The 57183-nt window shown below is 63.3% G+C and carries 52 protein-coding genes (2 of these 52 cut by a window edge); 28 read left to right on the forward strand and 24 right to left on the reverse strand.

The features are described 5' to 3' along the window. Nucleotides 1-165, reverse strand: partial view of a MurR/RpiR family transcriptional regulator gene (locus JYP46_RS08695; RefSeq protein ID WP_113153021.1) — the 5' end (the start) only. Its footprint begins 681 nt before the window's first position; 165 of the gene's 846 nt are visible here — the first part of the coding sequence; the start codon lies at nucleotides 163-165; its stop codon lies beyond the left edge, outside the window. A 158-nt stretch (nucleotides 166-323) separates the two neighbouring features. On the opposite strand from JYP46_RS08695, the gene JYP46_RS08700 reads away from it, so the two are divergent. From JYP46_RS08700 to JYP46_RS08730, 7 genes are all read left to right on the forward strand, one after another. Further along, nucleotides 324-1124 carry an N-formylglutamate amidohydrolase gene (locus JYP46_RS08700; RefSeq protein ID WP_206547862.1) on the forward strand — a complete coding sequence of 267 codons (801 nt, stop codon included), beginning with the start codon at nucleotides 324-326 and terminating at the stop codon, nucleotides 1122-1124. 70 nt (nucleotides 1125-1194) lie between these two features. Continuing rightward, nucleotides 1195-1704: a TRAP transporter small permease subunit gene (locus tag JYP46_RS08705; RefSeq protein WP_113153022.1), complete on the forward strand. Its 510-nt coding sequence runs from the start codon at nucleotides 1195-1197 to the stop codon at nucleotides 1702-1704. Further along, complete coding sequence (locus tag JYP46_RS08710) at nucleotides 1701-3023, forward strand: TRAP transporter large permease (RefSeq protein ID WP_206547863.1); 1323 nt, start codon at nucleotides 1701-1703, stop codon at nucleotides 3021-3023. Before JYP46_RS08705 ends, JYP46_RS08710 begins: the two co-directional genes overlap by 4 nt. Nucleotides 3024-3115: 92 nt before the next feature. Next, nucleotides 3116-4168: a TRAP transporter substrate-binding protein gene (locus tag JYP46_RS08715; protein ID WP_113153024.1), complete on the forward strand. Its 1053-nt coding sequence runs from the start codon at nucleotides 3116-3118 to the stop codon at nucleotides 4166-4168. 174 nt (nucleotides 4169-4342) lie between these two features. After that, entirely contained in the window at nucleotides 4343-5710 is a 1368-nt protein-coding gene (locus JYP46_RS08720; protein ID WP_206547864.1) for a glutamine synthetase family protein, read from the forward strand. A 1-nt stretch (nucleotide 5711) separates the two neighbouring features. After that, nucleotides 5712-7100, forward strand: a complete 1389-nt coding sequence (locus JYP46_RS08725) for an aldehyde dehydrogenase family protein (protein ID WP_206547865.1) — start codon at nucleotides 5712-5714, stop codon at nucleotides 7098-7100. After that, nucleotides 7097-8242: an iron-containing alcohol dehydrogenase gene (locus JYP46_RS08730; protein WP_206547866.1), complete on the forward strand. Its 1146-nt coding sequence runs from the start codon at nucleotides 7097-7099 to the stop codon at nucleotides 8240-8242. Before JYP46_RS08725 ends, JYP46_RS08730 begins: the two co-directional genes overlap by 4 nt. 502 nt (nucleotides 8243-8744) lie before the next feature. Here JYP46_RS08730 and JYP46_RS08735 read toward each other — a convergent pair. From JYP46_RS08735 to JYP46_RS08765, 7 genes are all read right to left on the reverse strand, one after another. Then, nucleotides 8745-11420, reverse strand: coding sequence for a bifunctional acetate--CoA ligase family protein/GNAT family N-acetyltransferase (locus tag JYP46_RS08735; protein WP_206547867.1), 2676 nt, complete (start codon nucleotides 11418-11420; stop codon nucleotides 8745-8747). A gap of 117 nt (nucleotides 11421-11537) precedes the next feature. Then, on the reverse strand, nucleotides 11538-12311 hold the full coding sequence (locus JYP46_RS08740; RefSeq protein ID WP_206547868.1) for an ABC transporter ATP-binding protein: 774 nt from the start codon (nucleotides 12309-12311) through the stop codon (nucleotides 11538-11540). Beyond that, a complete protein-coding gene (locus JYP46_RS08745; RefSeq protein ID WP_206547869.1) occupies nucleotides 12304-13101 on the reverse strand; it encodes an ATP-binding cassette domain-containing protein in 798 nt (265 codons plus the stop codon). Before JYP46_RS08745 ends, JYP46_RS08740 begins: the two co-directional genes overlap by 8 nt. Further along, on the reverse strand, nucleotides 13098-13931 hold the full coding sequence (locus tag JYP46_RS08750) for an ABC transporter permease (protein WP_206547870.1): 834 nt from the start codon (nucleotides 13929-13931) through the stop codon (nucleotides 13098-13100). The genes JYP46_RS08745 and JYP46_RS08750 overlap by 4 nt, the downstream gene beginning before the upstream one ends. Then, nucleotides 13928-14917, reverse strand: coding sequence for an ABC transporter permease (locus JYP46_RS08755; protein WP_206547871.1), 990 nt, complete (start codon nucleotides 14915-14917; stop codon nucleotides 13928-13930). The genes JYP46_RS08750 and JYP46_RS08755 overlap by 4 nt, the downstream gene beginning before the upstream one ends. A gap of 23 nt (nucleotides 14918-14940) precedes the next feature. Continuing rightward, nucleotides 14941-16560: an ABC transporter substrate-binding protein gene (locus JYP46_RS08760; protein ID WP_206547872.1), complete on the reverse strand. Its 1620-nt coding sequence runs from the start codon at nucleotides 16558-16560 to the stop codon at nucleotides 14941-14943. A gap of 143 nt (nucleotides 16561-16703) precedes the next feature. Beyond that, nucleotides 16704-17285 carry a cupin domain-containing protein gene (locus tag JYP46_RS08765; protein WP_113156016.1) on the reverse strand — a complete coding sequence of 194 codons (582 nt, stop codon included), beginning with the start codon at nucleotides 17283-17285 and terminating at the stop codon, nucleotides 16704-16706. A 293-nt stretch (nucleotides 17286-17578) separates the two neighbouring features. Between JYP46_RS08765 and JYP46_RS08770 the strand changes: the two genes are divergently transcribed. Further along, nucleotides 17579-18964, forward strand: coding sequence for an aspartate aminotransferase family protein (locus tag JYP46_RS08770; protein WP_206547873.1), 1386 nt, complete (start codon nucleotides 17579-17581; stop codon nucleotides 18962-18964). 56 nt (nucleotides 18965-19020) lie between these two features. After that, nucleotides 19021-20064: an ABC transporter substrate-binding protein gene (locus tag JYP46_RS08775; RefSeq protein ID WP_390881216.1), complete on the forward strand. Its 1044-nt coding sequence runs from the start codon at nucleotides 19021-19023 to the stop codon at nucleotides 20062-20064. Here the strand turns inward: JYP46_RS08775 and JYP46_RS08780 are convergent. Next, nucleotides 20042-20197 (reverse strand): hypothetical protein, encoded by a 156-nt coding sequence (locus JYP46_RS08780; RefSeq protein WP_206547875.1) that lies wholly within the window; start codon nucleotides 20195-20197, stop codon nucleotides 20042-20044. The genes JYP46_RS08775 and JYP46_RS08780 overlap by 23 nt on opposite strands. On the opposite strand from JYP46_RS08780, the gene JYP46_RS08785 reads away from it, so the two are divergent. The 10 genes from JYP46_RS08785 (at nucleotide 20181) to JYP46_RS08830 (ending at nucleotide 30971) form a co-directional block, all read left to right on the forward strand. Further along, nucleotides 20181-21248: an ABC transporter ATP-binding protein gene (locus JYP46_RS08785; RefSeq protein WP_206547876.1), complete on the forward strand. Its 1068-nt coding sequence runs from the start codon at nucleotides 20181-20183 to the stop codon at nucleotides 21246-21248. The genes JYP46_RS08780 and JYP46_RS08785 overlap by 17 nt on opposite strands. Then, nucleotides 21245-22420: an ABC transporter permease gene (locus tag JYP46_RS08790; RefSeq protein ID WP_206547877.1), complete on the forward strand. Its 1176-nt coding sequence runs from the start codon at nucleotides 21245-21247 to the stop codon at nucleotides 22418-22420. Before JYP46_RS08785 ends, JYP46_RS08790 begins: the two co-directional genes overlap by 4 nt. Nucleotide 22421: 1 nt before the next feature. Next, complete coding sequence (locus JYP46_RS08795; protein WP_113153038.1) at nucleotides 22422-23210, forward strand: ABC transporter permease; 789 nt, start codon at nucleotides 22422-22424, stop codon at nucleotides 23208-23210. 274 nt (nucleotides 23211-23484) lie between these two features. Next, on the forward strand, nucleotides 23485-24399 hold the full coding sequence (locus tag JYP46_RS08800) for a branched-chain amino acid ABC transporter permease (RefSeq protein ID WP_222473983.1): 915 nt from the start codon (nucleotides 23485-23487) through the stop codon (nucleotides 24397-24399). A 22-nt stretch (nucleotides 24400-24421) separates the two neighbouring features. Continuing rightward, nucleotides 24422-25303 (forward strand): branched-chain amino acid ABC transporter permease, encoded by an 882-nt coding sequence (locus JYP46_RS08805; protein ID WP_113153040.1) that lies wholly within the window; start codon nucleotides 24422-24424, stop codon nucleotides 25301-25303. Nucleotides 25304-25307: 4 nt separating this feature from the next. Beyond that, a complete protein-coding gene (locus tag JYP46_RS08810) occupies nucleotides 25308-26015 on the forward strand; it encodes an ABC transporter ATP-binding protein (protein ID WP_113153041.1) in 708 nt (235 codons plus the stop codon). Nucleotides 26016-26017: 2 nt separating this feature from the next. Continuing rightward, entirely contained in the window at nucleotides 26018-26761 is a 744-nt protein-coding gene (locus JYP46_RS08815; protein WP_065815876.1) for an ABC transporter ATP-binding protein, read from the forward strand. Nucleotides 26762-26799: 38 nt separating this feature from the next. Next, nucleotides 26800-28026, forward strand: a complete 1227-nt coding sequence (locus JYP46_RS08820; RefSeq protein WP_224924526.1) for an amino acid ABC transporter substrate-binding protein — start codon at nucleotides 26800-26802, stop codon at nucleotides 28024-28026. 68 nt (nucleotides 28027-28094) lie between these two features. After that, on the forward strand, nucleotides 28095-29495 hold the full coding sequence (locus tag JYP46_RS08825; protein WP_206547878.1) for an amidase: 1401 nt from the start codon (nucleotides 28095-28097) through the stop codon (nucleotides 29493-29495). 27 nt (nucleotides 29496-29522) lie between these two features. Continuing rightward, entirely contained in the window at nucleotides 29523-30971 is a 1449-nt protein-coding gene (locus tag JYP46_RS08830; protein ID WP_206547879.1) for an N-acyl-D-amino-acid deacylase family protein, read from the forward strand. A gap of 15 nt (nucleotides 30972-30986) precedes the next feature. Here the strand turns inward: JYP46_RS08830 and JYP46_RS08835 are convergent, their stop codons facing one another. Next, nucleotides 30987-31880 carry a LysR family transcriptional regulator gene (locus JYP46_RS08835; RefSeq protein WP_206544264.1) on the reverse strand — a complete coding sequence of 298 codons (894 nt, stop codon included), beginning with the start codon at nucleotides 31878-31880 and terminating at the stop codon, nucleotides 30987-30989. 182 nt (nucleotides 31881-32062) lie between these two features. Between JYP46_RS08835 and JYP46_RS08840 the strand changes: the two genes are divergently transcribed. From JYP46_RS08840 to nadE, 5 genes are all read left to right on the forward strand, one after another. After that, nucleotides 32063-33172: a hypothetical protein gene (locus JYP46_RS08840; protein WP_222473981.1), complete on the forward strand. Its 1110-nt coding sequence runs from the start codon at nucleotides 32063-32065 to the stop codon at nucleotides 33170-33172. A 135-nt stretch (nucleotides 33173-33307) separates the two neighbouring features. Next, the gene (asnB, locus tag JYP46_RS08845) at nucleotides 33308-35254 is read left to right on the forward strand and encodes an asparagine synthase (glutamine-hydrolyzing) (protein WP_206547880.1); all 1947 of its coding nucleotides are present in this window, start codon (nucleotides 33308-33310) and stop codon (nucleotides 35252-35254) included. Nucleotides 35255-35271: 17 nt separating this feature from the next. Continuing rightward, on the forward strand, nucleotides 35272-35550 hold the full coding sequence (locus tag JYP46_RS08850) for an acyl carrier protein (RefSeq protein ID WP_113153047.1): 279 nt from the start codon (nucleotides 35272-35274) through the stop codon (nucleotides 35548-35550). Between the two features lie 10 nt (nucleotides 35551-35560). Then, nucleotides 35561-37120, forward strand: a complete 1560-nt coding sequence (locus tag JYP46_RS08855) for a class I adenylate-forming enzyme family protein (protein ID WP_206547881.1) — start codon at nucleotides 35561-35563, stop codon at nucleotides 37118-37120. Continuing rightward, the gene (gene nadE / locus JYP46_RS08860) at nucleotides 37117-38109 is read left to right on the forward strand and encodes an NAD(+) synthase (protein ID WP_206547882.1); all 993 of its coding nucleotides are present in this window, start codon (nucleotides 37117-37119) and stop codon (nucleotides 38107-38109) included. The genes JYP46_RS08855 and nadE overlap by 4 nt, the downstream gene beginning before the upstream one ends. Here nadE and JYP46_RS08865 read toward each other — a convergent pair whose 3' ends face one another. Then, the gene (locus JYP46_RS08865; RefSeq protein WP_113153050.1) at nucleotides 38110-39195 is read right to left on the reverse strand and encodes an ornithine cyclodeaminase; all 1086 of its coding nucleotides are present in this window, start codon (nucleotides 39193-39195) and stop codon (nucleotides 38110-38112) included. Between the two features lie 2 nt (nucleotides 39196-39197). After that, complete coding sequence (gene rocF, locus JYP46_RS08870; RefSeq protein WP_206547883.1) at nucleotides 39198-40118, reverse strand: arginase; 921 nt, start codon at nucleotides 40116-40118, stop codon at nucleotides 39198-39200. A gap of 130 nt (nucleotides 40119-40248) precedes the next feature. On the opposite strand from rocF, the gene JYP46_RS08875 reads away from it, so the two are divergent. Further along, entirely contained in the window at nucleotides 40249-40686 is a 438-nt protein-coding gene (locus JYP46_RS08875) for an Lrp/AsnC family transcriptional regulator (protein WP_113153052.1), read from the forward strand. 126 nt (nucleotides 40687-40812) lie between these two features. After that, nucleotides 40813-41880, forward strand: coding sequence for a Gfo/Idh/MocA family protein (locus JYP46_RS08880; RefSeq protein WP_206547884.1), 1068 nt, complete (start codon nucleotides 40813-40815; stop codon nucleotides 41878-41880). 7 nt (nucleotides 41881-41887) lie between these two features. Here the strand turns inward: JYP46_RS08880 and JYP46_RS08885 are convergent, their stop codons facing one another. Then, entirely contained in the window at nucleotides 41888-43054 is a 1167-nt protein-coding gene (locus tag JYP46_RS08885) for a Gfo/Idh/MocA family protein (RefSeq protein WP_206547885.1), read from the reverse strand. A gap of 62 nt (nucleotides 43055-43116) precedes the next feature. Next, nucleotides 43117-44367 (reverse strand): glycoside hydrolase family 5 protein, encoded by a 1251-nt coding sequence (locus JYP46_RS08890; protein ID WP_206547886.1) that lies wholly within the window; start codon nucleotides 44365-44367, stop codon nucleotides 43117-43119. A gap of 156 nt (nucleotides 44368-44523) precedes the next feature. Here JYP46_RS08890 and JYP46_RS08895 point away from each other — a divergent pair, with 156 nt between their 5' ends. Next, nucleotides 44524-45300, forward strand: coding sequence for a class I SAM-dependent methyltransferase (locus tag JYP46_RS08895; protein ID WP_206547887.1), 777 nt, complete (start codon nucleotides 44524-44526; stop codon nucleotides 45298-45300). A gap of 101 nt (nucleotides 45301-45401) precedes the next feature. Here the strand turns inward: JYP46_RS08895 and ftsZ are convergent, their stop codons facing one another. From ftsZ to JYP46_RS08915, 4 genes are all read right to left on the reverse strand, one after another. Next, nucleotides 45402-46427, reverse strand: coding sequence for a cell division protein FtsZ (ftsZ, locus tag JYP46_RS08900; protein ID WP_206544271.1), 1026 nt, complete (start codon nucleotides 46425-46427; stop codon nucleotides 45402-45404). A 174-nt stretch (nucleotides 46428-46601) separates the two neighbouring features. Then, nucleotides 46602-47813 (reverse strand): glycosyltransferase family protein, encoded by a 1212-nt coding sequence (locus JYP46_RS08905; RefSeq protein WP_206547888.1) that lies wholly within the window; start codon nucleotides 47811-47813, stop codon nucleotides 46602-46604. An 11-nt stretch (nucleotides 47814-47824) separates the two neighbouring features. Next, nucleotides 47825-48622 (reverse strand): HAD-IIB family hydrolase, encoded by a 798-nt coding sequence (locus tag JYP46_RS08910; protein WP_206547889.1) that lies wholly within the window; start codon nucleotides 48620-48622, stop codon nucleotides 47825-47827. Continuing rightward, nucleotides 48619-50400, reverse strand: coding sequence for a sugar phosphorylase (locus tag JYP46_RS08915; RefSeq protein ID WP_206547890.1), 1782 nt, complete (start codon nucleotides 50398-50400; stop codon nucleotides 48619-48621). The genes JYP46_RS08910 and JYP46_RS08915 overlap by 4 nt, the downstream gene beginning before the upstream one ends. A gap of 126 nt (nucleotides 50401-50526) precedes the next feature. Here JYP46_RS08915 and JYP46_RS08920 point away from each other — a divergent pair, with 126 nt between their 5' ends. After that, nucleotides 50527-51447: a LysR family transcriptional regulator gene (locus tag JYP46_RS08920; protein ID WP_113153060.1), complete on the forward strand. Its 921-nt coding sequence runs from the start codon at nucleotides 50527-50529 to the stop codon at nucleotides 51445-51447. 66 nt (nucleotides 51448-51513) lie between these two features. Here the strand turns inward: JYP46_RS08920 and JYP46_RS08925 are convergent, their stop codons facing one another. The 6 genes from JYP46_RS08925 to JYP46_RS08950 all read right to left on the reverse strand — a co-directional run. Continuing rightward, a complete protein-coding gene (locus tag JYP46_RS08925; RefSeq protein WP_206547891.1) occupies nucleotides 51514-52944 on the reverse strand; it encodes an aminobutyraldehyde dehydrogenase in 1431 nt (476 codons plus the stop codon). Between the two features lie 78 nt (nucleotides 52945-53022). Beyond that, complete coding sequence (locus tag JYP46_RS08930) at nucleotides 53023-54075, reverse strand: ABC transporter ATP-binding protein (RefSeq protein WP_113153062.1); 1053 nt, start codon at nucleotides 54073-54075, stop codon at nucleotides 53023-53025. Between the two features lie 3 nt (nucleotides 54076-54078). Beyond that, nucleotides 54079-54882, reverse strand: a complete 804-nt coding sequence (locus JYP46_RS08935) for an ABC transporter permease (RefSeq protein ID WP_113153063.1) — start codon at nucleotides 54880-54882, stop codon at nucleotides 54079-54081. Then, nucleotides 54875-55696, reverse strand: a complete 822-nt coding sequence (locus JYP46_RS08940; RefSeq protein WP_113153064.1) for an ABC transporter permease — start codon at nucleotides 55694-55696, stop codon at nucleotides 54875-54877. The genes JYP46_RS08935 and JYP46_RS08940 overlap by 8 nt, the downstream gene beginning before the upstream one ends. Nucleotides 55697-55841: 145 nt before the next feature. After that, entirely contained in the window at nucleotides 55842-56876 is a 1035-nt protein-coding gene (locus JYP46_RS08945; RefSeq protein ID WP_113153065.1) for an ABC transporter substrate-binding protein, read from the reverse strand. 79 nt (nucleotides 56877-56955) lie between these two features. Beyond that, nucleotides 56956-57183, reverse strand: partial view of a DUF3830 family protein gene (locus JYP46_RS08950; RefSeq protein ID WP_113153066.1) — the 3' end only. Its footprint extends 249 nt past the window's final position; only the last 228 of its 477 coding nucleotides appear in the window; its start codon lies beyond the right edge, outside the window — the gene reads right to left on this strand; its stop codon occupies nucleotides 56956-56958.

Consider the following 57183-nt stretch of genomic DNA (forward strand, 5'->3'; position numbering starts at 1 on the left):
CCGCGAGACGAAGCGCAGCACGGTCGGCGCGCTGGTTCCGGCAAGAGCGGCGAACTCGGCAACCGTCGACAGGCCGCTGCTTGGATAGTTGGCGAGAAACGCATGCGCCACTTTGCGCTCTGCGCCCGTCATCTGGCCGAGCGCTGCGTGAACCTGTTCTTTCATTCCCAAACGCGTTTCTCCAAAAGGCGCTGCCACATTCCGTAACAAAAATTACACGATTGACAAATGAGCGGCAATGCTAATCAATATTACAGAGCCGTTTCAGGGGATCGTTCCACTCAAAAAACAACAAGGGAGCGGACGGCTTGTGTGGAGGTTTGATGGTCAGGGCATTGCTTGCTCCATCCGAGGGACAGCCATTCGAGATCGAGCGCGCAGACGGGCAGTCGCCGGTCATTCTCGTGTGCGAGCACGCTTCGCGCGCCATTCCGCGCGCGCTTTCAACGCTTGGCGCAAAGCCGGAAACACTGGCAAGCCACGCGGCCTGGGACATCGGTGCGCTGGCCACCGCGCGCAGGCTCTCGGCCCTGCTCGACGCGCCACTGATCCATCAGCGTTTTTCGCGACTCGTCTATGACTGCAATCGCCCGCCGGAGGCGATGGACGCAATCCCGGAGATGAGCGAAGTTCACGCCATTCCAGGCAACCGCAACCTTTCCGACGATGCCCGGCGCGAGCGCGTCGCGGCAATCTACGAACCGTTTCGCGATGCGCTGGCGGAGCTGATCGCCAGCCGCACCGGCCCGGGGAAACTGCCGGTCATCGTCACGATCCACTCCTTCACCCGCGTCTATTTCGGCATCGCCCGCCACCGCGCCGTCGGCATTCTGCATGACCGCGACCGGCGGCTGGCCGACGCCATGCTTCAGCACGCGGAGGAGGAAGGCGTCGCCAATGCGATGCGCAACTATCCTTACGGGCCGGATGATGGCGTCACGCACACGCTGCGCCTCCACGCCATCCAGCACGGCCTCCTGAATGTCATGATCGAATATTGCAGCGACCTGATTGCCGACGAGGCGGGGCAACAGGAATGGGCGGAGCGCACTGCGCGGCTGCTCGAAGCAGCGCTGGAGCGCTTTCACATCGACATACACGCAGCCGGCCCAAAGCAGAACTGACAACAAAAACAGGGCTGGCGGCGAAACCAGAACGGGGAACGAGGGAGAGAGGAATGGGAGACAGGAGCCGATGCCAAACGCCATAAGGCGCTATGTGCGCCTGATCGACCGGACGAACCATTATGTCGGTCTGGTGGTCATGTACATGATCTTCCTGATGATCGGCATCCTGCTGTACTCGTCGATCATGAAGACCGTGTCCATTCCGCCGCTGTGGACGCTGGAAATGGCGCAGTTCGCCATGGTCGCCTACTACATGGTCGGCGGCGGATGGGCGCTGCAGAACGATTCCCACGTGCGGATGGACCTGATCTATGCGCGGTGGTCGCCGCGCACCAAGGCCATCGTCGATTCCATCACCATCCTGTTCCTGATCTTCTACCTGTCGCTGCTCCTTTACGGCGGCTTTTCCTCCACGTCCTACGCGCTGAAATACGGCGAAACCAGCTACTCGTCCTGGTCGCCCTACATGGCGCCCATCAAGATCATCATGTGCATCGGCATCGCGCTGACGCTGCTTCAGGCGGTGGCCCAGCTCTTCAAGGATCTGGCGCGGGTGCGCGGGGAGGAACTCACTTGAGCTACGAACTCACCGCCATCCTCATGTTCACGGGCATGATGGGCCTGCTCCTGACCGGCCAGCGCGTGTTTGGCGCCATCGGCTTCATCGCCGTGGTGTTCGCGCTTCTTCTGTGGGGCACGGGCGGCTCCGAGATCGCCTTCTCGGCCGCCATGAAGCTGATGAAATGGTACGCGCTTTTGACGCTGCCGCTGTTCATCTACATGGGCTACATGCTGTCGGAATCGGGCATCGCCGACGATCTCTACAAGATGTTCCATGTCTGGTTCGGGCCGGTGCGCGGCGGTCTTGCCATCGGCACCATCGCCCTGATGGTCGTGATCTCGGCCATGAACGGACTGTCGGTCGCCGGCATGGCCATCGGCGCGACCATCGCGCTGCCCGAGCTGCTCCGGCGCGGCTATGACAAGATCATGGTGACCGGCGTCATCCAGGCAGGCTCGTCACTGGGTATTCTCGTGCCGCCCAGCGTGGTGCTCGTGCTCTACGCGATGATCGCGCGCCAGCCGGTCGGCCAGCTCTGGCTCGCCGGCGTGTTTCCGGGCCTCCTGATGGCCGGCCTGTTCATTCTCTACATTGCCGTGCGCTGCTGGCTGCAGCCCAATCTCGGCCCCGTCCTTCCGGCGGAAGAGCGGCGCATTCCGATGTCGGAAAAGCTCAAGCTCCTGTCGGCCGGCATCCTGCCCTTCATGATCTTCTTCCTGATGACCGGGCTTTTCGTCATGGGCATCACCAGCCTCGTGGAAAGCTCCGCCATCGGCGCGGTTTCGGCAACGGCGGCTGCCGCCATCCGTGGCCGGCTGACGCTGAAAGTGGTTCACGACACGGTGCGCAAGACGCTCTCCGTTTCGTGCATGTTCATGTGGATCATCCTGGCCGCACTCTGCTTCGGCGCGGTGTTCGACGGGCTCGGCGCAGTCAAGGCCATCGAGGGCTTCTTCCTCGACCAGCTCGGCCTGTCGCCCTGGGAGGTGCTGATCCTGATGCAGCTCTCCTATCTCATCATGGGCATGTTCCTCGACGACACGGCCATGCTGGTCATCGTCGCGCCGCTCTACGTGCCGCTGGTCAAGCTGCTCGGCTTCGACCTCATCTGGTACGGCGTGCTCTACACGATCACCTGCCAGATCGCCTACATGACCCCGCCCTTCGGCTACAATCTGTTCCTGATGCGCGCCATGGCGCCGCCGGAAATCAAGCTCGGAGACATCTACCGATCCATTGTGCCCTTCGTGGCGGTGATGGTGTTCGCGCTCATCATCGTCATGGTCTTCCCGCAGATCGCGCTGTGGCTTCCCCAGCACGTCTACCTTCGCTGACACGCCAAAAACCTAAGGAGGTCACGACCAGAAAAGCCTGCGCCAATGCCCGGCATCAACGACCGGGACAACAACCAGAGGAGTGAACAGAGATGCAAAACAGACGCGACTTTCTGAAGAAAGCGGGCATGGCATCGGCGGCGGCCGCTGGCACCACGGCCCTGGCAACGCCTTATGTTCGCGCGCAGAGCCCGATCCGCTGGCGGCTGCAGACCTATGCCGGACCGGCGCTCGCAGAGCATGTCGTCAAACCCGCCATCGACGCTTTCAACAAGGCGGCCAATGGCGAGATGGTGATCGAGCTCTACCACGCCGACCAGCTGGTTCCGACGGGCGAGCTTTTCCGCGCCATGCAGAACGGCACGATCGATGCCGTGCAGTCGGATGACGATTCCATGGCCGCTCCGGTCGATGTGTCGGTGTTCGGCGGCTACTTCCCCTTCGCCACGCGCTATTCGCTGGACGTGCAGGCGCTGTTCTACAAGCATGGCCTGGCCGAGATCTGGGAAGAGGCCTATGGCGAGGTGGAAGGCGTGACCTGGCTTTCCGCCGGCTCCTGGGATCCGTGCCACTTCAACACCAAGGAACCGATCAAGAGCCTGGAAGACCTGAAGGGCAAACGTGTCTTCACCTTCCCAACAGCCGGCAAGTTCCTCTCCCGCTTCGGCGTCGTGCCCGTCACCCTGCCCTGGGAAGACGTGGAAGTGGCGGTGCAGACGGGCGAGCTCGACGGCATCGCCTGGTCGGGCATCACCGAGGACTACACGGTGGGCTGGGCCGACGTCACGCCCTACCTGCTCACCAACAATATCTGCGGCGCGTGGGTTGGCTCCTTCTTCGCCAATTCCGACCGCTGGAACGAAGTGCCGGACCATCTCAAGCAACTCTTCCGGCTCGCCATGGACTCCTCGCACTATTACCGCCTGCACTGGTACTGGGCGGGCGAAGCAGATCTGCGCGTCAATGGCGGCAAGATGGAACTCACCACCATCCCCGATGCCGAATGGGCGACGGTGGAAGCCGAGGCCGAAAACTTCTGGGACGAGATCGCTGCCGAAGGCGGTCGCAAAGAGCGCGTGGTCGAGATCCTGCGCAACTACCGTTCCCTCATGCAGAAGGCCGGTCCGCCCTATCGCTACGGCTGAGCGCAACGCGACTTCATGGCCCCGGGGCGTTCGCGCCGGGGCCATATCCCGAAGCATCGGACAGAACCGCGAAAGCGGTTTTCCTTTGTCCCGGTGCTCAATCCGCAAGTCAGATCACCGTTTGGGCGTCCGGATGACGCGCGGCGATCGGGAACCACCGACAGGACGAATTGAATGGCGGGCAAACTGACACTGGAAAGCCTCAGAGCAGCGGCAGAGGCCGGCGAGATCGACACCGTGCTCGTGGCGCTGGTCGACATGCAGGGGCGTCTGATGGGCAAACGCTTCCATGTGGAATATTTTTTGGAAAGCGCCTTTGAGGAAACCCATAGCTGCAACTATCTGCTCGCCACCGACATGGAGATGTTCACGGTCGAGGGCTACCACGCGACGAGCTGGTCGGCGGGCTATGGCGACTACACGATGAAGCCGGACCTCTCGACCATGCGCCGCATTCCCTGGCTGGAAGGCACGGCGCTGGTTCTGTGCGACGTGCTCGACCACCACACCCATGAGGACGTGCCGCACTCGCCCCGCGCCATCCTGAAAAAACAGGTCGCGCGGCTGGAAGCCATGGGCATGAAGGCGATGATGGCCTCGGAACTGGAGTTCCACCTGTTCCGCGACACGTTTGAGGAAGCCGCCGCAAAGGGCTATCGCGGGCTGGAGCGCATCAGCGCCTACAACGAGGATTATCACATCTTCCAGACCACCAAGGAGGAGGATGTGATGCGGGCGATCCGCAACGGCCTCCATGGCGCGGATGTGCCGGTGGAGAACTCCAAGGGCGAGGCCGATGCCGGACAGGAAGAAATCAATGTCCGCTACACCGACGCGCTGACCATGGCCGACCGCCATTCAATCGTGAAGAATGGCTGCAAGGAAATCGCCTGGAAGGCCGGGCGCGCCGTCAGCTTCATGGCCAAGTGGGACGACAGCGCCGCCGGCAATTCCTCCCATGTCCACCAGTCTCTGTGGACGCTCGACGGCAAGCCGCTTTTCTTCGATCCGGCGGGCGAACACGGCATGTCCCCGCTCATGCGGCACTACATGGCCGGGCTTCTCGCCCATGCCGGCGAGATCACCTGTTTCCTCGCGCCTCACATCAATTCCTACAAGCGCTTTGCAGCCGGCACCTTCGCCCCCACCAAGGCGATCTGGTCGTTCGACAACCGCACGGCGGGCTACCGCGTCTGCGGTTCGGACACCAAGGCGGTGCGCGTGGAATGCCGGGTCGGCGGCGCCGACCTGAACCCCTATCTGGCCTTCGCCGCGCTGATTGCGGCGGGCATTCACGGCATCGAGAACAGGACCGGGCTGGAGCCGGCCTTCGTTGGCGATGCCTATGAAGGCCAGGGCGTGCGCGAAATACCGAAAACCCTGCGCGACGCCACCACCGCACTGGACGGTTCGGCCATGCTGCGTGAAGCCTTTGGCGACGCAGTGGTGGATCATTACGTCCACGCAGCCCGGTGGGAACAATCCGAGTATGATCGTCGCGTGACCGACTGGGAGGTCAGGCGCGGTTTTGAGAGAGCATGACATGACCAAGACACTGCAATGCATTTCCCCCATCGACGGCTCGGTCTATGCCGAGCGCGCCGTGATGGACCCCGACATGGCTTCTGCCCTTCTGGCGCGCGCGCGCCAGGCGCAAAAGACCTGGGCCGCGCGTCCGCTTGATGAGCGCGTCGCGATGGTGAACGCCGGCGTCGCCCGCCTCAACGAGATGAAGGACGAGGTGGTGCCAGAGCTTGCCCACATGATGGGCCGCCCGGTGCGCTATGGCGGCGAGTTCGGCGGGATGAACGAGCGCTCCTCCTATATGGCCGGGGTCGCCGCACGCGGCCTCGCCCCCATCGTTCTGGAGGATTCAGAGAATTTCGACCGCCGCATCGAACGCGTACCCCACGGGCTCGTCGGCGTCATCGCGCCGTGGAACTATCCCTACATGACGGCCATGAACACCATCGTTCCCGCCCTCATCGCGGGCAATGCCGTCGCCGTCAAACACGCCACGCAGACGCTGCTGGTGGGTGAGCGCATCGTGCGCGCCTTCCATGAGGCGGGCATTCCCGAAGAGCTGTTCGTCAACCTCTTCCTCGACCATGCCGGAACGGAAAAACTGATCGGCGAACGCTCTTTCGACTTCATCAACTTCACAGGCTCCGTCGGCGGCGGGCGCGCCATCGAGCGGGCGGCTGCCGGCACCTTCACCGGGCTCGGGCTTGAACTCGGCGGCAAGGATCCCGCCTATGTGATGGACGATGCGGATATCGACTGGGCGGTCGATGGCCTGATGGACGGCGCGATGTTCAATGCCGGCCAGTGCTGCTGCGGCATTGAGCGCATCTATGTGGCCGAACGGCATTTCGACAGTTTCGTCGAGAAATCCGCCGAATGGGTCGGCAAGCTGAAGCTCGGCAACCCCTTCGATGCAGAAACCACCATCGGCCCCATGGCCAACCGCCGGTTTGCAGCCGAAGTGCGCAGCCAGACCGAAGACGCGCTGGCACAGGGCGCAAAAGCGCTGGTCGATCCGAAAGCCTTCCCCGAGGATGATGGTGGCACCTATCTCATGCCGCAGATCCTTGTGAACGTGAACCACCAGATGCGGGTGATGCGCGAGGAGAGTTTTGGCCCGGTCGTCGGCATCATGCCGGTGAAGAACGACGCCGAAGCGCTCGACCTCATGAACGATTGCGAATTCGGCCTCACCGCCTCGCTCTGGACCGCCGATCCGGACCGTGCGGCGTCACTCGGAGCCGAAATCGACACGGGCACCGTGTTCATGAACCGCGCCGATTATCTCGATCCCGCCCTGTGCTGGACCGGCTGCAAGAACACCGGGCGCGGCGGCGCGCTGTCGGAAATCGGCTACCACAATCTGACCCGTCCGAAATCCTACCATCTGAGAAAGAAACAGGCATGAAGCTCGAAGGAAACTGGTCCTATCCCACCTCCGTGCGGTTCGGCGCGGGCCGCATCCGGGAACTGGCCGAGGCCTGCAAAGCGGCCGGCATCACAAGGCCGCTGCTCGTCACCGACCGGGGCCTCGCCGGCATGGAGATCACGAAGAATGCCCTCGGCATTCTGGAAGAAGCCGGCCTTGGCCGCGCGCTCTTCTCCGAGGTCGACCCCAATCCCAATGAGAAGAACCTCGAAGCCGGCATCAGGGCGTTCGTGGATGGCGGGCATGATGGCGTCGTCGCCTTTGGCGGCGGCTCGGGCCTTGATCTGGGCAAGCTGATCGCCTTCATGGCCGGTCAGACGCGGCCCGTGTGGGATTTCGAGGATATTGGCGACTGGTGGACCCGCGCCGACGCCTCGAAGATCGCCCCCAATGTGGCCGTGCCCACCACGGCAGGCACCGGCTCGGAAATGGGCCGCGCGGGCGTTCTCACCAATTCGCAGACCCATGTGAAGAAGATCATCTTCCATCCGAAAATTCTGCCCTCGGTGGTGATCTGCGATCCCGAACTGACCGTCGGCATGCCGAAGGCGATCACCGCGGGCACCGGCATGGACGCCTTTGCCCACTGTCTGGAAGCCTATTCATCGCCCTTCTATCACCCTATGAGCCAGGGCATTGCGCTGGAGGGGCTTCGGCTCGTGAAGGAAAACCTGCCGCGTGTCTATGAAAATGGCAGTGATCTGGAAGCCCGCGCGCACATGATGAGCGCTGCCGCCATGGGCGCGGTCGCCTTCCAGAAGGGGCTCGGCGCGATCCACGCGCTGTCGCATCCGGTCGGCGCGATCTACAACACCCATCACGGCACCACCAATGCCGTTGTCATGCCAGCGGTGCTGAAGCTCAATCGCCCGGAAATCGAGGACCGCATCGCCGCCGCTGCCGCTTATCTGGGCATTGCGGGCGGGTTCGACGGGTTCTTCGATTTCGTGATGCAGCTTCGGGCCGATCTCGGCATTCCCGACCGGCTGGGCGACATGGGCGTCGGCACGGACCGCATCGACGAGATGGTGGCGATGGCTCTGGAAGACCCCAGCGCCGGCGGCAACCCGGTCAAGATGACCGCCGCCAACACGAAAGCGCTGTTCGAAGCCTGCATCTGAGGTTCGGCGCACGCGCCTCTCATCCGCCTGCCGGCACCTTCTCCCCGTTCATGGGGAGAAGGAAAGCGCGGCGATGACGGCGGAACCATTTCACCGATGCAGTGAAGGGCGCTAACAACAAAACTTCCTCCTTCTCCCCGCGCGCGGGGAGAAGGTGCCGGCAGGCGGATGAGGGGCCTGCGCCAACGCTACAAGTTTGCGCCCTCCATCCCGCCCCCGCCCTTCGCCTTTCGGCAAGCTCAAGAAGCTCAGGATGAGGGCTGTGGTTGTGCTGGCCAACAGCAAACTATGCCGCGTATGTCTGGCCTCTCCCATAATCAGGAACTCTCCAGCAGATCCCAGCTGCCCCCCAGAAACGTCCTACCTTCGCCAATAACGAAGAGCGATACGGCTCACCCTTTGCTCACTGCCGCTTCGACCGCGTTGCCTTGCCTTTCCCTCATCCTGAGCTTGTCGAAGGGCGAGGGAAAGGGCACGCACGACCACCGCCACCGCCGCCCGCCTAAAGCTTCAGCAACATGGTGACGATCCCCGCCTCGCCGCTATCCTTCACCACGAAACCGAAATCGCGGCACATTTTGAGCATCTTGATGTTGTCGCTCAGGACAATGCCCTCGATGGCCCCGATGCCCTCTTCCTTGCCGTAATCGATGAGCTGCTTCAGAAGCGCAAAGCCAAGCCCGTGGCCCTGAAGATCGGTGCGCACCAGAAGACCGTATTCGGCGATCTCCTTGTCCGGATCAGAGGAAAGACGGCCAATGCCCGCCATCTCGCCATCCTCCTCGCGCAGCGCGATGAAGGCCATGTCGCGCTCGTAATCGAGCTGGCTCAGCCGCTCCAGCATCTCGTCCGGGAAATGCTTGCGCGGGGCAAGGAAACGGAACCTGATGTCTTCGGGCGAAACGCGTGCGAGAAAATCAGGGAAAAGCGCCACATCCGCCGGCTTGATGGGGCGTAAATGATAGTGATGCCCCTCCAGGTCTACATCCTGTTCCCACCCGTCCGGATAGGGCCGGATGGCAAGGTCGGGGTTCGGTCCCCTGCGGTTGATCTCCGCCGGCTCGATCTCGATGCGCGCATCGAGCGCCACCACGCCGTCGGCATCGGCCAGCAGCGGGTTGATGTCCATGCCCTTGATGCAGGGAAAGTCGACGATCATCTGCGACACCGCGTTGAGCGCGCCGGCAATCGCCTCGCGGTCTGCGGGGGCGCGGTCGCGATAGCCGGCAAGCAGCTTGCCGATCCGCGTCGAGGCCATCAGATCGCCGGCCAGCACATCGTCGAGCGGCGGCAGCGCGATTGCCGTGTCCTCCATCACCTCGACAGCCGTGCCGCCCGCGCCGAACAGCACGACCGGCCCGAAAATCGGGTCCTGGCTGACGCCGAGGATCAGCTCGTGGGCATGCTTGCGCTCCACCATGGGCTGAACGACGAACCCTTCGAGTTCCTCGCGCGTGCCGGCATCCTCCAGCCGCTTAATGATGTTCTCGGCAGCCTTTTCCGCAGCCTCTCGCGTTTTCAGGCCCAGCACCACGCCGCCGACATCGGATTTGTGCGTGATGGTCTTGGAGAGAAGCTTGACGACCACCTTCTCGAACTTCTCGAAAAGCCGCGCGGCCGCCTCGCCCACATCCTGCGGCGTCTCCACGATCAGCGTCTCCGGCACGCGAATGCCGTAGGCCGCAATGGCCGCCTTGGCCTCCGGCTCCGTCAGCATGCGCCGGCCTTCGGCAGCCACTTTTTCGAGAATGGCGCGCAGGCCCTCACGGTCGCCCTGCACGTCCTCGCTGCGGCTCGAAGGCACACGGGTCAGCGCCTTTTGCGCCCGCGACCACTCGCCGAGATAAGACAGCGCCGCCGTGGCGCTGGACGGTGTGCTGAAATTGGCGATGCCGGATTCCTGCAAAATGCGCCGTCCCTCGCGCGCGGTCTCCTCGCCCAGCCAGCAGGTGATCAGCGGCTTGCCGTTGATCTTGCCCCGGTCGGCAAGGGCCGCGACCGCGCGGGCGGCATCGGAGGGCGAGGCAAGCCCCGTCGGGCAGTTGAAGACGAGAACGGCGTCCGTGTCTGCATCGTCGGCGACCGCCAGAACCGCCTCGCTGTAACGCTCCGGCGGCGCATCACCGATAATGTCGGCGGGGTTCGAATGCGACCAGTTGGGCGGCAGCGCCCGGTCCATGCGGGCAATCGTTTCGGGCGAGAACTCGGCCATCGTGCCGCCCAGATCGTTGAGCCGGTCGACCGCCAGAACACCCGCGCCGCCGCCATTGCTGACAATGCCCACCTGCGCGCGCTGCAACGGGCGGAAGCGCGCCAGAACCTCGGCTGCGTCGAACAGTTCGCCCAGATCCAGAACCCGCAGAATGCCGGCGCGGCGCAGCGCCGCCTCGACCACGCGGTCCGCGCCTGAAAGCGCGCCGGTGTGGGTTGCCGCCGCCTGCGCCGCCTGCGCATGGCGCCCCGCCTTGATGGCGATCACCGGCTTCAGCCTTGCGGCCGCGCGCGCAGCCGTCATGAATTTGCGCGGGCTCGGGATCGTCTCGAGATACATGAGAATGCCGCGCGTGCGGCCGTCGCCCGCAAGCATCTCCAGATAGTCGCCCACATCCACGTCGGCCATGTCGCCCAGCGACACGATGTGGGAAAAGCCCACGCCCTCCGCCGCCGCCCAGTCGACCAGCGATGTGGCGATCGCGCCCGACTGCGACAGGAGCGCCAGCCCGCCGGGCTTTGCCTGCATATGCGCGAAGCTGGCGTTGAAATTCATCGGCGGCACCATCAGCCCCACCGTGTTCGGCCCGATGATGCGGAAGAGATAGGGCCGCGCCGCGTCGAGCATGGCCTGCCGCAGACCGTTCTCGCGCGTCAGCCCGGCGGTGATGACAACCGCCGCACGCGTTCCCTTTTCGCCAAGCTCGGTGATGATGCCGGGCACGGCTTCCGGCGGCGTCACGATCACGGCGATGTCCGGCACACCGGGAATGTCTGCCGCGCTCTTGTAACAGGGGCGGCCGTCGACCTCGCTGTATTTCGGATTGACCGCCCAGACCTCGCCGGCAAACCCGCCATCCTTCAGGTTTTGCATCACGATGTGGCCGACAGCGCCGGGCCTGCCCGATGCGCCGATCACGGCCACGGAGCGCGGGCGGGCGGCGAATTCGAGATTGCGGATCGTCATGGGCGATGACTCCGGGTTTTTCAGTGCGGAAATTTGCAGGGTCACTATAGCGGCATCCGGCAACGGAAATGCAACCCGCCACGGGCGGTTCCCCTCAGCCTATTTCGGTCAAATGCCCTAACACACAAGCCGTGGTGCGGCGGCCACGAGCGCCCGGCCCGCCTGCGACTGCGGATCTGCAATAATCTGCGGTGTCGCTCCCGTTTCGACAATGCGGCCTGCCTCCATGATCGCCACCCGATGCGCGATGAGACGCACGACTGCCAGATCATGCGCGATGAAGAGGTAGGAGAGACCGTCGCTTTTCTGCAAATCAGCGATGAGTTCGAGAATATGGCCGCGCACCGACTGGTCGAGCGCGGAGACAGGCTCGTCGAACACGATCAGCGCGGGGCGCGCCGCCAGAGCACGGGCGATGGCGACCCGCTGGCGCTCGCCGCCCGACACTTCGTGAACGCCGCGCGCGGCATAGCCTGCGGGAAGCCCGACCCGCTCCAGCAGTGCGCCCACCCGCACCGGGCGCGCCGCACGATCCGCAAGGCCATGGATGCGCAACGGATCCGCCAGCACACCGCCGATGGTCGCGCGCGGATTGAAGGCCGCAAGCGGATCCTGAAACACCATCTGGATCGCGCGGCGGCGCGTGCGCAGCGCCTGCCCGCGAAGCTCAAGCCAGTCCTCGCCGAGAAGCCGCACCGCTCCCGCATCGGCCGGCAAAAGCCTGAGCAGCACCCGCGCGAGCGTCGACTTGCCGCTGCCCGACGCGCCCACCAGCCCCAGCGTCTCGCCCTGAGCAAGCGTCAGGCTGACATCATCAAGTGCGGTCACCCTGCGCCCCCGGCTGGTGAAGGTCTTGCAGAGGTTCTGCGCAACGAGAAGCGGCTCAGACATCGGCCACTCCGTCGATCAGGCGCGGTGTTGAAAAGTCGATCTGCGCGGCAAGAAGCCGCTTCGTACAGGCGTGCGCCGGCTGTGCGAGAACCGCCTGCGCCGCACCCTTTTCCACCAGCTGCGCCCGTTGAAACACGGCTATGTCGTCGGCAAAGCCGGAGGCGAGCGCAATGTCATGCGTGATGAAAACCAGCGTCATGCCCGCCTCGCGCACCAGTTCGTCGAGCAGCGCCACGATCTCGGCCTGCACCACCATGTCGAGCGCGCTTGTGGGCTCGTCGGCGATCAGCAGCCCCGGCCGCGCCGCAATGGCGGCGGCAATGCCGATGCGCTGGCGCTGCCCGCCGGAAAACTGATGCGGATAGGCACGAAGCGCAGCCTGCGGATCTGGAATGCGCACCCGCTCAAGCAGGGTCAGCGCATGCGACCGCGCCGCGCGCCAGTCGAGCCCCAGATGACGCACCGCGCCTTCCGCCACCTGTTCGCCAATGGTCAGAACGGGGTTGAGGCTGCCGCCGGGATCCTGAAACACCATGCCGATATCGCGCCCCGCAACCGGCGGTTTCGCAAGGCCGGGCCAGCCAATACTCCCCTCAATCCGCGCCTGCGGCGGCAGCAGCCCGGCGAGCGCCAGCGCAAGCGTGCTCTTGCCCGATCCGCTCTCGCCGATCACCGCCAGCCGGCGGCCTTTCGCAATATCGAGATCGACGTCACGAAGCGCGAAACTTCGCGCATCATCACGCAAGTAGGAAACGGAGAGGCCCCGGATTTCGGCCAGTGGCGCGCTCATCCGCGCGCCTCACGGCCTGCCATCGCATCCGCCAGCCCCTCGCCCAGAAGATAGACGCCAAGCACGGTGGCCACGAGGCCCAGCCCCGGAACGATGGAAAGATGCGGCGCGGTGCGCAGCACATTGCGCCCCTCGGCGATCATCGAGCCCCAGGTCACCACATTGGGATCGCCAAGCCCGAGAAACGAAAGTGCGGCCTCCACCAGAACCGCCGTGGCGACGATCACCGCCGTGAGCGCCAAAACCGGCGGCAGCGCATTGGGCAGGACTTCGCGCAGAGCAATCTCGGCCGGATGCATGCCGATCACCCGCGCCGCCGCCACATAGTCGCGCTCGCGGATCGACAGGACTTCCGCCCGCACCAGCCGCGCCGGCCCGGTCCACGCACCAAGGGCAATGGCGAAAATGATCACCGGAAGCGACGCCCCGGTGACGCTGACAAAAGCCAGCGCCAGAAGAAAGCCCGGCACGATCTGAAACGCATCGACCACCCGCATCAGCACCTCGTCCACCAGCCCGCCGGCAAGCCCGGCAACCGTGCCGACAAGCGCCCCGGCGGCAAGTGCGACCAGCGCCGTGGCGAGCCCGACCAGAAGCGATGTCTGCGCGCCATGCATCAGGCCCGCAGCCACATCCCGGCCCAACCGGTCCGTGCCAAGCGGAAGCGTCGGATCGGTGAAAGGCGCGGTCAGCGGACGCCCGACAATCACCAGCGGATCGCCTGGAAAAAGAAGCGGCGCGGCAAGCGCCATGGCGGCAAGCAGCACCAGAAGACAAAGCCCCGCCACCCCTTCCGGCGAGTGCAGAAGACGTCCGGCAACGCGGTTCATGACGCCGCCTCCCCGCTGCCCACGCGCGGGTCGAGCGCCGCATAGGCAATGTCCACCAGAAGATTGACGACGATCACGAGCATCGCGCTGACGATGATGATGCCGGTCAGAAGCGGCGCATCGCGGCCTGAAACCGCTTCATGCGCAAGCCGCCCGAAACCCGGAATGGCGAACACGCTTTCCACCACCACACTGCCGCCCAGCATGGCCGCCGCCTGCAGGCCAAGCATGGTGACCAGCGGCAGAAGCGCGTTGCGCGCCACGTGGCGCAGCACGATGCGCCGCCGCGCCAACCCCTTGGCACGCGCAAAAAGCACAAAATCCTGCCGCCAGGCTTCCGTCATGCCGGTTCGCATCATGCGCAGAAAAAGAGCCAGGTAAATGAAGCCGAGCGCGGAAACCGGCAGCACCAGATGCCAGGCGATGTCGGCCACGCGCGCCAGTCCGGTCTTGCCGGAAGCGATGGTTTCGATGCCGGCCGTGGGAAACCAGCGCAGATCGACCGCAAACACCAGAACCAGAACAAGGCCAAGCCAGAAGCTCGGAACCGCGTAAAGCGCCAGGGACCCGGTGGAAAGCGCCCGGTCCGTCAGGCTTCCCGGCCGCGCGCCGGCAACAATGCCCAGAAACGAGCCAAGCGAGAAGGCAAGCGCCGTCGCCGCCCCCATGAGCCAGAGCGTGTTGGGCAACCGCTCCGCGATCAGATCGAGAACCGGCCGGTCGAACGTCACCGACCAGCCGAGATCGAACCGCAGCAAGGCCCCCACATAAAGCGTCAGACGTTTCAGCAGTGATTGATCAAGCCCGTAGCTCTGGCGAAGCTCCGCCACGAGGCCCGCATCGCCGCCGCCCAGTGAAAGCAGATAGGCGTCCACCGCATCGCCGGGTGCTGCTTCCAGAAGCAGAAACGTGCCCACAATGACGATCAGCAGCACCGGGATGCTGCTGACGATACGCCGCCGCGTCAAAGTCAGGGCCCGGTGCATGCCAGTGCGTGTTCCTTGCGTTCTCAGGAAGCGAGTGCAGTATCAGTCCAGCTCGAAACCGGCCAGCGCGGATTGTTGCCCACATTGAGAACGGTGTCACTGGCAACCGTGGTAAAGCCCCACTCGGCCACATTGATCAGCGGCAGGTCTTCCACCACGATGCGCTGGAAATCGTTGTAGAGTGCGGTGCGCGCTTCCGTATCGATGGTCTCTGCCGCCTGATCGATGATCGTGTCGAGCTCGGCATTGGCATAACCACCCTGATTGGAAAACGGCACGCCGTCAGGAATGCCCGACTGCACGAGGATCGTGGTCGAGATGGCCGGATCGCCGCGGAACACGGGCGAGCCAACGGCAATGTCGAAATCATGATCCGTGTAGACGGCCTTCAGATGCGCCGGCGTGTCGTTGTTCACCAGCGTCACATCGATGCCCACCTTGCCGAGCGCCTGACGCAGATAGTCGCCGAACTGGCGCGTTTCGCTGAAGAAGGGCGCGGGCAGGAGGCGCAGCGAAAAGCGCTTGCCATCCTCGCCACGCGGATAGCCCGCCTCGTCGAGCAGCCTGTTCGCCCGCTCGATGTCGAAGGAATAGGGCTTCACATCGGGATTGTAGAATTGCGGCGCGTTCTGCGGCACCGGGCCAGTGGCCGCCTGCGCATAGCCAAGAAACACCGTATCGACCACGAAATCCCGGTCGATGGTGTGCGAGATGGCCTGCCGCACCATCTGGTCGGCGAGGATCTCGTTGCGATGGTTGATCTCCACCACAAGCTGATAGGTCAGCGCCTCATAGCCTTCCGTCACCACTTTCAGCCCCGGCACGCTGGCGATGCGTTCCAGATCCACCAGCGGCACCTGCGAGAAGGCGGCAAGCTGGATTTCGCCGGCCTCCAGCGCCGAAGCCGCCGCCGCCCGGTCGGGCAGAACGCGGAAGATGATCTCGTCCAGCTTCGGCAGCCCCTCGCCCCAATAGGCGTCATTGCGGGTAAGGCGGTAATATTCGCCGGGCCTGTGCTCGGCGAATTTGAACGGCCCGGTTCCCACCGGCGCCTTGTTGGCCGGGTTGGCGGCAATGTCCGTGCCCTCATAGAGATGCTTTGGCAAAACGCTCGTCACCACCGGCAGCGCATTGCGAATGAGCTGGATCGGCGTGGGTGCGGAAAAGCGGAAAATGGCGGTGTGCGCATCGGGCGTTTCCACCGTGTCGAGATTGGCGAACACAACGCGGCCAAGATTTTGCAGCGGCTTCCAGACCTCCATCGCGGAGAAGGCCACATCCGCAGAGGTGAACGGCTCGCCATCGTGCCAGGTCACGCCCTCGCGCAGTTTGAAGGTGATGGAAAGCCCGTCTTCTGAGCCTTCCCAGCTTTTGGCCAGGCGTGGCGCAAGTCCGCCCTCGCCATCCATCATGGCTTCGGCCAGCGGCTCGATGACCTTGCTGGCGATGAAAAACACGCCATTCGACGCGACAATTGCCGGGTTCAGCGTGCGCGGCTCGGAATCAGCCGCCACAACCAGCCGTCCGCCGCGTGGCGCTTCTTCGGCCCCTGCCGCCCATGCCATGCGCAGCGGCCAGCCGGCCGCCGCCAGCGCCCCCGCGCCAAGAAGAAGATTGCGTCTCGAGATCAAAAGACCGGCCATCGGAAACCCTCGTTTTACGAGCCAACCATTTCCGGGCGGATCAGGTTCCCCGAAAACGTCATGCGCGAAGTTTAGAAGCAGCGCCTTGCACGAACAGGGCCATGAATGCGTTGCGTTGGTCCAGCCTGTTGAAGATGATCGCCTCAGAGATAAGGCGGCGTGCAGGCGGAAACGACGATGGTGCGCGTGTCGGACAGATTTTGGAAACGGTGCGGCTGGCGGCTGTCGAACAGATAGGCTTCGCCGGCCTTCAGAATGCGCATCTCATCCCCCACGGTGAGGGCGAGCTCACCCTCCACCACATAGCCGCCCTCGCTTGAGGCGTGCTGCAGCATGGTCTCGCCCGTGTCCGCCCCCGGCTCATAGACCTCGTGCAGGATCTGGAGATTGTGCAGGCGCGCATCGCCGATCTGCCGCAGGACCAGAAGCCCGCTCTCCGGCGCGCCCGCATTGATCGCCACACGCGACGTCAGGTCGATCAGCTCATCCCTGCCAAAAAAGGGACCGGGATTGTCCTCCCGCTCCGGCTCGAAGAAATCCGCCATGCTGACGCCCATTCCCCCAAGCACCTTGCGCAGGGTGGAGATGGACGGGCTGATCTTGTTCTTCTCGATGTTGGAAATCTGTGCATGGGGCACGCCCGCCTGCTCGGCGAGCTGCCGCTGCGAGAGATTGCCGGCCGTACGCATGGCCTTCAGACGGGAGCCAATGTCGAAATCGTCCATAAATCCTTCGCCGCAACCTTTGCCCGTTCTGGTTTCCATCATCGCGCTCGCAGGGCCAAAACCGTGCAAACGCCTTTTCACGCGCTCAAGATATTAGCCTCGAAGCGATTTCACAATGCGCAGATGCGCATAATTTTCAGTGCCTTCGAAGTCGCACCGAGAATGATCGCTCAAAATATTGAACAGAGAATTGCCTAGCTGCAAAATGAGTGCTACCGCTAGAAAAAGAGGAGAGAGGCGATGAGACAGCCTCATCCCGCAACAATACCTTCATTTCGACGCAGGACAAGCCGATGACCGACAAGCCAAATTCCCCAGAAGCGCGCGATATCGCCTATCACCTGCACCCCTATACGAACGCCAAGAAACACCTGCAGGACGGCCCGCTGATCATCGACCGCGGTGAAGGCGTGTTCGTCTACGACAACAATGGCAAGCAGTACATCGAGGGCATGGCCGGCCTGTGGAGCGTCGCGCTCGGCTTCAACGAGAAGCGCCTTGTGAAGGCCGCGACCGAGCAGATGGAAAAGCTGCCCTACTACCACACCTTCACGCACAAATCGCACGGGCCGGTGATCGAGCTTTCCGAAAAGCTGATCGGCATGGCCCCGGTGCCGATGAGCAAGGCGTTCTTCACCAATTCCGGCTCGGAAGCCATCGACACGGCGCTGAAGCTGATCTGGTACCGCTCCAACGCGCTTGGAAAGCCGGAAAAGAAGAAGATCATCGTCCGCAACCGCGCCTATCACGGCGTGACCATCGCCGGCGCATGCCTGACCAGCCTGCCGGCAAACCACAAATCCTTCGACCTGATCGTGCCGAACGTGCTGCGCATGACCGCGCCGCATTACTGGCGCGAGGCAATGCCGGGCGAGAGCGAAGAAGAATTCGCAACCCGCCTCGCCAAGGAACTGGAAGACACGATCCTGGCTGAAGGCCCGGAAACGATTGCCGCCTTCTTCGGCGAGCCGGTGCAGGGCGCCGGCGGCGTGGTCGTCCCGCCGGCCACCTACTGGGAAAAGGTACAGGCCGTTCTGAACAAGTACGACATCCTGCTGGTCGCCGACGAAGTGATCTGCGGCTTCGGCCGCACGGGCACCATGTTCGGCTCCACCACCTATGACATCAAGCCGGACATCATGGTCATGTCCAAGCAGCTTTCGTCGTCCTACCTGCCGGCCTCGGCCCTGATGATCAACGACCGGGTGTTCGAGCCGATCATGGAAGAAAGCGGCCGCATCGGCACGCTCGGCCATGGCTACACGGCAAGCGGCCATCCGGTTGTCGCAGCCGTTGCGCTTGAAAACCTCAAGATCATCGAGGAGCGCGATCTGGTGGGCAATGCCGCACGCATGGGCGAACGCCTGCGCAACGGGCTTGCCGCACTGGCCGATCATCCGCTGGTTGGCGAAGTGCGCGGCGTCGGCCTCATCGCCGCCGTCGAGCTCGTCACCGACAAGGCAAACAAGACGGCGCTCGAAACGCCCGGCGCGCTTGGCGCACTGGTCAACGCGCATCTCCAGGAAGCCGGCCTCATCAGCCGCGCCATGGCCGATGCCGTCGCGTTCTGCCCGCCGCTCATCATTACCGAGGGCGAGGTCGACGACCTGCTCGCCCGCTTCAAGACCGGCCTCGACAAGGCGCTCGCCGAACTGCCCAGGGAGGCAATGCCGGCATAACGGGCACCGCCAGCACATAATCGGAAAAGCACAATTGGAGGAGAATGCTTATGAAGATGAAGAACTGGCTTGCAATGACAGCACTTGCTGCGGTGGCGGGTTTCTCCGCCACCACGGCAAACGCACGCGACCTCACGGTCGTCTCGTGGGGCGGCACCTATCAGGACGCCCAGCGCGAGATCTACTTCAAGCCGTTTGCCGAAAAGGCCGGCAAACCGCTTCTCGACGAGGCATGGAACGGCGGCTACGGCGTTCTTCAGGCCAAGGTGAAGGCCGGCGCACCCAACTGGGATGTCGTTCAGGTCGAAGCCGAAGAGCTTGAGCTGGGCTGCGGCGACGGCCTCTTCGAGTATATCGACTGGGACAGGCTCGGCGGCGAGGACAAGTTCCTGGAAAGCGCCGTGCATGATTGCGGCGTCGGCGCAATCGTCTGGTCCACGGCAATCGCCTATGACGCCGACAAGCTGCCCGATGGCGGCCCGGCCTCATGGTCCGATTTCTGGGACACCGAAAAGTTCCCCGGCAAGCGTTCGCTGCGCAAGGGCCCGAAATACACGCTGGAGTTCGCGCTCCTTGCCGACGGCGTCGACAAGGACGAGATCTACGACGTGCTCGCCACGCCCGAGGGCATCGACCGCGCCTTCGCCAAGCTCGAAGAAATCCGCGACGATGTGGTCTGGTGGGAGGCCGGCGCGCAGCCGCTCCAGTTCCTGGCCTCCGGCGAAGTCGCCATGGCGTCCGCCTATAATGGCCGCATCACCGGCATCAACCGCACCGAAGACCGCAACTTCAAGGTCGTCTGGCCCGGCAGCATCTATGCCGTCGACAGCTGGGTGATCCTGAAGGATGCCGAGAACCGCGATGCGGGCATGGATTTCATCGCCTTCGCCAGCGAACCGGAAAACCAGAAGAAGCTGCCGGAGTATGTGGCCTACGGCCTGCCCAACAACGAAGCCGCCAAAATGGTGAGCGACGCGCAGAAGGCAGAGCTGCCGACCACCGAGGAAAACCTCACCGACGCAATCGCGCTCGACGTCGATTTCTGGATCGACAATTCAGAAGCCCTGACCGAGCGTTTCAACGCCTGGCTGGCTCAATAAGAGCCAGTCGAGAGCCGCGCCGGGCAAGGCGTCCACCGCCCTGACCGGTGCGGCTCTCATCGAAACGATCCATCGTTTCCGACAGCGCGACATCAAGCCAGCCGGGGGAGAGGCTCTTGAGCGAACTACGCATTCGATTTGACCGCGTGACCAAGTGTTTTGGCTCTTTGTGCGTGGTCGATGATCTTGAACTGGACATCGCGAAAGGCGAGTTCGTCAGCCTTCTTGGACCGTCCGGCTCCGGCAAGACCACGCTTTTGATGATGCTCGCCGGCTTCGAGCGCCCGACCAAAGGCCGCATCCTGGTCGATGGCGCGGTGGTGGACACGACCCCCACCTACAAGCGCGACATGGGCGTCGTCTTCCAGAATTACGCGCTCTTCCCGCATATGAGTGTCGGCGACAACATCGCCTTCCCGCTCCAGATGCGCGGCGTCGGCAAGGCCGAAATCGCCGAACGCGTCGCCAGAGCGCTCGACATGGTGCAGCTCAGCGCACTTGCAGACCGGTGGCCCGCCCAGCTCTCCGGCGGCCAGCAGCAGCGCGTGGCGCTCGCCCGCGCCCTCGTTTTCGAACCCCGCGTCGTGCTGATGGACGAGCCGCTTGGCGCGCTCGACAAAAATCTGCGCGAGCAGATGCAGCTCGACATCCGCGCGCTGCACAACCGGCTCGGCCTGACCATCGTCTTCGTCACGCACGACCAGTCGGAAGCCCTCACCATGTCCGACCGGATCGCCGTCTTCAACAAGGGCAAGATCGAGCAGATCGGCACGCCGCGCGAGATCTACGACCATCCGCAGACGCGCTTCGTCGCCAATTTCATCGGCGAAACCAATCTTCTGGAAGGCACAGTCGCGGGCAGGTCCGCAGACGGTTTGCGCGTCCGCCTCGCCAATGGCGCGGAACTGACAGCCTCGGCTTCCGACAATTACACGCCGGGCGAAAACGTGCTCGTCTCCATCCGGCCGGAGCGCATTCGCCTCGACGCGCTGCATGGCGGCGACAACCAGTTTACTGCAAAAGTTGCCGACAGCGTCTATCAGGGCAATCACCTGCGCATCCAGCTTGACGAGCAGGCGCACGACTTCGTCATCCATCTCGACCGCAAGGCCGAGCAGCATGCGCCCGGCGCAGATGTCACCGCCCGCTTCCAGCCGGACGACTGCTGGGTGATCCGGCCATGAGCGGCACGGGCGGAAAAGGGCATCTGAGCGCGATCGCGCTGGTCGCGCCGCTCTTCCTCTTCATCGCGGTTTTCTTCCTGTGGCCGCTGGGCACGATGATGTCACAGGCGGTCTCCGACACCGCCGTCCTGCGCATCCTCCCGCAGACGGCGAAGGTCGCAGCCTCCTGGGATCCGGAAACGCCACCGACGGCAGAGATGAAGGACGCGCTCGCCGCCGATCTTCGCGCCGCCGATGACAGGCAGGCCGTTGGCGACATGACGCGCCGTCTCAACAGCGCCCAGCCCGGCTTCCGTACGCTGATGTCGCGCACCACGCGCGCGCTGCGCAAGGATGACGCGCCACCGCTCTCCGAGATTGACGAGCGCTGGGACGATCCCCGCTTCTGGCAGGCCATCACCGGCGCGCTTTCACCGACCACGGACCGTTATCTGCTCGCCGCCGTCGATCTGGAGCGCGATGTTTCCGGCAACATTGTCGCCATGCCCGAAGAGGCGTCCGCCAACCGCGACATCATGATCCGAACCTTCTGGATCGGCGCGCTCGTCACGCTTGCCTGCCTGGCCATCGGCTTTCCCTATGCGATGCTGATCGCCTCCACGGAAGGGTGGAAACGCCAGCTCCTGCTTGGCGCGGTGCTCCTGCCGCTGTGGACCTCGCTTCTGGTGCGCACCGCCGCGTGGTTCATCATCCTGCAGGACAACGGCCTCATAAATGCGGTCATCACCGGGCTTGGCATCTCCAGTGAACCGCTTGCCCTGATCTTCAACCGCACCGGCGTCGTGATCGCCATGACCCATGTGCTTCTGCCGCTCATGGTGCTGCCGATCTACAGCGTCCTGATCTCGATCCCGGGCAACCTGATGCCGGCAGCCGCCTCGCTCGGCGCAAATCCACTGCGCGCTTTCGTGCGGGTGCTTCTGCCGCTCAGCCTGCGTGGCGTCGCCTCCGGCTCGCTGCTCGTGTTCATGACCGCCATCGGCTACTACATCACGCCGGCGCTCATCGGCGGCGCGGGCGACCAGATGATCAGTTCCGTCATCGCTTTCTACGCAACCGGTTCGGCGAACTGGGGCATGGCCGGCGCACTCGGCATCGTGCTGCTTGTCGTCACCCTCCTGCTCTACGCGGTCTACGGTCGTCTGTCGGCGGCCGAAGAAAGGAGAAGCTGACATGCTGTTGAAAAGCGCCCGGCTCACATTCGGCACGCTGGCAGTCATCTTCCTGCTCGCGCCGCTGATCGCCATCCTGCCGCTGGCCTTCACGTCCAGCCAGTTCCTCACCTATCCGATCCCGGAATTCTCGTTGCGCTGGTTCGACGAGCTGTTCACCGCCGCCGCCTGGCGTCGGGCGATCTTCAACAGCCTTGTCATCGGCGGCGGGACGACGGTGCTCGCCACCGTTCTGGGCACGCTTGCCGCGCTCGGCCTGCGCAACTGGAACCTGCCGTTCAAGGGCACGGTGCGCACCCTCTTTCTTCTGCCCATGGTGGTTCCCGCCGTGGTCATGGGCGTGGGCATGCAGGTGCTGTTCGTGCAGTTCGGCATTGCGTCGAGCTATTTCGGCGTCATCGTCGCCCACACCATCGTCGCCATCCCCTTCGTGGTGGTGAGCGTGATCGGCGGCCTCGGCGGCATCGACCGGCGCGTGGAACTGGCGGCGGCCAGCCTCGGCGCATCCCCGGTCACCGTGTTCCGGCGCGTGACCCTGCCGCTCGCCATGCCCGGCATCCTGTCCGGCGCGGTCTTGGCCTTCGCCACATCGCTGGACGAGGTGGTTCTCACGCTTTTCGTGGCAGGCCCCAACCAGCGCACGCTGGCGCGGCAGATGTTCGCCACGATCCGCGAGAACATCAGCCCGGCCATCGCCGCCGCAGCCTTCCTGTTCATTGTCGGCACCATCGCGCTCGCCATCATCGCATTGCTTGTGCGCCGGCAGATCGCCGCGCGACGGGGCGGCTAACCCCCGCAAACCAGCGCTTTCCAGCCCAAAAGCAGCCCGCAGCCGCATCCGGTTGCGGGCTGTTTTCACTCAGCAAAACAGGCTTATGTTTTTAAGTTATAATTGAGTCTGAAATTGCGATAGGACAGCGCACCTCCTGCGCTATAGGGTCGCGGAAAGCGTTCCCTATTGAGGTCCAACAGTGACAGATCAAATTCAGGAGACGCGGGAGGGTACAGGTGTGCCGATGTCCGCGCCCCAAGGAAATACTGAAAAATCAAGCCATATCAAATTCTTGATATGGGGCATTGTGGTCGCGGCCATTGTCGCCGTCTTTTTGCCGGCTCCATTGTTCGCCAGCAATCTCTCCTTCCTCTTCTACATGATGCTGTGGATCACCATGGCGACGTCGTTCAATTTCGTCGCTGGCCTGGCCGGATATATGCCTTTTGGTTATGTGGCGTTCTACGGCATCGGCGCTTACGCCACCGGCGTTCTGTACAAAACCTTCGGCCTGCCCATTCCCGTGGCGCTTGCCGGTGCGGCGCTGGCCGGTGTCACCATCGGTCTTCTGGTCGCGCCCACGCTGCGGCTCAAGGGCGTTTATTTCGGCATTGTCAGCCTCGCGCTCGCCATGGCCATGAAGCTCGTGATCTCGCTCATGCCGAGCGACATCACCGGCGGCAGCCTCGGCCTTATCCTTTCGGCTGCAAACGATCCCGTGGCCGCCTATTACGCCATGTTCGTGGTGCTGATGGGCGCTCTGGCAGCCGGCACCTGGCTTACCATGTCGCGCCTCGGCACGGCGCTGCGCGCCATCCGCGATGACAGCGAGGCCGCAGAGGTGGTCGGCGTCAACGTGGTGGGCACCCGCCTAAAGGCCTGGATCATGGCCACCATGTTCCCTGCCCTCGTGGGCGGCGTCGAGGCCTGGTACACCAATGCCATCGACCTCGATTCCTCCTTCAACCTGCTGGTGACGGCAAAGAGCATCGTCTACGCCATGGCCGGCGGCCTCGGCTTCCTGGTCGGCCCGATCATCGGCGCATCCACGCTCTACGGCATCGACCAGCTGATCTGGCGACATTTCCCGACCCTCAACCTGCTCATTCTCGGCGTGGTCATCATCGCACTGATGCTGCTCCTGCCGCGTGGCATCGTCGGGGCCTTCGCCCAGCGCTTCTCGCGCTTCCGGCGCTTCATTCCGTAAGACGTACAGGATTGAAACAAAGATGAACGAACTTCTGCTTCAAGGCCTCGTCAACGGCATCGTCGTCGGGCTGATCTACGCGCTGATCGGCGTCAGCCTCAACGTGATCTTCGGCGTCCTGCGCGTCGTCAACTTCGCCCATGGCGAATTCATCGTGCTGGGTGCCTATGGCGCCTATTTCGCCCAGGCCTGGCTCGGCCTGTCTCCGCTGCTCGCGATGCCGCTGATCTTTATCGTCTTCGGCATGATGGGCTACGGCCTCTATTTCGTGCTGGTGAAGCGTCTTGCGCGCTCCAACGATCCCGAGCACGCCTCGCTTCTGGTCATGTTCGGCCTGTCGCTCGTGCTGGGGGCGCTCATGCTGCTCGCCTTCGAGGCGGATGCACGCTCGCTCAACTTCACGCTCGACCCGCCCTTCCTGATGTTCGGCAACATCATCCTGCCGACCACCAAGCTGCTTGGCCTTGCGGTTGCGGTCGTGGTCACCGGTGCGCTGGCGTTCTTCCTCTACCGCACGCTGCCGGGCAAGGCGTTGCGCGCCATCATCATGAACCGTGACGCGATCCAGATCGTCGGCGTGGACCTGAACCACCTTTCGGCCCTGACCTTCGGTCTCGGCCTTGGTCTGGCGGGCATCACCGGCATCCTCGTGTCGATGATCTTCCCCTCCTTCTCTCCCTTCATCGGCCAGGACTACACCCTGATCGGCTTCATCGTGATCGTTCTGGGCGGCCTCGGCCATCCAATCGGCGCAGTCGCCGGCGGCATCTTGTTCGGCCTCGCCGAGCAGACGGCCATGGTGTTCTTCAGCGGAACCGTGGCGATGCTCCTCGGCTTCGTGCTCCTGATCGCCGTCATTCTCATTCGCCCCGCCGGCCTGTTCGGCGTGCAGAACTCGCGGTGACGTCATGTTGAAAGTCGACAAGCTCGTAAAGAAATTCGGTGGCATGACGGCGCTCGACGGCGTCAGCCTCACCCTCCCCGACCGGTCGATCCTTGGCGTTCTGGGCATGAACGGCTCCGGCAAGACCACGATGCTCAACTGCATCAACGGTCTCTATGACGCGACCGCCGGTGAAATCACGCTCGATGGCGTCAGCCTCATCGGCAAGGCCCCGCATGCGGTCTTCTCCGAAGGCGTGGGCCGCACCTTCCAGGTGCCGCGCATCTTCCCGCAGATGTCGCTCCTGGAAAATCTCTCGGTCGCACTCCTCAACAAGGGGATGAGCAACGCCGAGATCGCCGAAATCAGCGCCTACTGGCTGCAAAAGGTGGAGCTCTACCGACTGCGCCACAACTATGCGGAAGAGCTTTCCGGCGGCCAGCAGAAGCTTCTGGAACTCGCCCGCATCATGGTGGCCAATCCGAAGCTGGTGCTGCTAGACGAGCCGTTCGCGGGCGTCAATCCGAGCCTCGCACTGCTGCTCATCAACATCATCCGCGAAATGCCGAAGGAGCTGGGCTGTTCGGTGCTTCTCGTCAGCCACGACCTCACCTCCGTCTACGAACTGTCCGACAACATTCTGGTCATGCATGAAGGCCGTGTCCTCGCTGAGGGCGACGCCGAAGCGATCCAGAAGAATCCGGACGTCATCGAAGCATACCTGGGAGCCTGACCATGCATGGCGTTGAACTGAGCATGGAGAACATCTCCGTCGCCTATAACGGAGACATCACGGTTCTCAAGGAAGTGGCATTGCGGGCAAAGCCCGGCGAGGTCACCGGCATTATCGGGCCGAACGGCGCGGGCAAGTCGACCGTGCTGAAGACCATCTTCGGCCTTCTGTCCACCAAGACCGGCACCATCACCATGGGCGGTCGCGACATCACCAATCTGAAGGCGTTCCAGCGCGCACTCGAAGGCGTGTCCTTCGTGCCGCAGAACCGCAGCGCCTTTGCGGGCCTGTCGGTCTACGACAATCTGCTTCTGGGTTGCTGGCCCTTCCGCAAGGACAAGGCCCGCATCGAACGCGCCATCGACGGGATTTTCGAGCGGTTCCCGATCCTCAAGGAAAAGCGCTCGACACTCGCCGGCTCCATGAGCGGCGGCCAGCAGCGCTTTCTGGAAATCGCCCGCGCGCTCGTCACCGAGCCGAAGGTGATCCTGCTCGATGAGCCCACGGCCATGATCGCGCCAAAGATCTCCAAGGACATCTACGCGCTCACCCGCGATCTCGCAGACCAGGGCGCCACCATCATTCTGGTGGACCAGAACGTGCGCCAGTGCGCCACGATTTCGGACCGCCTCTACATTCTGGAGCTTGGCCGCAACAAGGCGGAAGGCACCAGGGAGGATTTCGCCACCGACGGCCAGCTCAAGGAAATGGTCGCCGAGTGGATGAACTACAAGATCGACGTGTGAGGCGTCGTTTTTCCAAGATCAACAAAAGGGGAATGCCCATGTGGAATATGACCAAACGAAGCTTCATGGCAGGCACGCTGCTTGCCTGCTTTGCGCTGCCGGTCACCGGCCAGGCGCAGGAAAAGATCCGGATCGGCATGACGGTTTCGTCGTCCGGCAACTTCGCGCTCGCCTCGCAGTCGGGTGTGCGCGGCGTGGAAATCTGGGTCGATGAAGTCAACGCCAATGGCGGCCTGGAAGTGAATGGCGAGAAGCGCCTCGTCGAGCTCGTCAAGCGCGACGACCGCTCCGACAAGCAGATGGTGGCGCGCGTCTATGAAGACCTGATCGCCAATGAGAATGTCGACGTCCTGATGGCCCCGTTCGGCTCCACCCTGACGGCAGCCGCCGCCACGGTGACCGAACGTCTCGGCAAGTTCATGGTCATCTGGTCCGCGGCCTCCGATGCGCTGTATGACCAGGGCTTCAAGAACATCGTCTCGGCAACCCAGATGCCGGTGTCGCGCATGCCGTCGGCCGGTCTCGAAGCCGCCGCAGCACTTGGCAACAAGAAGGTCGCCATCGTCAATGTGGACGAGCCCTTCCCGGCCGGTCTCGCCGATGGCGCGGAAGCGATTGCCGAAAAGCTCGGCATGGAAGTGGTCCTGAAGGAAGACTATCCGAAAGGCACGAAGGATTTCAGCCTGCTCCTGCAGAAGGCGCGCGCGGCTGGCGCCGACGTGTTCTTCCCCACCAGCTATGAGGGCGATCTGATCTCCATGGTGCGGCAGATGCACCAGATGAACGTGAACTTCCCGTTCTCGTTCATGGTCTACGCCTCGACGCCGCAGTTCATCGAGATCGGCGACGATGCGCAGTACATCTACAGCCACACCAACTTCCACCCGACCATCAACTGGGAGGTCAATGCCGGCCTCGACCGTGAAGGCTTCCTGGCAGCTTACGAAAAGCTCTTCCCGGACGTCTCCTATGAGCCGGACTTCCAGACCGTTCTCGCCTATGGCGCCGCCGTCATCGCCGGCGAAATCATCGAGAACGCAGACAGCTTCGACGCCGCCGACATGAAGAAGGCGGCCATGGAACTCAGCGACAACCTGACGGTCCTCGCCGGTCCTTACGCGATCGACGAAACCGGCAAGCAGCTGAAAATGCCTTTCCCGGTCGTGCAGTTGCAGCCGGGCAAGGGGCTCGTGACCGTGTGGCCTGAAGAAGTCGCCGTTGCCGAGCCTGTGTACCCGATCCCCGGTTGGGATCAACGCGACTAGCCAACTTGCGCCCGGCTTCCGAAACGTCTCCCTCGGGGTCGGGCGCATTTTCTCAAGAAAAGAATATCATGGATCCGTCATTCGCGTCCCTCGCGGACCTCTCGAAAGCGCTGAGCGAAGGCTCGCTCACGTCCAGCACCATCACCCGGCATTTCCTGGAGCGCATCGCCAGGCATGACAAGGCTCTCGGCGCCTTCGTGCATGTCGATGCCGAGCGGGCAATGTCCATGGCGGAGGGGCTCGACAAGCTGCGCGCGTCTGGCGTGGTCTACGGCCCCCTTCACGGCCTGCCAATTGCCGTGAAGGACCTGGTCGACTGGCAGGACGAAACCTGTACGGTGGGCAGCGCCGCCTGGAAAGACCGGCGCTCAACCAGCGACGCCACCGTCATGCGCAAACTGCTTGCCGCCGGCATGATTCCGATCGGACGCGCAGCAATGGTCGAATTCGCATTCGGAGGCTGGGGCACGAATCCGATATGCGGAACACCGCGCAACCCCTGGGACATGCAGACACATCGCATTCCCGGAGGCTCCTCCAGCGGCTCGGGCGTGGCCGTGGCCGCCGGCCTTGCGCCGGCGGCCATCGGCAGCGACACGGGCGGCTCCGTGCGCATTCCCGCCGCGCTCAACGGCATTGTGGGCCTGAAACCCACCTATGGACGGATCAGCCTGAAAGGCTGTTTCCCGCTTTCCAGTACACTCGATTCCATCGGCCCGATGACGCGCACCGTCGCCGACGCGGCCCTTCTGCTCGACGCGCTTTGCGGACCGGACGCCAGCGACCCGGCCACCCGTCTTGCACCGGCGCTGAAGCCGGGCGCATGGCAGGGCCTGCGCACGCAGGGCATGCGTGTCGCGGTCATGCGCGAAGAGGATTTCCCGATCCCGCTCGATGCCGAAAGCCAGGCCGCTTACGATCAGGCAAAGGAAGCGCTCATCAGCCTCGGCGTGACGCTGGTTCCCGCCGACCTGCCCTTCGCCTTCAACGAGCTGACGGAGAGCAACGGCCGCATCATCGCCGCCGAAGCCTATGCGGTTCACCGCGATTACATCCACGACGAGAGCGTTCCCATCGGCCCCTATGTGCGCCAGCGCGTGCTCGCCGGAGCCAATGTCAGCGCCAACGACTATATCGAGACGCTCGCCGGCCACAGGCGCATGAAGGCGGTCTATGCCGATTTCATGAAGCCGTTCGACGCGCTGCTCACGCCGACGGTGCCCTTCCCCGCCATCCCCGTCTCGGAGGTGGATGAAACTGCGGTTCCGATGGCCGCCTATGGCCGCCCGGCAAACTATGTCGGCGCATGCGGCCTGGCGCTGCCGGCAGGCTTCACCGAAACGGGCCTGCCGCTCTCGGTGCAGCTCATGGGCGCAGCCTTCGCGGAGGAGCCGCTGCTTGCGCTCGGCGCAGCGCTTGAACAGCGCATCTCGACAACAGACCGGCTGCCGGACCTCACGGCAGGCTGACTCTCTACGGACAGCAAGGAGTTTCCGATGACGCAATCCACCTGCGACACGCTTTTGACAAACGCTTTGCTGTTCGATGGCCTGGGGGGGCAACCGACCCGCGGCGGCGTGGCACTCTGCAATGGCCGCATCGCCGCGGTCGGCGACGTTTCCGGCTGGCAGGCAAAAGAGACAATCGACCTCGACGGCCTCAGCCTCGCACCCGGCTTCATCGACGTTCACACCCATGACGATCTCGCTGTCCTGAACGACAGCGCGATGGAGCCCAAGATCACGCAGGGCGTGACCAGCGTGATCGTCGGCAATTGCGGCATCAGCCTCGCGCCATACGCAAAGCCCGCCGAACTGGTCCCACCGCTCGGCCTTCTCGGCACGGCGGAAGACTATCGTTTCGGTTCCTTTGCCGCCTACCGCAAGGCGGTGGATGCAGCCGGCGTCGCCGTCAATGTGGCCGCCCTTGCCGGCCATGGCACGCTGCGCGCCATGACGCTCGAAGACACGGATGCGCCCGCCTCCGAAGGCCAGATCGTGGCCATGCGCCTCCTGCTCGAAGAAGCGCTGGAGGCAGGCGTTCTGGGCCTCAGCACCGGCCTTGCCTATCCGGTCGCCCGCCACGCACCGACCGATGAGGTCGTGGCGCTCTCACAGACACTCGCCGCCTTCCCCGGCGCGCTCTACGTCACCCATATGCGCGATGAACGCGACCGGGTGGAAGAATCCGTCGGCGAGACGATTGCCATCGGTCGGCGCGCCGGCGTCCCGGTGGTGATCTCGCACCACAAATGCATCGGCCGCCACAATTACGGGCGATCGAAGAAAACACTGTCAATGATCGACAGCGCGCTTCGCCATCAGGACATCGCCATGGATGTCTATCCCTATGAGGCAAGCTCGACCGTGCTCCTGCCGGAGCTGACCCGTCATGCGGAGCGCATTCTGGTCATCGATTCCGCCGCCCATCCCGAGTTCAACGGGCTGGAGCTTTCCAAAGTCGCGGAGAAAATGGGTTGCGATCAGGAAGAAGCGGCCCGCAGGCTTTCGCCCGCACGCGGCATCTATTTCCAGATGTCGCCGGAAGACATCAACCGCATCATGCAGCACCCGCGCACCATGATCGGCTCCGACGGCATCCCCGGCCCGCAGGCCCATCCGCGCCTCTGGGGCACCTTCCCCCGCGTGCTTGGCCGCTATGTGCGCGAAGATGGCGTGCTGCCGCTGGAAGAAGCCATCCGCAAGATGACCTCACTGCCCGCCCAGATCTTCGGTTTCGCCCGGCGCGGAAGGCTGCAGGAAGGCTTCCACGCCGATCTCGTCGCCTTCGATGCCGACACGGTTCTGGATCTTGCCGATTACGACACGCCAGACCGCCCGTCGGCCGGCATCGAGCATGTGTTCGTCAATGGCGTCGCGGTGCTCGCCAATGGCGCGGTCACCGGCGCGCGCGGCGGGCGTTTCGTGGCGCGTGGCGAGGCCTGACCGGCAGGAAGAGCGTCACCCTTCCCGGTGCAGTTCCTGGCAGGCCGATTTCAGAATCCTGATGAACATTTCCTCGGCGTTGGAGATCGCACGGTTCTCCGACGTCAGCGCCGTGATCGAGAATTGCAGGTTGGGCACCAGCGGGCGCAGCCGCACGCCGCGCGTGTAGCGCGCTGAAAACTCGTCCACGATGGCGCAGCCCACGCCCTGGCTGACACAGGCCGCCGCCACCGAATAGGTGTGCACCGAAATCCGCGGCTCATAGGGCAGGCCCTCCTCGTCGAAGGCCGCCTTCAGGAACACGCCCACGGGCGATTCCTTCTCAAGCCCGACAAAGGACTGCATGTCGATCTCGCTCAGATGCACCGGCGAAGGATCGAACGGCCTGGCGGGATCATCCGTCTCCAGATAGGTCAGGCTCATCGTGCCCACCGTGGTGGAGCTGATGCCCGGCGTCTCAACGATGTTGAAGGCCACCGCCAGATCGAGATCGAGCGCATGAAGGCGCTTCAAAAGCACGTCATAGTGATGGGTGAACAGCTCGATCTTGAAGCCTTCCCAGTGACGGGGCAGGTTCGACATCACTTTCGGCGCAAGCCCCACGCCAAGACTCGGCAGAAAGCCCACCCGCAGCACATCGTCGGGATTGCGCCCCAGATTGCGCGCGAGCGTCCGGAAACGCTCCAGCGCGCCATGCACATCCACGGCCTCGGCAAACAGAAGCTCCGCCTCGCGCGTCGGCACAAGCCGCTGCTTCACGCGATCGAACAGCTTGAAGCCGAGAAGCGATTCCGCGTGCTTCAGCGTCCGGCTGAGCGCCGGCTGCGAGACATTCAGCCTTTCAGCCGCAGCATTGATCGACCCGGCCAGACGGATCGCGTGAAAAACCTCTATGTGCCGTAGATTCATTAAGCCCGATTTGCTTCTGCGTGTTCCCATCCGCAGTCTTGTGGCTGCGCTTGCCGGTAATCATACACGCTCGCCGGAATGCCATGCACAAAAACTTTCCGGCGCAAAAGAATTCATAAACAACTTTAGGTCACACATTGGTCCCGAGTGTATTTGTATTCAACCGGGGCGCGTAATTGTCCGTGAGTGAAATCCGTCCATTGGAGCGTGATGACATTTCCGCCATTGCGGAGATGTTCCAGCGCATATTGCGCAAGGGACACGGCCCCGCGCCGCTTGGCGCGCGCGAATATCTCGAGACACTCTTTCTCGACCCGCCCTACCACGACGACGACATCCATTCACTTGTGCATCTTCGCGAAGACGGCACGGTCAATGGTTTCATGGGCGTGCTTCCCATGCCCTTCGTCTATCAGGGCAAAACCCTGAAGAGCGCCATCGGCGGCAGCTTCATGGTGGATGGTCACGAACAGGATCCCTATGCCGGCGCGCGCCTTCTACGCGCCTTCCAGTCCGGCCCGCAGGATCTCTCACTGACCGAAACCGCCAATGATGTTTCCACGACCATGTGGCGCAAGCTGCGCGGCACGATCCTGCCGGATTACAGTCTCGAATGGCTGCGCATCCTGCGCCCGGCCGGCTTCATCGCCGCCATGGCCGCGTCCGCCTTCGCGCCTGCCGCCATCGCAAAACCGCTCGCACGGCCCTTCGACGCCCTGCTGCGGCGCCGGGGCGCACCGCCCCAATGGACCCATGTGTCGGATGCGGAATTTGCGGGCAAGACACTTGCCACCGAGGACGCCGATGCGGCTGAAACGGTGTCGCTGTTCCAGCAATTCGTCTCCGCCTTCGCCCTGCATCCTCAATGGACGGAGAGCGCGCTTCAACGCATGGTGCATGAATCGCAGCGCAAGGCGGATTACGGCGCGATGGTGCGCCGCAAGGTGCTCTCGCGCGGCGGCAAGCCGGTCGGCCTGTTCCTCTATTACGGCGATGCGGGCGGCATCGGGCGCGTGATCCAGATCCTGTCTCTGCCCGGTCAGGAAGGCCCGGTCATCGACGCAATGCTGGCGGACGCGACCGAACGCGGGCTGGTGGCTCTGCGGGGGCGCGGACAGCCTACCCTGATCAACGCCATGCTCGGTCGCCGCTTCGCATTCATCCATGCGTCCTCCAGCATTGTTCATGCGAAAGACAAGACGCTGCTCGAACCGTTCATCAAGGGGCAGGCTTTTTTCAACGGCTTTGCGGGAGAATCTTGGACGCGGCTTCTTGGGGACCGTTTCGATTAAAGCAATTCCAGGAAAAATGGGCACCGGTTTTCCGTCCGGAATTGCGGAAAAGCAAAAAACTGGAGCGCTTTCGCGATTCAACGAAAAGCTGCGAAAGCGGAACCGGGCCAAATGGCCCGCAGGGGTGGTTTGTAAATGTGCGGAATAGCGGGTTATTGCGGAGCGGGTCTTCACCCGCAGGAAGCTGAAAGGCTTCTTGCGGCCATGTCCGCCACAATCGCCCATCGCGGTCCGGACGAAGCCGGCATCCACGTGACAGAAGATGTGGGCCTTGCCCATCGCCGTCTTTCCATTGTCGATCTGGCGGACGGCCAGCAGCCCATGACGAGTGCCGACGGGCAGCTCCACATCACCTATAATGGCGAGATCTTCAATCACGTCGAACTGCGCCGGGACCTTGAAAGCCGTGGTCATCGCCTTCGCACGTCAAGCGACACCGAAGTCATACTGCACCTCTACGAGGCGTTCGGGCCAGATTGCGTTGAGCAACTCAATGGCGATTTCGCCTTCGCGATCCATGATGCGCGCCGCAAGCGCCTTTTCCTCGCCCGCGACCGCATGGGCGTGCGCCCGCTTTACTACACATGGCGTCAGGGCCGGTTCCATTTCGCGTCCGAGATCAAGGCGCTCCTTACCGTTCCCGGCATGGAGGCGCGGCTCGACCCCTTCGCGCTCGGCCAGATTTTTACGCTCTGGGCTCCCATTCCACCGCGCACAGCGTTTGAAGGCGTCAGCGAACTGCCGCCGGCGCACTGGATGATCGTCGAGAATGGCGCGGCCCGCACGCAACGCTACTGGGATCTGAATTTCTCCGATGTCCGGCACGACCGTACCGGGGCAGAGCTGGCGGAGGAGACCCGTGCGCTTCTGGAAGACGCAACGCGCATTCGTCTGCGCGCCGATGTGGAGGTGGGAACCTACCTGTCGGGCGGGCTCGATTCCTCCATCATCGCCGCACTCGCCAAGCGCATGGCGCCCGCCGGCCTGACCAGTTTCGCCGTCACCTTTTCCGATCCTGCCTTCGACGAAAGCGCATTCCAGAACGAGATGGTGCGTGCGCTCGGCACGGAGCATCACACTGTCGATTGCGACATGGACGAGATCGCCACCGTGTTTCCGCAGGTCATCCGCCACACGGAGCAGCCGATCCTGCGCACCGGTCCCGCACCACTCTACCGGCTGTCCGGTCTGGTGCGCTCGAAAGGCATCAAGGCGGTCCTTTCCGGCGAAGGAGCAGACGAGGTCTTTGCCGGTTACGACATTTTCAAGGAGGCGCGCATCCGGCGCTTCTGCGCGCGCCAGCCCGGTTCGCAATTGCGGCCGCACCTGTTCCGCCGCATCTACCCCTATCTCTCCAATCTGAAGCGCCAGACACCGGATTATCTCGCCGCCTTTTTCGGCGTTGCCGGCGACGATCTGAACGATCCACTGTTCTCGCATCGTCCCCGCATGCGCAGCACCGCCGGTACGAAGCTCTTCTTCTCCGATGCACTGAAGACAACGCTCGGCGATTATGACGCGGCAGACGAACTCGCAGCCACACTGCCCGACGCCTTCAGTGAATGGCACCCGCTGCATCAGGCACAGTATCTGGAAACCCGCTTTCTCCTGCCCGGCTACATTCTCTCCAGCCAGGGCGACCGCATGGCGATGGCGCACGGGATCGAAACACGCTTCCCCTTCCTCGACCACCGGCTGGTCATGCATGCCGCGCAGATACCGGCAAGCATCAAGCTCAGAGGGCTCAGGGAGAAGCATCTTCTGCGCGAGGCAATGCGCGATGTCGTGCCGCCACAGATCGCCGACCGGCCCAAACAGCCCTATCGCGCGCCAGAGGCCAGCGCCTTCACCGATCACGCGCAGGCCTATGTGGAAGAAGCATTCGAGAAATCGGCGCTGGAAGAAAACGGAAACTTCCACGTTGAAAAAACAGCCAGATTGTATAAAAAAAGCCGGCTAAATAGTTTCACCGGTTTTCGAGACAACGCAGCATTCGTCGGCATTCTGTCGACACAGCTTTGGTCCCAGCAGTTCGCCAGGCCGGTTCGGATAACGGATCAACCTCTGGCGGTTCGTGCCTGACCGTGAAAGGAAGCACCATGCCCCAGTCCATCAATGCCGATATCCGCGCCTTCATTATCGAGAACTTCCTGTTCGGCGATGAAGCAGACGCCCCGGAAGACGATGTATCTCTGATCGAGAACGACATTGTCGATTCCACCGGCATTCTGGAGATGGTCTCGTTTCTCGAGGAGCACTTCGCCATCGATGTCGCCGACCCGGAGATCGTGCCGGAAAACTTCGACACGATTGCCCGCTTAAGCGCCTTTGTCGCGGGCAAGAAGAAGGCCAGGGAGACCGCGCCAGCCGGCGCATAGGAGCGACGCAATGCGCGTTGAGACCTTACTGAAAGACCGTGCAGGGCTTGCCCCCTCCGCCACTGCGCTTGTCACGGGACCGGACCGGTTAAGCTACGCCGATTTCGACCGTCTGGCCGACCGTCTGGCCGGGGCCTTATGCGCCCACGGGGTCGAGCCCGGCGACCGGGTTGCGCTTTGCATGGACAATTGCCGGGAGATGGCCATCGCCATCTTTGCCGGTCTCAGGGCCGGCGCGACGGTCGTTCCGGTCAACCCCGGCGTCAGGGCCGAGGGCCTCGCCCAGATCTTAATGGACTGCACGCCAAAAGCCCTCATTCATGAGGCCAGGCATGGCGGCCTCGTGAACGAGGCGATTGCTGCGGCGGGCCACACGCCCCTTTCCATCGTCGCCCGGACGGACATCGTCACCCGGACGGACAGGGCCACGCTCAGCGACGCGATTGCCTTCGACACCTGCCTCGATTTAGAGGCGCCCTTACCCGCCCGGCAGGAAAACGACCGGGATCTCGCCTTTCTGATCTACACCTCCGGCTCATCCGGCAGGCCGAAGGGCGTGATGATGAGCCACCGCAATGTCGATGCGGCAGCGGCGATGATCGCCGATTATCTGGAAAACGACGACAGGGACGTGGTGCTTTCCGCACTGCCGCTTTCCTTCACCTACGGGCTGTATCAGCTTCTCGTAGCCGTGCGCAGCGGCGCGACGCTCGTTCTGGAAAAGAGCTTCGCCTTCCCCCACGCGGTTCTGGAAAAGGCGCATGCCGAAGGCGTTACCGGGTTTCCCCTCGTGCCAACCATGGCGGCCATGCTCGCCACGCTCGAAGGGCTCACGCCCGACCGGCTACCGCCGCTGCGCTACATCACCAATGCCGCGGCCCACCTGCCGCCCGCCCACATTCAGGCGCTGCGCGCCCTTTTCCCGGCAGCGCGCATCTACTCCATGTACGGTCTCACCGAATGCGCGCGGGCAAGCTTCCTTGCACCGGAAGAGCTCGACCGTCATCCCACCTCCGTCGGCAAGGCCCTGCCGGGCACCGAGGCCCTTGTCGTCGATGAAGACGGCAACGAAGCCGAGGCGGACGTCACGGGCGAACTCGTCATCCGCGGACCGCATGTCATGCAGGGCTACTGGAACAATCCGGAAGCAACCGCGCTTGCGCTGCGCAATGCGCCCGATGGCAGCGGCAGGAGGCTCCACACGGGCGACCTCTTCAAACGCGATGCGGAAGGCTTCCTCCATTTCGTCGGCCGCCGGGACGAGGTGGTGAAGATCCGCGGCGAAAAGGTTTCGCCCAGACAGGTGGACGCCGTTCTGGCCGCCTGTCCCGGCGTGCGCGAGGCGCTTTCCTTCACCACGCCCGACCCCGTCTTCGGCCACCGGCTCAACGCGCTGATCGTCGCCGACGATCCCGGCCTCACCGGACGCATGCTCGCCCGGCACTGCAAACACCGCTTACCGGACACGATGGTCCCGAAGTCATTCATTTTCCAGGCGGAACTGCCGAAAACGGCAAACGGAAAACCCAGCCGCCGCCTCGCCGCCATGGAGGCCCTGAAAGCATCATGAACGACATGAACATCAGCTTTTCCATCGACGATCTGAAGATCGATCCCGCCGCTGAAGCCCAGCGCATCGTCACGGCGCTGCGCAGCCAGCTGCGCAGCAGACTGCGCAAGCGGGGATTAGTGCTCGGCCTGTCCGGCGGCATCGATTCCAGCGTCTGCGCGGCCCTTGCCGCCCGTGCGCTCGGGCCAGACCGCGTCTTCTGCCTGTTCATGCCGGAATATGATTCCGATCCGGAGAGCCTGCGGCTCGGCCAGGAAGTCGCAACGACGTTCGGTCTCTCCAGCGTGATCGAGGATATCGGCCCGTCGCTCGCCGCCATGGGCTGCTATGAGCGCCGCGACGCCTTCATTCGCCAGGTCGTGCCGGACTATGGCGCAGGCTGGTCGATGAAGATCGCCATCGCCAATGCGCTCACCACCAAGGCCTACAACATCTCCTATCTGGTGGTGCGGCGGCCCGACGGCACGGTCGAGAAGCACCGGCTCCCGCCAGAAGTCTATCTCGGCATCGTCGCCGCCACCAACATGAAGCAGCGCACCCGCAAACAGCTCGAATATTACCATGCCGACCGGCTGAACTATGCGGTCATCGGCACGCCCAACCGGCTGGAATATGATCAGGGTTTCTTCGTGAAGAATGGCGATGGCGCAGCCGATGTGAAGCCCATTGCCCACCTCTACAAGTCGCAGGTCTACCAGCTCGCGAAATATCTCGGCGTACCCGCCGAAATCCGCCGTCGCATGCCGACGACAGACACCTATTCGCTCGCCCAGTCACAGGAGGAGTTCTATTTCGCGCTCCCCTATCGCGAGATGGATCTGTGCCTCTACGGGCTCGACCACGCCATTCCGGCCAAGAAGGTCGCCTGCGCCACCGGCCTCAGCGAGCGGCAGGTGGGGCTTGTGTGGCGCGACATTGCCGCAAAACGCAAGGTCGCCCACTATCTGCACCTGCCCCCGCAGTTGGTCGAGGAGATCGACGCCCCCTGATCAGCCAGCCTTTTTGGCCGCGAGCAGCGAAGAGCCGGGGAAACGCAGAAGCATGCCGAAGAGATCGCGCGGTTCATCGGGGTCGGCCAGAAGGTCGAGTTCGATGAAGTGATCGGTCTCGCGCACGCGGTCATAAACATAGCGCAGCGCCGAGAAATCCTCCGTCGCGAAACCGACGGAATCGAACAGCGTGATCTGGCGCGGCTCGCGACGCCCCTTCACCTTTCCGGCAATCACCTGCCACAGCTCTTCCACCGGGTGATCCTCCGCAAGCTGCTGGATCTCGCCCTCAATGCGCGTCTGCGGCGGATACTCCACGAAAATGTCGGAGCGGGTGAGAATGTCGCGATGCAGCTCGGTCTTGCCGGGGCAGTCGCCGCCCACCGCGTTGATGTGCACGCCGGAGCCAACCATGTTGTCGGTCAGGATCGTCGCATATTGCTTGTCGGCGGTCGCGGTGGTGATGATGTCCGCGCCTTCCACGGCCTCTTCCGGCGTCTTGCAGGCGGTCAGCTCGAAACCCAGCCCTGAGAGATTGCGCAGGCACTTTTCCGTCGCGCCGCCATCAACGTCATAGAGCCGCAGCCGGTCGACGCCGAGTGCCGCCTTGAAGGCCATCGCCTGAAACTCGGACTGCGCGCCATTGCCGATAAGCGCCATGGTGCGCGAGCCCTCAGGCGCAAGATACTTCGCCGCCAGAGCAGATGTCGCCGCCGTGCGCAGCGCCGTCAGGATCGTCATTTCGGTGATCAAAAGCGGATAGCCATTGCCCACATCGGCATAGACGCCGAATGCCGTCACCGTCTGCCGTCCCTCGCGGGTGTTCTTGGGATGACCGTTCACATATTTGAAGCCGTAATGCTTGCCGTCGCTCGTCGGCATCAGCTCGATCACGCCTTCGCGGCTGTGCGCGGCCACACGCGGCGTCTTGTCGAAATCCTCCCAGCGGAGAAAATCTTCCTCAATGTAATTCGTCAGCTCCGCCAGAAAGCGTTCCACGCCGATTTCCAGCACCAGCTCCATCATGTGATGCACACTGACGAAGGGAACGAGGTTCAGCTTGTCGATCGAAGGGGTGTAGGTCATCGTCAATGGCTCCTGGTAGGCCGATCCATGATGCGCCGGCCAAGCAGACTGGCTGTGAGGTCGACAAGCAGGGTCGCCGTGCGACCGCGCTCATCGAGGAAAGGGTTGAGTTCCACGAGGTCGAGGCTGGTGACGAGACCGCTGTCGTGCAGCATCTCCATCGCCAGATGGGCCTCGCGGAAGGTTGCGCCACCGGGCACGGTGGTGCCCACCGCCGGCGCAATGGCGGGATCGAGAAAGTCCACGTCGAGGCTCACATGCAGGCGTCCGCCCTCGGCGGCCACCCGCTCCAGAAAGGCACGCAGCAGCGGCGCAATCCCATGCTCATCGATGGCGCGCATGTCATGAACGGTCACGCCCGCCCCGCGCAGCGCGGTGTGCTCCGCCGGGTCCACGCTGCGCAGCCCAAGGGTGCAGATGCGGGTGGGATCGATGGGTGTGTGAAGGCGCGGAAAGAAGCCGTCAAAACCCGCCTGCCCGCTGGCATAGGCGAGCGGCACGCCATGCAGATTGCCGCTGGCGGTGGTGTCGAGCGTGTGGAAATCCGGATGCGCATCGAGCCAGAGAACGAAAAGCGGCCTGTCGGCCTCCGCCGCCCGGCGCGCCATCCCGGCAAGGGTGCCAGCCGCCATGCTGTGATCGCCGCCAAGAAAGATCGGCATGCCGTCTTCGCCTGCGGCGTAAGAGGCCTCGCTGATCGCATCCGTCCAGGCGACGATCTCCGGCAGCGCCTTCAGCGCGGGGTTGCCATGCGGCTTCACATTCTGCGGTTTTGGAACAACGGTTCCGAGATCGGAAACCTGATGGCCGAGCTCGCCAAGCGCCGCCACGAGACCGGCCGTGCGCAAGGCGCTCGGTCCCATTTCGCAACCCATGCGCCCGGCGCCATCCTGCACCGGAATACCCAAGATCTTGCAATGCATAGCGCCACCGACCCATCGAACAGTTCCCATTATTCGACCCCGGATCGTCGGCAGAATGAACAAACCAAATTGCCAAAAATTTCATAAGCATTTATCATTTTGCTAATTATGGATTTCATTTTGCACAATCATGGATGAACTCGACGAACGCCTGATCACCCTTCTGCGCCATGATGCGCGCCGCAGCATCTCGGATCTGGCGATGGATCTGGGCGTGTCGCGCGCCACGGTGCGCGCCCGTATGGAGCGGCTGGAAAAGGCCGGTCACATTGTCGGATACACGGTCATCCTGCGGGCCGACACGGTGGAAGCGCCGGTGCGCGGCATCACCATGGTGGAGATCGAAGGGCGCTCCGCCGACCGGGTGATCCACGCGCTTGAGGGTTTTCCGGAAGTTTCCGCCGTTCACACCACCAATGGCCGCTGGGACATCGTGGTGGAGCTCGGCGCGTCCACACTGACCGATCTCGACGCGGTGCTGCGCCGCATTCGCCTCATTCCCGGCATCATGAACAGCGAAACAAGTCTGCTTCTGGCCACCCCCCACAGCACCCGCGCGCGGCTGTGATCGAGCACCTGCCTGCACCTGTCCGCACCGGGCTTATTCTGGCTTATTCGGGCTTATTCTGGCGTTAACCCGGCAAAGCTAACCTGCACTCCCCTGCCCCTTTCCAGAACCGGCGAGCAAGCGACGATGCATTCAAGACCCTCAGAAACAATCCGCTGGGGCATCGTCGGCGCCGGCGTCATGGCCGAGCAGTTCGCCAGCGATCTGGCACTGACGGAAAAAGCCGCACTCACCGCCGTTTCCTCCCGCACGCCTGAAAAGGCCGCAGCCTTTGCCGCGCGGCATGGCAATGTCACGGCGCATGCCGCTTACCAGGCGCTTCTTGGCGACCCTTCAGTGGACGCGGTCTACATCGCCACCCCCAATGACACGCATTTCGAAATCGCCCGCGCCGCCATCGAGAGCGGCAAGGCGGTTCTGGTCGAGAAGCCGCTGGTGACCACCAGCCGGGATGCCGCCCGGTTGGCGACACTTGCCTCGGAGCGCGGTGTCTTTCTGATGGAGGCCATGTGGACGCGCTTCCTGCCGGCCATCGCCAAAACCAGGGCGCTGATCGGGGAAGGCGCAATTGGCGAGGTCACGCGCCTGCGCGGCAGCCTCGCCTTCCACCACCCTTACGATCCCGAAAGCCGCTTTTATTCCAGAGCCCATGGCGGCGGGGCCATGCTCGATCTCGGCATTTACGGCATCTCGCTCGCCCGCTTCCTGATGGGCGAGCCGCTGGAAGTTGATGGCGAATGGCGACAGGCCCCAAGCGGCGTCGACAAATCCGCATCGGTGACGCTTCTGTTCGACCGGGATGTCGAAGCGCACCTCTCCTGCTCCTTCGAGCATGAGGGCGACAACTGCTTCATCATCGAGGGCAGCGACGGGGCGCTGGTTTTGCAGCCCCCCTTCATTGCCGCAAACGCCGTCCTGCATTGCCGCAACCGGCTTGCAGCCCGCCTTGCCGCCTTTCCCGGCCAGTCGGCCCTGTCCCGCGCCATTCGCAAATTCGCGCGAGGCGCGCCATTGCCGGGCATCCACCGGCACGCTTTTCCCCGCGCGGGATACGGGCTTCAGTATGAAATCGCGGCGGTCGGCGACGCTCTCCGCGCCGGCCATACACATGACCGGCGCAGCGCCCCGCTCGACACGGCGCGCACTCTGGAAATCATCGAAACGGTTCTTGCCGAGCAAAACCGGAAGGGTTGAGGACCGCTCAGTCCTTCTGCGCCTCCGGCTTGAACGCAAAATGCGTTTTCGGCGTGTAATCATGCTCGCCGGCGCTCAGCGCCAGAACGAGCTCGGTCAGGTGCAGGGCCACCTTTCCTGAATAGAAGGGCATGCTGCCGCCAGAGAGCGCCTTCGCCTGCTCTGCAACGCCCCGGGCAAAATCGATCCGCGAGGGATAGGCAGGCAGGGCCTTGCCATCCTTCGGCGCGGTGCTCGCAACGCGCCGGCCGGGCGTGATGCGCAAAGGCAGGGTGCGCCCGATGCGGTTTTCGATCCCGTCAAGAACCTTCTGCAAAAGGCTGCGCTCACGCCCCGGCGCTGAAAGATGGATTGCGGAATTGTCGTCCCACAGGTCGCGCAGGATCATGCTTCCACGGTCGCCAAGCACGGTGAGCGAGCGGTCGCGCGGTGCTGCCAGCCCACAGGTGATCCGTGCCTTGACCCCGCTCTCGAAGGTCATGATGCCCACGGAGAAATCCGGGGCCAGCGCCTCGCCTTCAAGCTCCGGCCCCTTTTCGGCAAAGCAGAGGGCGGATGACGCCGACATATGCACAACGGGGCCGAACAGACCGACCAGCCAGCTCATTGCATAGCCGGCATGCTCCAGCGTGCACCCAACCTTGAACTCCTCGGCGCCCGGCCAGCGCGCGCCAGAGCGGCTGCGCCAGCTTCGCCAGTCGGCGCGAAACACGGGACCGTCTTCCATCTCGGCATAGACCAGCCGGGGCGCGCCAATGTCACCGCGCGCCAGGATCTGCGAGAATGTCCGGTAGGCCGAGCTCAACCCGTTGGCGGGCGCAGTGCAGAGAATGAGGCCGCGCTTTTCGGCCAGCGCTGCAAGCTCCATGGCCTCATCCAGCGACATCGCCAGCGGCTTCTCGCAATACACATGCTTCCCCGCTTCAAGACAGGCGCGGTTGATCTCGTAATGGCTTTCCGTGCTCGTCAGATTGACGACAATCGCAACATCAGGATCGCTCAGAAGTGCGGGCTGATCCTCATAGGCGCGCACACCATGAAAGGCGCAAAAGCGCTCCAGCCGCTCAGCCTTGCGGTCCCAAACACCGGCAAGTTCAAGCCCGGGGTGGTTGGCCAGCGTGGTCATATAGTAATCGGCAACAAAACCGGTGCCGATGAATGCGATTTTTGTCATGGGAGCGCCTCAATTTGAGACGGCTTACAATTACCCGCCTAAGTTTTCCAGAGGACGCCAGTCTAGTTTTCCAACTCCCCGATCATGCGCAGCACATCATCTTCTGCCCGATGTCCGCCGAATTCTTCAACAATTCCAAAGGCTCCACCATAGCCCCAGATAGACCAGGAAAAGCCACGCTCCTCGGCCTGCGCGATCATGTCACGCATATAGGCCGCTCTCCATTCGGCGGGCATCACATCCGGGTTCTGATATTCCTGACGGATCATCCCGAACTCACCGAGAATGATGTTCGCAGGATCGACGCCATACTTCGCCGCCCAGTCGGCAACGATGTTGAAGGGGGCCGCCATTTCGGCTTCCAGTTCCTCCTTCGTGTCGACACCGGCGATCAGCTCGTCCAGATAGGCCAGCATGCCGGCGCGGCGCAGGAATGGCGCGTCGTTGCGAATGCGTTCGCGCGCCTTCTCAATGGCTTCGGCCAGTGCTTCCGGGTGCGCATGCGGCGGATAGGGAACGCGCGTCACATAGCGGATGAAATCGCCGGCCCACAGCGCCCCCTGCGAGGTCAGGACAAACGGCGCATAGGAGTGAAAGCCCCAGAGAATGTTGTCGTCGGGAATGGTGTTCGGGTTGAGCGCGGCAAGCCCTTCCGCCGTTCCCCAGCACGCGCCGGACAGTATCAGCGTCGTGCGTGGAGCCGACGAGCGCGCAGCGGCAAAGAGCCTGCCCAGCTGCTCGTCCCAGGCAGCGCCTTCCGCGCCCTCGCAGCCCGTCACCGGCTCGTTCAGAAGCTCGAATGCAACCATGGCCGGATCTTCTGCGGCGAGTGTCCGCCCCATCTCGCGCACCAGGTCCAGATAGCGCTCGAACAGGGCCTCGTCGCGCAGGATCTCCTCAACGCCTGCAAAGCGGTCCGCGCCGCGCGGAATGGGATGCAGATCGACGATGACCTTGAGGCCCGCCGCATTGATCGCGCGCGCGCCTTCGAGAACGGAAGCAAACAGCCTGTCGCGGAAGCCAGCCGATTTCGGCGACAGGAACGGGATCGGATCGACCGGCATGCGCACGAAGTCGAAACCCGTCTCCTTCAGAAGCGCCAGATCTTCGGCATCGATCTTGCGACGCCATTCGGGATAAGGCAGGAGCACGTCGTCCCGCGTCCACTCCGCTTCATCGGGCCATGTGTCCCAGATGTCGAGGTTGACGCCACGGGCAGGCGCAAACGTCGCCGCCTCAAGCGGTCCCGCGAAACAGGCCAGAAGGCCGGCAGCCGCAAGAAAGCCCCTGAACCGCATTGTTCTGCCCACCATGGCGGCGCTCCCCTCTCCGATCCTTCCGAGCGCGCATCAGCGCCCACGGCATACCAGTGGGTATCAGCCCCGGATTAACGAAATATAGCGATTTGCTTGCATACGGTGCACGCGCCGGTTGCGACCGGCAAAAGGCATTTGCGCAAGGGAAAGATGATGACGGTGACTGACCAATGGCGGCCTGAAACGGCAGCCGGGGGATTTACGCGCGATGACGAAGACATCGCTTTCTACACGCGCATCAACGCCCTTGTCCGCCCGGACATGGTGCTGGTCGACCTCGGTGCGGGACGCGGTTCGCGCTTCGATGAAGGCACCTCTCCCTTCCGCAAAGATTTCTGCAATTTCCAGGGCAAGGTGAAGCACGTGATCGGCCTCGACGTCGATCCGGTGGTCATGGAACACCCGCATCTGGACGAGGCGCATGTGATCGAGCCGGGCGGCAGGCTGCCGCTGGCGGATTCGAGTGTCGACATCATCGTGTGCGAATGGGTGATCGAGCATGTCGAGCATCCGCAGGAATTCGCCGACGAGATCCACCGGGTGCTGAAGCCCGGCGGCTGGTTCTGCGCCCTGACGCCAAACAGCTATGGCTATGTGGGCATCTCGAACCGCATCATCCCCGACAGCGTGAAAGACCGGCTGATGCGCCTTGTCTGGCCGGAGCGGCCGCATGAGGACGTGTTCCCCACCTTCTACCGCATGAACACGATGGGCAGTGTCCGTCGCGCCTTCGGCGAGGAGAAGTGGACGCATCACGGCTACACGGCCAATGGCACGCCGCGCTACCACGGCAACACCGCAATCGGCTTTGCTGCCGTCGCCTTCTTTCAGGCGATCATGCCGCCGCCGATGCGGACCAATCTTCTGGTGTTTTCGCAAAAGCGTCCAGACGCCGCATCAGCGCGCGCAGAGACTGCAAAGGCAGCCTGAAATTCCGGAAATTTCGCCCCAAATTTCGTCATTCCGGGCAAAATTTCCGAAAAAATCACCGAATGAAAGAATTCGGGCGGCCAGTGGGCCGCCCGTCAAAATCAGTGGATCGCCTGCGCCCGGAAGTCACCCGGCTGGCCGCCATTGGCGGCATCCTGTTCGGCCTGACTGGCAAGCCCGGCGGCAACCACCGAAACACGGAACGTGCCTTCCAGCTTGTCGTCAAAGATCGCGCCGACGATGATCTCGGCGTCGTCGCCGACCTCTTCGCGGATGCGGGTCGCGGCTTCGTCGACCTCGAACAGCGTCATGTCGCGGCCGCCGGAGATCGAGACCAGAACGCCGCGGGCGCCCTTCATGTTGGCCTCGTCCAGAAGCGGGTTGGCGATGGCGGCTTCAGCAGCCTTCATCGCGCGTGCGTCGCCCGTTGCCTCGCCCGTGCCCATCATCGCGCGGCCCATGTCACGCATGACGGAGCGGACGTCGGCGAAGTCGAGGTTGATCAGGCCTTCCTTGACGATCAGATCCGTGATGCAGCGCACGCCCGAATAGAGAACCTTGTCGGCCAGCTCGAACGCCTCGGCAAACGTGGTCTTGGCGTCGGCAATGCGGAACAGGTTCTGGTTGGGAATGACGATGACCGTATCGGCGGCCTGACGCAGAAGTTCGATGCCCTGCTCGGCAATGGCCATGCGGCGATTGCCCTCGAAGGTGAACGGCTTCGTGACGACAGCCACGGTCAGGATGCCGGCATTGCGCGCGGCAGCGGCGATGACCGGCGCTGCACCCGTGCCGGTGCCGCCGCCCATGCCGGCGGTGACGAAGCACATATGGGTGCCCGACAGATGATCCATGATCTCGTCGATGGTCTCTTCGGCAGCAGCCTGACCGATCTCCGGCAGCGAGCCCGCGCCGAGACCCTCGGTCGAATTCGCGCCCAGCTGGATCAGCCGTTCGGCCTTGGACATGGTCAGCGCCTGCGCATCGGTGTTGGCGCCGATGAAGTCCACGCCCTGCAGATTGTGCGCGATCATGTTGTTGACGGCATTGCCGCCACCGCCGCCGACACCGATGATGGTGATCTTGGGGCGCATTTCAGAAATTTCGGGCTTCTTCTCGTCCGTCATTGGGCCTTGGTCCTTCCTGGGGGCAAGCGGCGACAGCGAATCGCTCCGCCCGCGCGTCCGCCTGAAGGAATCAGAGTGCGCCGGCTTGTTCAAGTGTGCGCTACGCCCTGAACACCCGGAGTTTACAGCTCTGATTCAAATGTGATGACGGCCTGTAACGCTTTCAATGGCGGCTCACGCATTATCCGCCTCGACACCCTCACGCAGCGTCCTCAAGACATCCGGGTCCGCCGACTGGACGCGGCTCCAGTTGGGGATGAAGGGCGTCTCCATGGGATGCTCGAGAAAGGTATGGCCCGCCTCGACGATGTTCGCGGCAAAAAGCTCCACAGCCTTTTCCTCCCTGTGTCGGTCCACATGGAGCCCGTTCATCACCGCGTCGTTGTAGTAGCGCTCGATCAGGTCGAGCGCGAGGCGGTAATAGGTGGCTTTCAGGGTGCGGAAATGCTCCTGGCTGAAGACGACGCCATCGGTGGCGAGCTTGCGGAAGATCGCCTTGGAAATGTCGATGGACATGCGCGAGAGACCGCGTGCGGCATCCTCCGCCGAAAGCGGCTGGTGCTTGTGGTCGTAACCGTCGCAGATATCCACCTGGCAAACCGCATGGCGGCCGAGATTGCGCCATGCCTCGGACAGGACACCGATCTCCAGCCCCCAGTCGGAGGGGATGCGGATATCCGGCAGAATGGAGGTGCGCATGGCGAATTCACCGGCCAGCGGGTAGCGGAACGCCTGCAGGTATTCGACATAGTCGCTGTGCCCGAAGGTGCGCTGAAGGGCGAGCAGCAGCGGCGCAATGAGGAGCCGGCTCACGCGGCCATTGAGCTTTCCGTCCGCAACGCGCGGATAGTAGCCCTTGCAGAACTGATAGGGGAAGGACGGATTGGCCAGCGGATAGACCAGCCGCATCAGCATTTCGCGCGTGTAGGTGATGATGTCGCAATCATGCAGGGCCACCACATCGCTGTCCTGGCAGGCAAGCGTATAGCCCATGCAGTACCAGACATTGCGCCCCTTTCCAGGCTCCTCGGGCGCAAGCCCGAGAGCGGCGAGACGCTTCTGGACCGCCTTCAGGCGCGGCCCGTCATTCCAGAGGATCGAATGGCGCTGCGGCAGCCGGGCGAAATATTCCTGCGCGAAATGGAACTGCTCTTCACTGGCGCGGTCGAGGCCGATGACGATGTGATTGATGTAATCAACCTCACAGAGTTCATCGACGATCCGCCCCAGCGCCGGCGCTTCAAGCTCGGAGAAGAGCGACGGCAGGATGAGTGTGATCCTTCGCCGTTCGGCGAAGAGCCTGAGCTGGCGTTCCATCTCTTCCGGCGTGGTCGTGCCGAGATTGTGCAGCGTGGCCACGGTGCCGCTCTGCTGGAAATCCGACATGGCGCTCCTCCCTATTCCGGTGCGTTCAACAGTGCGAGGATTTCCTCGTTCCAGCCTTCAGGTCCGGGAAGCCTTGCCCATCGTATCACCCCACCCTCTACCGGTGCGAACGGGGCGAGACCGGCATGGGCCGGATTGGGTATGACAATCCCGATATCGACGCTCTGCAGCATGGCGACATCATTGGGCGCATCGCCCAGCGCTACGCTGACCAGAGCTTCGTCTTCCGTGCGGTAGCGGGCAACAAGTTCGTCCACCCGCGCGCCCTTCGTTCCGCCGAAGGAGAGCGTGGCAAAGCGCCCGCCCTTTTGAACGGTGACGCCGTTCTCCTTCAACGCGGCACAGAAATCTGCGTAGCCCTCTTCCGTGCCGTTCCAGAGACCGGGTTCCGAAAAAGCGCGCTGTTTCGCGCGCGCGGCAGCCTCCATACTCAGGCCGGTGCGGGCCGCAACCTCTTCTGCGCTCCAGTCGGAAAAGCCGGTGAAATGCCGGCGCAATTCTGATGGAAGCGCATCCAGCGTGCGCATGAGGCGTTGATGTCCGGACGCCACGGGCTCGTCACCAGCCTCGTGCTCCGGCGGCAGAATGCCAGCGCCGTTTTCCACGATTGCAGGACAGTCGGAAAAGCCGGCCGCCTGCCGGATCGGCGCGACCTCGGCTGCGGTCTTGCTGGATGCAAGGATGAGGCGGTGCCCTTCGGCCCGCAACCGCGCAAGCGCCGGGCGGGCTGCATCGAAATCATAGGTCTCGTGGTCGAGCAGCGTTCCGTCCAGATCGCTGAAGACGATGAAGGACCGCCGGGCGCTCATGAGACCTGCCGCCGGTTGGAGATCCAGCGCGTCTGGTAGGGGGCAAAGGCGATATCGCCGGCAAGCTGCGCCACCGGATCGCCGGTCAGGAGATCGTGCCAGTCATCGCCCTCGATCAGGTTCAACGTCATGGACGGCACGTTGCGCTCCTCATTGGTGAGATTGGAAATGGCAAAAATGCTCTGCGAGCGGTCGAGGCTCTGCCGCCAGAAGCCGAAGAAGGCGTCGCCGAGCTGAAGGGTGAACTGGGTGGCGTTGGGATGGAAGGCCGGCTGCGCGGAGCGCACACACACCATGGCCCTGAGGCGCGAAAGGACACGCGCCGGTAAGGTCTGCGGATCGTCCAACTGCTCCCGTAACGCGGCATAGTCGAGTCGTCTGCGGTTGATCGCACGGTTGTAACCAAGCTTCTCGACCCCGTCATAATCGTTGCGGGTGGCGAGCAGCGCATGAATGTAGAAGGCTGGAACGCCCTCAAGCCCCATAACAATCGCCTGGCTGCATAAGAAGCGCTCGAGCTGGTGATCGTCGACGCCCTGATGTGTGCCGGCAAACGCGTCGAACAGCGCCACGTTCAATTCGTAGGGGCGCTCGCCATCCGGCCTTGCGTAATAGGATACGCGACCGCCAAAGCCCTGCACCGTTTCGATGACCCGTGCGATCTCGTCTTGCGGGATCAGCCCCTCTGCCGGGCGCAGGCCGATGCCGTCATGCGAGGCGGAGAAATTGAAATAGGTGCAGCCGAGCTGGGCCGGTGGCATGGCCATCTGCCAGGCGTTCAGATATTTCGACGTGCCGCCCAGAAGCGCATGCAAAAGAAGCGGCGGCAGCGCGAAGTTGTAAATCATGTGCGCTTCGTTGCGATTGCCGAAATAGCTGAGATTCTCGACATTCGGGACGTTGGTCTCGGTGATGAGAACGATCGGCTCTTCGCGGTAATCGCACAGGAGACGGATCAGCCGGATGATCTCGTGCGTCTGGCGCAGATGGATGCAGGGCGTGCCGACCTCCTTCCAGAGAAAGGCCACCGCATCGAGGCGGATGGTGCGCACGCCATGCTCGATATGCCCGCGTATGATGTCGAGAAACTCCAGCAGGACACGCGGATTGGCAAAGTCGAAATCCACCTGATCGTGACTGAACGTGCACCAGACATAACGGCTGCCGCTTTCGGTCCTGAATTCACGCAGCAGCGGATGCGTGCGCGGCCGCACCACAGCGCTCAGGTCGTCGTCGGGGCTTGCTTCCTTGAAAAAGCCGTTCCACGGCTCGTGGCCCTGAAGAAAATCGGAAAACATGCGGGCCTGGCTCGAACAGTGGTTCATCACCAGATCGGACATGAGGCGGAAATGCCCGGCGATGCGGGCGATGTCCGCCCAGTCGCCCAGCTGGCTGTTCACCTGACGATAATCCGTGACGGCAAATCCATCGTCGGAGGTGAAAGGGAAGAAGGGCAGGATGTGAATGCCGGTGAAGACGCCCGCCAGATAACGGTCGGAGAAATCGTGGAGCAGATCGAGCGGCTTGTGCTCGCCATCGACAAGCGTGTTGCCATAGGTGATGACGTAGTTGTCCTTCTCGCTCCACAGTGCGTTTGCGGGAAGACGGCCGCGCCTGCGCGGCGCACTGGCCGCGCCGAAGAAAGCCCTTTCGGCGCTGGTTGCCAGTTCGGCGGGATCGTGATCCGGATAGATGGAGGCGAGAAGCTGGCGCAGACCGTTTCGCAGTCTGGCGGGCGCGGCCGCCCGGGGCTGGCGCGCTGCTTCTCTCACAGTCATGGGCTGAACCGGCCATGTTGCATTGCAGCATGATGACGCGGGACGGCGACGATGACAAGAGGCCGCACGGGAACCGACTGCAATTGCGGATGCGTCACCGGCTGAAGCCGTTTATAGAATGGCCTCATGCGCATTCTCGATATCAAGACATTCGTGGCGCTCGCCCGCAACCGGCATTTCGGCCGCACGGCGGAAGAGCTGAACACGACACAGCCGGCGATTTCGAGCCGGCTTGCGGCCATTGAGGCCGAACTGGAAAGCCGGCTGATCAACCGCGGGGATGGCAGCTTTGCGCTGACCGCCGATGGCGAGCGCGTGCTCCAGAGTTTTGAGGCGATCCTTGGCGATATCGACCAGTTGCGGGGCACGCTTCAGGGCGACGCCGTGCCGGCGCTGGAGCCGCTGCGGATCGGGGCAATCGATTCCGTGTCATCCACCTGGATGCCGCATCTGATCGACTCGCTGCACCGGAGCTTTCCGAACCTGAAGATCGAACTGACGGTCGACGGCACGAAACATCTCGTTCAGGGCATGACCAAGGGCGAGTTCGACGTGATCTTCTCGCTGCACCCGGTGCTGGATGACGGTTTCCGAAGCTTCACTTCCTGCGTGCTGCAGATGGTGTGGGCGGGTTCGCCCAAGCTGATCGACCCGAACAGGACCTATAGTGTGGCGGAGCTGGCGAGCCTGCCGATCATCAGCTTTCCGAAGAATTCGCCGCCCTACCAGATGATCGCGCCCTATTTTCACGACGAGCAGGCGCTGGCCTCGAAGCTGACCACCTGCAACTCGCTCTATGCAATCATCAACCTGATCATTGACGGGTTCGGCGTGGGCGCGATCCCTGCCGTGACCATCAGGCGCGAGTTGAGCATGGGGCTCCTGCATCAGGTGCAGGTGTCGAAGCGCTTTCCTCCCATGCACATCGTGGCCAGCTATCAGGCCTCGACCCATCAGGACTTCATCCGCAAGGTCATCAGCCAGGCGCGTATCAGCGCCGCGCGGTTCTGCGCCAGTGTGGAACCGGACATGGCCTGGATCGACTGATCCCGGCAGGAAACACAAAAAGCCCGGCATCGCTGCCGGGCTTTTTCATATCCGTGCCGTTGCGACTCAGGCCACCATGATGTGGCGGGCCTGCGTGTATTCCAGCAGCGACTGCATGGAGAGATCCGAGCCATAGCCGGAGTTCTTCATGCCGCCATGCGGCATCTCGGTGGCGAAGACGCCATGGGTGTTGACCCAGGTGACGCCGTATTCGAGATCGTTGGCAAGACGCAGCGCGGCGCCGGTGTCACGCGACCAGACCGACGAGGCAAGGCCGTATTCCGAAGCGTTCGCCCAGCTCAGCGCCGTGTCCGGTTCATCGAACTCGGTGAGCGTGACGACGGGGCCGAACACCTCTTTCTGCACGATCTCGGCGCCGATGGGCGCACGCACCAGCGTCGGCTCGTGGAAGAAGCCTGCGCCATCCGGCTTGTTGCCGCCAGCGACGATGTCCGCACCCGATGCGCGGGCGCGCTCGACGAAGCCGGCAACGCGCTCCTGCTGGGCGGCGCTGATCAACGGGCCGAACTCAACATCCTCACGCTCCGGCGCGCCGTAAACGAGGCTGCCGATCATGGCGGACAGCTTGTCCGTCAGTTCATCGGCAATCGCCTTGTCAGCGAAGACGCGGCAGGCTGCGGTGCAGTCCTGACCGGCATTGTAGAAGCTGGCCTCGCGCATCGTGTCGACAACGCTGTCGAGATCGGCGTCCTTCATCACAATGACCGGGGCCTTGCCGCCAAGCTCGAGATGGGTGCGCTTGATCTGCTCGCCGGCAGCCGCCTTGAGGATGGCGCGACCGGTGCGCACATCGCCGGTCAGCGAGATCATGCGCACGAGCGGATGGGTGATGAGCGGCTGGCCGACATCCGGGCCGTTGCCGCAGATGACATTGACGACGCCGGCGGGCAGAACCTCGTTGAGGATCGCGGCCAGACGCAGAAGGCTGAGCGGCGTGTTTTCCGATGGCTTGATGACCACGGTGTTGCCCGCGCCGATGGCCGGGGCAAGCTTCCATGCGGCCATGAGCAGCGGATAGTTCCACGGCGCGATGGACGCGATGACGCCAAGCGGATCACGGCGCAGCATGCTTGTCATGGTGTGGGCGCGATAACCGTCTGCGGCGACGCCCGGCATGTTGCGCACGGCGGTCGCATAGAAGCGGAAGACGTCGGCCACATTGGCGAGTTCGCCGGCCTCGACGAAGCGGCGCGGCTTGCCGGCGTTCAGCGATTCAACCTCGGCGAGACGGGCTGCGTTTTCCTCGATCTTGTCGGCGACGGCCCACAGCATGCGGCTGCGTTCCTTCGGCGTCGTGCGGCGCCAGCGCTGGAACGCGCGGTAGGCGGACTGCACGGCGGTGTCGATCTGGCCTGCGCTGGCCGAGGCGACACGGGCGAGCTCGGTCCCGCGTGCGGGATCGAATGCGGTTTCCTCCGCGCCCTCACCGGCGACGAACTCACCATCGATGAAAAGACGTGTTTCAAGGCTGCTCATGCGTGTCTCCATTCGCTCAAGGGCGATCGGTTTTCAAAACTGTATGTGAATGCGTCCGGCAGAACGCGGCCGAAGCCGCTATTCCCCTTCGGACAGAACGCGCAGGCGCGCCGGATCGATGGCGAGGCCAACCGTCTCGCCGCGCTCGAAATCGAGATCGTGCGGGGCCAGAACGCGGATTTCTTCCTTGCCGATCTGGATCACGTAGCGATTGCGCGCGCCAAGATAGACGCGGGTGCGCACCTTGCCCTCGATGACGCCCTCGCCCTTCGGCTTGATGGCCACATCTTCCTGACGCAGTGCGACGACGGCCGGACCTCGGCGCGTTTCGTCCTTGCCGACCGGCAGGGTCTGCCCGTCGGCAAGTGTTGCCACCGGCCCGCCAGCTTCTTCGGTAATGTTGGCCGACACGAGGTTGGCCGCACCAAGGAAGCTCGAAGCGTAGCCGGTGGCGGGTTGGGCGTAGATCTCGCGGGGAGCCCCCTCCTGTTCGATCTTGCCCTTGTTCAGAAGAATGATGCGGTCCGAGAGGCTGAGCGCCTCTTCCTGATCGTGCGTGACGAACAGGGTGGTGAGGCCGAGACGCTTGTGGATCTCGATGAGCTCGACCTGCATGTCTTCGCGAAGCCGCGCGTCGAGGTTGGACAGCGGCTCGTCGAGAAGCAGGATCTGCGGACGCGAGACGATGGCGCGGGCGAGCGCCACGCGCTGCTGCTGGCCACCGGAGAGCTGGTTGGGCCGGCGGTCGGCCAGATGGCCGAGCTGCACGGTCTCCAGCGCATCGCGCACCTTGTCGCGCTGCTCGTCAAGCGTGCCGATGCGGCGCATGCGCAGCGGGAAGCGGACATTCTCGGCAACGCTCAGATGCGGCAGAAGCGCGTAGGACTGGAACATCATCGCGATGTCGCGCTTCTCGGGCGGCAGGTCGGTGACGTCGCGCCCGCCGATCTCGACAGTGCCGGAAGTGACGCTTTCGAGACCCGCAACGATGCGCAGAAGCGTGGTCTTGCCGCAGCCGGAGGAGCCCAGAAGGCTGACGAACTCGCCGGATGCGATATCGATGGAGATGCCGTGAAGAACCTCGACCGGGCCGAAGGATTTCTTGATGGCGTTGAGACGGACTTCAGCCATGGATCAGGTGCTCGCGAAACGGTGCAGGCCAAGCATCCGGTCGATCACGAAGATCAGAAGGACGGTCAGGCCGATCATGATGGAGGAAACGGCAGCCACCGACGGGTCGGGGCTGAACTCGAGCTGGCCGTAGATCTGCACGGGCAGCGTGGTCATGCCGGGCTTGCGCAGGAACAGCGCCAGAACGGCCTCATCGAAGGAGATGTTGAAGGCGAAAAAGGTGCCTGCCGCAAGGCCGGGAAGGCACTGCGGAAGAACCACCAGCCGAAGCCGCTGGAAACGGCTCGCGCCCATGGTCTGCGCCGCTTCCTCGAGGAAGGGATTGGATTCCGACAGGACCGCCAGCGTGGTGCGGATGACATAGGGCGTGGTGATGATCGTGTGGCTGACCCACAGGGTGAGCACCGACACCGGCCCGAAGATCGCGCTCCACAGCATCAGCATGCCGATGGCGTAGATGATGGTGGGCAGAACCAGCGGCGACAGAAACAGCGTCGAAAGCAGGCCCGAGAAGGGCAGCTTGCGCCGGTGGAGCGCGATGGCCGCCGCACCGCCCACGAGACAGGAGGTGACGGTGACCAGAAGCGCCACCTGGATGCTGATCCAGGCCGCATTGAGATAGGCGTCGGACGACAGGACCGCCTCGTACCAGCGCAGCGAGAAGCCCGTTGGCGGGAACGAGATGAACTGGCTTTCCGAAACGGACACACCAACGATCACGACCAGCGGGGCGAGAAGGAAGATGCCCGTCAGGACGACGAAGGCGACAGCGCCGATGCGCAGCGGAGTGGAAACGGCTCTAACCATTGGAGCGCCCCGAAAGTCTGGCATAGGGCATCAGGAGAACGATGATGCCGAGGAACAGGATGACAGCCTGGGCTGCGGCGAAGGGCCAGTCGAGCGTCTGCGTGACCGAACGGTAGATGGACGCGGCCAGAACCTGAATGCGGGCGCCGCCCAGAAGGTTCGGCGTGACGAACGAACTTGCCGAAAGCGTGAAAACCAGGAGCGAACCGGCGACGATGCCCGGCACCGAAAGCGGCAGGACGACCGTGCGCAGGGTCTTCAGGAAGGAACAGCCCATGGTGCGCGCCGCCTCTTCAAGCCGGCTGTCGATGCGGGTGATGACGCCGAGGATCGACAGGGTCATGAAGGGCAGAAGCACCTGCACCATGCCGATGACGATGGCGGTCTCGGTCTGCATCAGGCTGAAATTGCGCCCGACGAGGCCAAGGTCACGGAGGACCTCGGGCACGAGGCCGCTGCGGCTCAGAAGCACCATCCAGCCGAAGGTACGCACAACAACGGAGGTCATCAGCGGCAGGATCACCATGATGACCAGCCAGAGCCGCAGCTTCGGGCTGACATGCGCCATGATATAGGCCATCGGGAAACCGATCAGCGCGCAGATGAGCGTGATGATCGCCGACAGGCGCACGGTGCGCCACAGCACATTGAGATAATAGGGGTCGCTCAGGAAGCGGGTGAAATGGGCCAGGGTCAGCCCGTTCTCGCCCGAGACAGACAGCATCAGCATCTGTGCAATCGGCACGAAGAAGGCGAGCACCAGGAGCAAGAGGCCCGGCAGGATCAGAAGCGAGTTTTCCGCGCGGTCTGTCATGGTCGTCCTTGTTTCAGCTTGCATTGGACCGGTGAAGGCCCAGCGGGTTTGGCCGCGCGAATGTGCAGGCGCAAGGCGCGGCGCCGCAAGGGGATGCGACGCCGCAATTCAAGGTTTCGCCTTGGCGGGCGCCTTAGCGGGCGCCTTAACGGGCGATGGTGCGGTTCCAGGCGTCGACCCAGGCCGAACGGTTGGCCTCGATCTTGACCGGGTCAAAACGGATGAGACCCTTCACGCCCTCTTCGCCATAGGCGACGTCGGCGGCGACTTCACCGGCAAGCTCGGTCTTCGCGTTGGTCGGCGAGTAGCGCAGCTTCTCTGCGAAGCAGGCCTGCGCCTCCGGCGAGATCGACATGTCGATCAGCTGGACGGCGAGATCCTGGTTCGGACGGCCTGCTACGAGGTTTGCCGTGATGAAGCTTGCCGGCGTGCCTTCTGCACCCTGGGTGAAGGCGGTCGGCAGACCGGCCTTGCGCAGCGTGTAGGCGTAATCGGAAGCGTAGGCCGCGATCCAGGCGTCGTTCTGGGCAAACTCCTGCTGGATTTCCGGCGAGGTGGAAACAACGATTGCGCCATTTTCGAGCAGCTTGGTGACTGCATCGAGACCCGGCTGAATGTTGTCGAGATCGCCACCATTGACCTGGTTGATCATGAGGAAGCCGAGCATGCCGTAACCGTTGGAAATGTCGGTCAGGACGATGTGGTCGGCATAGGCCTCGTTGGAAAGATCCTTCCAGGCAGTCGGCTTGGGATCGGCAGCTTCGTCGTTGTAGAGAAGGCCGATCGCAGCGATCGAGTAGGCCGGACCTTCACCCTTGGCGAGGTTGGCGCGCGCGAAGTCATAGACATCGGCGGCGTTGGTCAGCTTGGCTTCGTCGATGGGCGACAGGAGGCCTTCTTCGGCAGCCACGATTTCCTGACCACCGGAGAAGTGGATGACATCGAACTGCGGAGCGTTCTTCTGCGCGCGAAGCTGGGCGAAAGCGTCGGCGGAATAGGCCGTCACCACGCGCACCTGAGCGCCGGTCTTTTTCTCGAACGGGGTGAGAATGCATTCACGATGCGCTTCTTCGTAAGCACCGCCGAAGGAGTTGATCGTGAGCGTTTCGGCCTGGGCAAGCGCCGTGCCTGCCATCAGAGCGCCAACGCCGGCGACCGTGATCTTGGAAATCGTCTTCATGGCTGTTCCCTTGCTGTCTTTATGTTTGATCTTCTGGAAATTGGGCAGCCGGCCCCGAGAAGGGCCGGCTGCCGGATCATCAAACGATGCGGCCGATCTCGACCGTCTTCAGGCCTTCCTTGCGGATCAGGCGGCACTGCTCGGCGATTGCGTCGAGCCCTTCGGACATGTTTCCGAAGTAGGTGCACGGGATCCAGCCGGTCGGGCCGAACGTGCGGCCACCAACACCGTAGAACATGCCGATCTCCCAGAACTCGTCCGGATCGATCTTGAAGAAGTTCTTCGGCTGATAGAACCAAAGCATATC

It is taken from the genome of Nitratireductor aquimarinus, from assembly GCF_017255295.1.
Classification (GTDB): Bacteria; Pseudomonadota; Alphaproteobacteria; order Rhizobiales; family Rhizobiaceae; genus Nitratireductor; species Nitratireductor aquimarinus.

Excerpts from the sequence above, each read along its gene's own strand:
- JYP46_RS08700 (WP_206547862.1), top strand. The coding sequence starts at position 324 with ATGGTCAGGGCATTGCTTGCTCCATCCGAGGGACAGCCATTCGAGATC.
- JYP46_RS08705 (WP_113153022.1), top strand. The coding sequence starts at position 1,195 with ATGCCAAACGCCATAAGGCGCTATGTGCGCCTGATCGACCGGACGAAC.
- JYP46_RS08715 (WP_113153024.1), top strand. The coding sequence starts at position 3,116 with ATGCAAAACAGACGCGACTTTCTGAAGAAAGCGGGCATGGCATCGGCG.
- JYP46_RS08720 (WP_206547864.1), top strand. The coding sequence starts at position 4,343 with ATGGCGGGCAAACTGACACTGGAAAGCCTCAGAGCAGCGGCAGAGGCC.
- JYP46_RS08725 (WP_206547865.1), top strand. The coding sequence starts at position 5,712 with ATGACCAAGACACTGCAATGCATTTCCCCCATCGACGGCTCGGTCTAT.
- JYP46_RS08730 (WP_206547866.1), top strand. The coding sequence starts at position 7,097 with ATGAAGCTCGAAGGAAACTGGTCCTATCCCACCTCCGTGCGGTTCGGC.
- JYP46_RS08735 (WP_206547867.1), bottom strand. The coding sequence starts at position 11,420 with ATGACGATCCGCAATCTCGAATTCGCCGCCCGCCCGCGCTCCGTGGCC.
- JYP46_RS08740 (WP_206547868.1), bottom strand. The coding sequence starts at position 12,311 with ATGTCTGAGCCGCTTCTCGTTGCGCAGAACCTCTGCAAGACCTTCACC.
- JYP46_RS08745 (WP_206547869.1), bottom strand. The coding sequence starts at position 13,101 with ATGAGCGCGCCACTGGCCGAAATCCGGGGCCTCTCCGTTTCCTACTTG.
- JYP46_RS08750 (WP_206547870.1), bottom strand. The coding sequence starts at position 13,931 with ATGAACCGCGTTGCCGGACGTCTTCTGCACTCGCCGGAAGGGGTGGCG.
- JYP46_RS08755 (WP_206547871.1), bottom strand. The coding sequence starts at position 14,917 with ATGCACCGGGCCCTGACTTTGACGCGGCGGCGTATCGTCAGCAGCATC.
- JYP46_RS08760 (WP_206547872.1), bottom strand. The coding sequence starts at position 16,560 with ATGGCCGGTCTTTTGATCTCGAGACGCAATCTTCTTCTTGGCGCGGGG.
- JYP46_RS08765 (WP_113156016.1), bottom strand. The coding sequence starts at position 17,285 with ATGGACGATTTCGACATTGGCTCCCGTCTGAAGGCCATGCGTACGGCC.
- JYP46_RS08770 (WP_206547873.1), top strand. The coding sequence starts at position 17,579 with ATGACCGACAAGCCAAATTCCCCAGAAGCGCGCGATATCGCCTATCAC.
- JYP46_RS08775 (WP_390881216.1), top strand. The coding sequence starts at position 19,021 with ATGAAGAACTGGCTTGCAATGACAGCACTTGCTGCGGTGGCGGGTTTC.
- JYP46_RS08780 (WP_206547875.1), bottom strand. The coding sequence starts at position 20,197 with ATGCGTAGTTCGCTCAAGAGCCTCTCCCCCGGCTGGCTTGATGTCGCG.
- JYP46_RS08790 (WP_206547877.1), top strand. The coding sequence starts at position 21,245 with ATGAGCGGCACGGGCGGAAAAGGGCATCTGAGCGCGATCGCGCTGGTC.
- JYP46_RS08795 (WP_113153038.1), top strand. The coding sequence starts at position 22,422 with ATGCTGTTGAAAAGCGCCCGGCTCACATTCGGCACGCTGGCAGTCATC.
- JYP46_RS08805 (WP_113153040.1), top strand. The coding sequence starts at position 24,422 with ATGAACGAACTTCTGCTTCAAGGCCTCGTCAACGGCATCGTCGTCGGG.
- JYP46_RS08810 (WP_113153041.1), top strand. The coding sequence starts at position 25,308 with ATGTTGAAAGTCGACAAGCTCGTAAAGAAATTCGGTGGCATGACGGCG.
- JYP46_RS08815 (WP_065815876.1), top strand. The coding sequence starts at position 26,018 with ATGCATGGCGTTGAACTGAGCATGGAGAACATCTCCGTCGCCTATAAC.
- JYP46_RS08820 (WP_224924526.1), top strand. The coding sequence starts at position 26,800 with ATGTGGAATATGACCAAACGAAGCTTCATGGCAGGCACGCTGCTTGCC.
- JYP46_RS08825 (WP_206547878.1), top strand. The coding sequence starts at position 28,095 with ATGGATCCGTCATTCGCGTCCCTCGCGGACCTCTCGAAAGCGCTGAGC.
- JYP46_RS08830 (WP_206547879.1), top strand. The coding sequence starts at position 29,523 with ATGACGCAATCCACCTGCGACACGCTTTTGACAAACGCTTTGCTGTTC.
- JYP46_RS08835 (WP_206544264.1), bottom strand. The coding sequence starts at position 31,880 with ATGAATCTACGGCACATAGAGGTTTTTCACGCGATCCGTCTGGCCGGG.
- asnB (WP_206547880.1), top strand. The coding sequence starts at position 33,308 with ATGTGCGGAATAGCGGGTTATTGCGGAGCGGGTCTTCACCCGCAGGAA.
- JYP46_RS08850 (WP_113153047.1), top strand. The coding sequence starts at position 35,272 with ATGCCCCAGTCCATCAATGCCGATATCCGCGCCTTCATTATCGAGAAC.
- JYP46_RS08855 (WP_206547881.1), top strand. The coding sequence starts at position 35,561 with ATGCGCGTTGAGACCTTACTGAAAGACCGTGCAGGGCTTGCCCCCTCC.
- nadE (WP_206547882.1), top strand. The coding sequence starts at position 37,117 with ATGAACGACATGAACATCAGCTTTTCCATCGACGATCTGAAGATCGAT.
- JYP46_RS08865 (WP_113153050.1), bottom strand. The coding sequence starts at position 39,195 with ATGACCTACACCCCTTCGATCGACAAGCTGAACCTCGTTCCCTTCGTC.
- rocF (WP_206547883.1), bottom strand. The coding sequence starts at position 40,118 with ATGCATTGCAAGATCTTGGGTATTCCGGTGCAGGATGGCGCCGGGCGC.
- JYP46_RS08875 (WP_113153052.1), top strand. The coding sequence starts at position 40,249 with ATGGATGAACTCGACGAACGCCTGATCACCCTTCTGCGCCATGATGCG.
- JYP46_RS08880 (WP_206547884.1), top strand. The coding sequence starts at position 40,813 with ATGCATTCAAGACCCTCAGAAACAATCCGCTGGGGCATCGTCGGCGCC.
- JYP46_RS08885 (WP_206547885.1), bottom strand. The coding sequence starts at position 43,054 with ATGACAAAAATCGCATTCATCGGCACCGGTTTTGTTGCCGATTACTAT.
- JYP46_RS08890 (WP_206547886.1), bottom strand. The coding sequence starts at position 44,367 with ATGGTGGGCAGAACAATGCGGTTCAGGGGCTTTCTTGCGGCTGCCGGC.
- JYP46_RS08895 (WP_206547887.1), top strand. The coding sequence starts at position 44,524 with ATGACGGTGACTGACCAATGGCGGCCTGAAACGGCAGCCGGGGGATTT.
- ftsZ (WP_206544271.1), bottom strand. The coding sequence starts at position 46,427 with ATGACGGACGAGAAGAAGCCCGAAATTTCTGAAATGCGCCCCAAGATC.
- JYP46_RS08905 (WP_206547888.1), bottom strand. The coding sequence starts at position 47,813 with ATGTCGGATTTCCAGCAGAGCGGCACCGTGGCCACGCTGCACAATCTC.
- JYP46_RS08910 (WP_206547889.1), bottom strand. The coding sequence starts at position 48,622 with ATGAGCGCCCGGCGGTCCTTCATCGTCTTCAGCGATCTGGACGGAACG.
- JYP46_RS08915 (WP_206547890.1), bottom strand. The coding sequence starts at position 50,400 with ATGACTGTGAGAGAAGCAGCGCGCCAGCCCCGGGCGGCCGCGCCCGCC.
- JYP46_RS08920 (WP_113153060.1), top strand. The coding sequence starts at position 50,527 with ATGCGCATTCTCGATATCAAGACATTCGTGGCGCTCGCCCGCAACCGG.
- JYP46_RS08925 (WP_206547891.1), bottom strand. The coding sequence starts at position 52,944 with ATGAGCAGCCTTGAAACACGTCTTTTCATCGATGGTGAGTTCGTCGCC.
- JYP46_RS08930 (WP_113153062.1), bottom strand. The coding sequence starts at position 54,075 with ATGGCTGAAGTCCGTCTCAACGCCATCAAGAAATCCTTCGGCCCGGTC.
- JYP46_RS08935 (WP_113153063.1), bottom strand. The coding sequence starts at position 54,882 with ATGGTTAGAGCCGTTTCCACTCCGCTGCGCATCGGCGCTGTCGCCTTC.
- JYP46_RS08940 (WP_113153064.1), bottom strand. The coding sequence starts at position 55,696 with ATGACAGACCGCGCGGAAAACTCGCTTCTGATCCTGCCGGGCCTCTTG.
- JYP46_RS08945 (WP_113153065.1), bottom strand. The coding sequence starts at position 56,876 with ATGAAGACGATTTCCAAGATCACGGTCGCCGGCGTTGGCGCTCTGATG.